The sequence below is a fragment of the Streptomyces arenae genome (assembly GCF_022343545.1).
Taxonomy (GTDB): domain Bacteria; phylum Actinomycetota; class Actinomycetes; order Streptomycetales; family Streptomycetaceae; genus Streptomyces; species Streptomyces humi.
Window position 1 is genome coordinate 1 of record NZ_JAKQYH010000059.1, and the last position, 57,271, is coordinate 57,271.

At 68.6% G+C, this 57,271-nt stretch carries 53 protein-coding genes and 2 pseudogenes (1 of these 55 cut by a window edge); 26 read left to right on the plus strand and 29 right to left on the minus strand.

The genetic code is table 11. The features are described 5' to 3' along the window. Positions 1-22 precede the first annotated feature (22 nt). The 3 genes from MB828_RS26000 to MB828_RS26010 form a co-directional block, all read right to left on the minus strand. Entirely contained in the window at positions 23-454 is a 432-nt protein-coding gene (locus tag MB828_RS26000) for an Hsp20/alpha crystallin family protein (protein WP_133026325.1), read from the minus strand. 126 nt (positions 455-580) lie between these two features. After that, positions 581-1,189 carry a TIGR03086 family metal-binding protein gene (locus tag MB828_RS26005; RefSeq protein WP_301650308.1) on the minus strand — a complete coding sequence of 203 codons (609 nt, stop codon included), beginning with the start codon at positions 1,187-1,189 and terminating at the stop codon, positions 581-583. Positions 1,190-1,297: 108 nt separating this feature from the next. Further along, the gene (locus tag MB828_RS26010) at positions 1,298-2,206 is read right to left on the minus strand and encodes an MBL fold metallo-hydrolase (RefSeq protein ID WP_301650309.1); all 909 of its coding nucleotides are present in this window, start codon (positions 2,204-2,206) and stop codon (positions 1,298-1,300) included. A 178-nt stretch (positions 2,207-2,384) separates the two neighbouring features. Between MB828_RS26010 and MB828_RS26015 the strand changes: the two genes are divergently transcribed. From MB828_RS26015 to MB828_RS26025, 3 genes are all read left to right on the plus strand, one after another. After that, a complete protein-coding gene (locus MB828_RS26015; RefSeq protein WP_301650310.1) occupies positions 2,385-3,266 on the plus strand; it encodes a helix-turn-helix transcriptional regulator in 882 nt (293 codons plus the stop codon). A gap of 180 nt (positions 3,267-3,446) precedes the next feature. Then, positions 3,447-3,851: a nuclear transport factor 2 family protein gene (locus MB828_RS26020; protein WP_301650311.1), complete on the plus strand. Its 405-nt coding sequence runs from the start codon at positions 3,447-3,449 to the stop codon at positions 3,849-3,851. 171 nt (positions 3,852-4,022) lie between these two features. Continuing rightward, positions 4,023-5,009, plus strand: a complete 987-nt coding sequence (locus MB828_RS26025; RefSeq protein ID WP_301650312.1) for an SDR family NAD(P)-dependent oxidoreductase — start codon at positions 4,023-4,025, stop codon at positions 5,007-5,009. Positions 5,010-5,033: 24 nt separating this feature from the next. Here the strand turns inward: MB828_RS26025 and MB828_RS26030 are convergent, their stop codons facing one another. Together MB828_RS26030 and MB828_RS26035 are read right to left on the minus strand one after the other, a co-directional pair. Continuing rightward, a complete protein-coding gene (locus MB828_RS26030) occupies positions 5,034-5,921 on the minus strand; it encodes a helix-turn-helix transcriptional regulator (protein ID WP_301650313.1) in 888 nt (295 codons plus the stop codon). A 130-nt stretch (positions 5,922-6,051) separates the two neighbouring features. Further along, positions 6,052-6,756, minus strand: a complete 705-nt coding sequence (locus MB828_RS26035) for a hypothetical protein (RefSeq protein WP_301650314.1) — start codon at positions 6,754-6,756, stop codon at positions 6,052-6,054. Positions 6,757-6,833: 77 nt separating this feature from the next. Between MB828_RS26035 and MB828_RS26040 the strand changes: the two are divergent. Next, positions 6,834-7,106 (plus strand): annotated as a pseudogene (locus MB828_RS26040) (TetR/AcrR family transcriptional regulator); the annotation flags it as partial. Positions 7,107-7,109: 3 nt separating this feature from the next. Here MB828_RS26040 and MB828_RS26045 read toward each other — a convergent pair. From MB828_RS26045 to MB828_RS26055, 3 genes are all read right to left on the minus strand, one after another. Next, complete coding sequence (locus MB828_RS26045; RefSeq protein ID WP_301650315.1) at positions 7,110-7,751, minus strand: TetR/AcrR family transcriptional regulator; 642 nt, start codon at positions 7,749-7,751, stop codon at positions 7,110-7,112. Positions 7,752-7,865: 114 nt separating this feature from the next. Beyond that, the gene (locus MB828_RS26050) at positions 7,866-8,912 is read right to left on the minus strand and encodes a zinc-binding dehydrogenase (protein WP_301650316.1); all 1,047 of its coding nucleotides are present in this window, start codon (positions 8,910-8,912) and stop codon (positions 7,866-7,868) included. 160 nt (positions 8,913-9,072) lie between these two features. Beyond that, the gene (locus MB828_RS26055) at positions 9,073-12,297 is read right to left on the minus strand and encodes a bifunctional cytochrome P450/NADPH--P450 reductase (RefSeq protein WP_301650317.1); all 3,225 of its coding nucleotides are present in this window, start codon (positions 12,295-12,297) and stop codon (positions 9,073-9,075) included. 255 nt (positions 12,298-12,552) lie between these two features. Here MB828_RS26055 and MB828_RS26060 point away from each other — a divergent pair, with 255 nt between their 5' ends. Beyond that, positions 12,553-13,212 (plus strand): TetR/AcrR family transcriptional regulator, encoded by a 660-nt coding sequence (locus tag MB828_RS26060; RefSeq protein WP_301650318.1) that lies wholly within the window; start codon positions 12,553-12,555, stop codon positions 13,210-13,212. Positions 13,213-13,243: 31 nt separating this feature from the next. Here MB828_RS26060 and MB828_RS26065 read toward each other — a convergent pair whose 3' ends face one another. Further along, entirely contained in the window at positions 13,244-13,663 is a 420-nt protein-coding gene (locus tag MB828_RS26065; RefSeq protein ID WP_301650319.1) for an SsgA family sporulation/cell division regulator, read from the minus strand. 349 nt (positions 13,664-14,012) lie between these two features. After that, complete coding sequence (locus MB828_RS26070) at positions 14,013-14,450, minus strand: hypothetical protein (protein ID WP_301650320.1); 438 nt, start codon at positions 14,448-14,450, stop codon at positions 14,013-14,015. A 450-nt stretch (positions 14,451-14,900) separates the two neighbouring features. Here MB828_RS26070 and MB828_RS26075 point away from each other — a divergent pair, with 450 nt between their 5' ends. From MB828_RS26075 to MB828_RS26090, 4 genes are all read left to right on the plus strand, one after another. Beyond that, a complete protein-coding gene (locus MB828_RS26075; RefSeq protein ID WP_301650321.1) occupies positions 14,901-15,119 on the plus strand; it encodes a ferredoxin in 219 nt (72 codons plus the stop codon). Continuing rightward, positions 15,116-16,519: an NAD(P)/FAD-dependent oxidoreductase gene (locus MB828_RS26080; protein WP_301650322.1), complete on the plus strand. Its 1,404-nt coding sequence runs from the start codon at positions 15,116-15,118 to the stop codon at positions 16,517-16,519. The genes MB828_RS26075 and MB828_RS26080 overlap by 4 nt, the downstream gene beginning before the upstream one ends. A 60-nt stretch (positions 16,520-16,579) precedes the next feature. Next, entirely contained in the window at positions 16,580-17,851 is a 1,272-nt protein-coding gene (locus MB828_RS26085; RefSeq protein WP_301650323.1) for a cytochrome P450, read from the plus strand. A 236-nt stretch (positions 17,852-18,087) separates the two neighbouring features. Continuing rightward, positions 18,088-18,696, plus strand: a complete 609-nt coding sequence (locus MB828_RS26090; protein WP_301650324.1) for an ATP-binding protein — start codon at positions 18,088-18,090, stop codon at positions 18,694-18,696. 18 nt (positions 18,697-18,714) lie between these two features. Here MB828_RS26090 and MB828_RS26095 read toward each other — a convergent pair whose 3' ends face one another. Next, positions 18,715-21,021: a glycoside hydrolase family 3 N-terminal domain-containing protein gene (locus MB828_RS26095; protein WP_301650325.1), complete on the minus strand. Its 2,307-nt coding sequence runs from the start codon at positions 21,019-21,021 to the stop codon at positions 18,715-18,717. Between the two features lie 100 nt (positions 21,022-21,121). Next, positions 21,122-22,147: a LacI family DNA-binding transcriptional regulator gene (locus MB828_RS26100; protein ID WP_301650326.1), complete on the minus strand. Its 1,026-nt coding sequence runs from the start codon at positions 22,145-22,147 to the stop codon at positions 21,122-21,124. 235 nt (positions 22,148-22,382) lie between these two features. On the opposite strand from MB828_RS26100, the gene MB828_RS26105 reads away from it, so the two are divergent. From MB828_RS26105 to MB828_RS26120, 4 genes are all read left to right on the plus strand, one after another. Further along, entirely contained in the window at positions 22,383-23,702 is a 1,320-nt protein-coding gene (locus MB828_RS26105) for an extracellular solute-binding protein (protein WP_301650327.1), read from the plus strand. 50 nt (positions 23,703-23,752) lie between these two features. Continuing rightward, entirely contained in the window at positions 23,753-24,598 is an 846-nt protein-coding gene (locus MB828_RS26110) for a carbohydrate ABC transporter permease (protein WP_301650536.1), read from the plus strand. Further along, complete coding sequence (locus MB828_RS26115; protein WP_301650328.1) at positions 24,598-25,500, plus strand: carbohydrate ABC transporter permease; 903 nt, start codon at positions 24,598-24,600, stop codon at positions 25,498-25,500. Before MB828_RS26110 ends, MB828_RS26115 begins: the two co-directional genes overlap by 1 nt. 68 nt (positions 25,501-25,568) lie before the next feature. Then, positions 25,569-26,501, plus strand: coding sequence for a quinone oxidoreductase family protein (locus tag MB828_RS26120; RefSeq protein WP_301650537.1), 933 nt, complete (start codon positions 25,569-25,571; stop codon positions 26,499-26,501). A 203-nt stretch (positions 26,502-26,704) separates the two neighbouring features. On the opposite strand, the gene MB828_RS26125 is transcribed toward MB828_RS26120, so the two are convergent. After that, positions 26,705-27,307: a universal stress protein gene (locus MB828_RS26125; RefSeq protein ID WP_301650329.1), complete on the minus strand. Its 603-nt coding sequence runs from the start codon at positions 27,305-27,307 to the stop codon at positions 26,705-26,707. 342 nt (positions 27,308-27,649) lie between these two features. On the opposite strand from MB828_RS26125, the gene MB828_RS26130 reads away from it, so the two are divergent. The 8 genes and pseudogenes from MB828_RS26130 to MB828_RS26165 all read left to right on the plus strand — a co-directional run bounded on the left by MB828_RS26130 (position 27,650) and on the right by MB828_RS26165 (position 36,556). Then, on the plus strand, positions 27,650-27,985 hold the full coding sequence (locus MB828_RS26130; protein ID WP_301650330.1) for an SAV_915 family protein: 336 nt from the start codon (positions 27,650-27,652) through the stop codon (positions 27,983-27,985). 11 nt (positions 27,986-27,996) lie between these two features. Beyond that, a complete protein-coding gene (gene lysA / locus MB828_RS26135) occupies positions 27,997-29,331 on the plus strand; it encodes a diaminopimelate decarboxylase (RefSeq protein WP_301650331.1) in 1,335 nt (444 codons plus the stop codon). 197 nt (positions 29,332-29,528) lie between these two features. After that, on the plus strand, positions 29,529-29,648 hold the full coding sequence (locus MB828_RS26140) for a potassium-transporting ATPase subunit KdpA (protein ID WP_301650332.1): 120 nt from the start codon (positions 29,529-29,531) through the stop codon (positions 29,646-29,648). A 199-nt stretch (positions 29,649-29,847) separates the two neighbouring features. Then, positions 29,848-31,803 (plus strand): potassium transporter Kup, encoded by a 1,956-nt coding sequence (locus tag MB828_RS26145; RefSeq protein WP_301650333.1) that lies wholly within the window; start codon positions 29,848-29,850, stop codon positions 31,801-31,803. Positions 31,804-32,397: 594 nt separating this feature from the next. Continuing rightward, a pseudogene (locus MB828_RS26150) lies at positions 32,398-32,499 on the plus strand (alpha/beta fold hydrolase); the annotation flags it as partial. A gap of 484 nt (positions 32,500-32,983) precedes the next feature. Next, the gene (locus MB828_RS26155) at positions 32,984-34,072 is read left to right on the plus strand and encodes a dsDNA nuclease domain-containing protein (protein WP_301650334.1); all 1,089 of its coding nucleotides are present in this window, start codon (positions 32,984-32,986) and stop codon (positions 34,070-34,072) included. A gap of 13 nt (positions 34,073-34,085) precedes the next feature. Continuing rightward, positions 34,086-34,640: a hypothetical protein gene (locus MB828_RS26160; protein ID WP_301650335.1), complete on the plus strand. Its 555-nt coding sequence runs from the start codon at positions 34,086-34,088 to the stop codon at positions 34,638-34,640. Then, a complete protein-coding gene (locus MB828_RS26165) occupies positions 34,637-36,556 on the plus strand; it encodes a hypothetical protein (protein ID WP_301650336.1) in 1,920 nt (639 codons plus the stop codon). The genes MB828_RS26160 and MB828_RS26165 overlap by 4 nt, the downstream gene beginning before the upstream one ends. 562 nt (positions 36,557-37,118) lie before the next feature. Here the strand turns inward: MB828_RS26165 and MB828_RS26170 are convergent. The 16 genes from MB828_RS26170 to MB828_RS26245 form a co-directional block, all read right to left on the minus strand. Continuing rightward, positions 37,119-37,382 (minus strand): helix-turn-helix domain-containing protein, encoded by a 264-nt coding sequence (locus tag MB828_RS26170; RefSeq protein WP_301650337.1) that lies wholly within the window; start codon positions 37,380-37,382, stop codon positions 37,119-37,121. Positions 37,383-37,789: 407 nt separating this feature from the next. Then, positions 37,790-37,969, minus strand: a complete 180-nt coding sequence (locus tag MB828_RS26175; protein ID WP_301650338.1) for a hypothetical protein — start codon at positions 37,967-37,969, stop codon at positions 37,790-37,792. Next, positions 37,966-38,745, minus strand: coding sequence for a hypothetical protein (locus MB828_RS26180; protein ID WP_301650339.1), 780 nt, complete (start codon positions 38,743-38,745; stop codon positions 37,966-37,968). Before MB828_RS26180 ends, MB828_RS26175 begins: the two co-directional genes overlap by 4 nt. Continuing rightward, complete coding sequence (locus tag MB828_RS26185) at positions 38,742-40,139, minus strand: hypothetical protein (protein WP_301650340.1); 1,398 nt, start codon at positions 40,137-40,139, stop codon at positions 38,742-38,744. Before MB828_RS26185 ends, MB828_RS26180 begins: the two co-directional genes overlap by 4 nt. Before the next feature lie 70 nt (positions 40,140-40,209). Beyond that, on the minus strand, positions 40,210-40,968 hold the full coding sequence (locus MB828_RS26190) for a hypothetical protein (protein ID WP_301650341.1): 759 nt from the start codon (positions 40,966-40,968) through the stop codon (positions 40,210-40,212). A gap of 317 nt (positions 40,969-41,285) precedes the next feature. Next, positions 41,286-41,813 (minus strand): hypothetical protein, encoded by a 528-nt coding sequence (locus MB828_RS26195; protein WP_301650342.1) that lies wholly within the window; start codon positions 41,811-41,813, stop codon positions 41,286-41,288. An 836-nt stretch (positions 41,814-42,649) separates the two neighbouring features. Further along, positions 42,650-43,012, minus strand: coding sequence for a glutamate ligase domain-containing protein (locus MB828_RS26200; RefSeq protein ID WP_301650343.1), 363 nt, complete (start codon positions 43,010-43,012; stop codon positions 42,650-42,652). Next, on the minus strand, positions 43,012-43,560 hold the full coding sequence (locus MB828_RS26205) for a C39 family peptidase (RefSeq protein ID WP_301650344.1): 549 nt from the start codon (positions 43,558-43,560) through the stop codon (positions 43,012-43,014). Before MB828_RS26205 ends, MB828_RS26200 begins: the two co-directional genes overlap by 1 nt. 12 nt (positions 43,561-43,572) lie before the next feature. After that, the gene (locus MB828_RS26210; RefSeq protein WP_301650345.1) at positions 43,573-44,667 is read right to left on the minus strand and encodes a D-alanine--D-alanine ligase family protein; all 1,095 of its coding nucleotides are present in this window, start codon (positions 44,665-44,667) and stop codon (positions 43,573-43,575) included. Continuing rightward, a complete protein-coding gene (dapF, locus tag MB828_RS26215) occupies positions 44,664-45,464 on the minus strand; it encodes a diaminopimelate epimerase (RefSeq protein WP_301650346.1) in 801 nt (266 codons plus the stop codon). The genes MB828_RS26210 and dapF overlap by 4 nt, the downstream gene beginning before the upstream one ends. Before the next feature lie 59 nt (positions 45,465-45,523). Further along, positions 45,524-45,769 (minus strand): hypothetical protein, encoded by a 246-nt coding sequence (locus MB828_RS26220; protein ID WP_301650347.1) that lies wholly within the window; start codon positions 45,767-45,769, stop codon positions 45,524-45,526. A gap of 82 nt (positions 45,770-45,851) precedes the next feature. Beyond that, positions 45,852-46,394 carry an NUDIX domain-containing protein gene (locus MB828_RS26225; RefSeq protein ID WP_301650348.1) on the minus strand — a complete coding sequence of 181 codons (543 nt, stop codon included), beginning with the start codon at positions 46,392-46,394 and terminating at the stop codon, positions 45,852-45,854. After that, positions 46,391-46,777, minus strand: coding sequence for a hypothetical protein (locus MB828_RS26230; protein WP_301650349.1), 387 nt, complete (start codon positions 46,775-46,777; stop codon positions 46,391-46,393). The genes MB828_RS26225 and MB828_RS26230 overlap by 4 nt, the downstream gene beginning before the upstream one ends. Positions 46,778-46,872: 95 nt before the next feature. Next, complete coding sequence (locus MB828_RS26235; protein ID WP_301650350.1) at positions 46,873-47,718, minus strand: helix-turn-helix domain-containing protein; 846 nt, start codon at positions 47,716-47,718, stop codon at positions 46,873-46,875. A 27-nt stretch (positions 47,719-47,745) separates the two neighbouring features. After that, positions 47,746-48,258: a DUF6879 family protein gene (locus MB828_RS26240; protein ID WP_301650351.1), complete on the minus strand. Its 513-nt coding sequence runs from the start codon at positions 48,256-48,258 to the stop codon at positions 47,746-47,748. Beyond that, the gene (locus tag MB828_RS26245) at positions 48,236-48,466 is read right to left on the minus strand and encodes a hypothetical protein (protein ID WP_301650352.1); all 231 of its coding nucleotides are present in this window, start codon (positions 48,464-48,466) and stop codon (positions 48,236-48,238) included. The genes MB828_RS26240 and MB828_RS26245 overlap by 23 nt, the downstream gene beginning before the upstream one ends. Before the next feature lie 401 nt (positions 48,467-48,867). Between MB828_RS26245 and MB828_RS26250 the strand changes: the two genes are divergently transcribed. From MB828_RS26250 to MB828_RS26270, 5 genes are all read left to right on the plus strand, one after another. Next, positions 48,868-49,182, plus strand: a complete 315-nt coding sequence (locus tag MB828_RS26250) for a trypco2 family protein (protein ID WP_301650353.1) — start codon at positions 48,868-48,870, stop codon at positions 49,180-49,182. A 1-nt stretch (position 49,183) separates the two neighbouring features. Further along, the gene (locus tag MB828_RS26255; RefSeq protein ID WP_301650354.1) at positions 49,184-51,349 is read left to right on the plus strand and encodes a trypsin-like peptidase domain-containing protein; all 2,166 of its coding nucleotides are present in this window, start codon (positions 49,184-49,186) and stop codon (positions 51,347-51,349) included. Continuing rightward, positions 51,346-52,356 carry an AAA family ATPase gene (locus MB828_RS26260; protein ID WP_301650355.1) on the plus strand — a complete coding sequence of 337 codons (1,011 nt, stop codon included), beginning with the start codon at positions 51,346-51,348 and terminating at the stop codon, positions 52,354-52,356. Before MB828_RS26255 ends, MB828_RS26260 begins: the two co-directional genes overlap by 4 nt. Before the next feature lie 16 nt (positions 52,357-52,372). Next, entirely contained in the window at positions 52,373-56,842 is a 4,470-nt protein-coding gene (locus MB828_RS26265) for a NaeI family type II restriction endonuclease (protein ID WP_301650356.1), read from the plus strand. Between the two features lie 227 nt (positions 56,843-57,069). After that, a protein-coding gene (locus MB828_RS26270) for a DUF5655 domain-containing protein (RefSeq protein WP_301650357.1) crosses the window boundary here: on the plus strand, positions 57,070-57,271 show its 5' portion. The gene runs 695 nt beyond the window's last position; the window shows 202 of its 897 coding nt (coding positions 1-202); the start codon lies at positions 57,070-57,072; the stop codon falls past the right edge of the window.

Sequence of the window (57,271 nt, forward strand, 5' to 3'; positions counted from 1 at the left end):
GTCGAGCCCTCGGCTGTCCGGCTCAGCCGGAGATCTCCTTGCGGCCGGATCCGACGCCGATGGAGACCTTGCGGGGCTTGGCGCGTTCGGCGATCGGGATGCGCAGGGTGAGCACGCCCGCGTCGTAGTCGGCCTCGATGTGCTCGGTGTCCAGCGTGTCGGCCAGCACGATCTGGCGGGAGAAGACGCCCAGCGGCCGTTCCGACAGGTCCATCTGCACGTCGTCGGCCTTCGCCACGGGCCTGCGCTCGGCCTTGACGGTCAGCATGTTCCGTTCGACGTCGATGTCGATCGCGTCCGCGGTGACGCCGGGGATGTCGAAGGCCACCACGTACTGGTCACCCTCGCGGTAGGCGTCCATCGGCATCGGGGACGGCCGCGACCAGGTGCCGGGGACCATCAGCTGCTGCGCCAGCCGGTCCAGCTCACGGAACGGGTCAGTGCGCATCAACATCGGAAACACCTCCAGAAGGTTCAGGCAGTGACTGCCAATGCGCCTCACTGAAACCGTTGTAGCATGTCATCCAATGGATGACAAACGTGCTGTCGTCTGAAGGATGACAATTCATGTCGGCCGTGCCTAGCGCGCCGCTGGTGTCCATCGGGGGTTTCTGCCACTGAGGGCCAGCGCGTGGTCAAGTACGGGTGCGTCTGCGTCTTGGGGTACTTCGGCACCCAGAAGGCCGACGCTGCGCATGCGGGGTGCTTCACGCGAGTACGTCGCGAACGTGGCTTCGGCCAGGGACGCGGGAACGGTGAGCCGTTGTCCGGTGGCTGCCGCCGTGTCCCAGGCGTGGACGGTGAACTCGGCGATCAGGATCCCGCCGAGCGCGGTCGCGGGCATGCGCGTTTCGCCGAGGCCGGCCTCTCCCTCCCACGCCGCCGGCTCGGACCAGGCCGTGGCCGCCGGTTCGGCGCTGCCGGCCACCAGCGACGCCCACTCGGACTCCGGCCGCCCGGCGAGGAGGGGTACCGGGTTCGCGGTCAGCAGGCTCGGATCCGATGCCGTACGGGTGCCCGCGTCTCTCGTCATCAGGAGCATCATGGCGATGTGATTGACGAGGTCTCTCACCGTCCACGCCGAACACGGCGTCGGGCTGTCGTACTGGTCGACCGGTGCGGTACGAACAGCGTCCACGACCAGATCGATACTCTGCGCCAACTGCTGTGCCCTCGTAGCCGGCAGCATGTGACATCCCTCCTTCGCGCGCCCCACACCGAGGGCGAGTGACTGGTGCGTGGCCGCGAACGGCGAACGCGATCACAGCGGTTCGCCCCTCACTTCCAGGGCGTCGTTCTAGTCGATGAAGACGCTCCACGCGGTGGCGTTGAGGTTGTCGGAGAGGAAGATGTCGGTCCCTCCCAGGCGCTTTTCCCAGGACGGCATGAGTTCGGCCGCGCGGGCGGTCACCGCGTCCATCCAGACCTTGATCTCCGCCTGCTTGTTGTTCGCCGGCACCTTGGCGGCGGCCGAGGCTTCCTTCATGTCGACTGTGCGCAGTGCTTCGGAGGCAGCGGCGCGCAGGTCCCGGATGTACTCCCGGTTCGTCGCCACGTCCTCGGGCGTACCGGGCAGAGCCATGTGGCCGGTGACGACGGTCTCGTAGTCGTACTCCAGCAACTGGTCCATGGCGTCGAAGTACGCGGGCACGTGTGCGGAGAAGTACAGGCGGAAGAACGGCGCGTTCTTCGGAGTGAAGCTGTCCATCGCTCCCATGAGCTTCAGCTCCGGCAGGTGGATGAACAGGTTGCCGGCCTGATGCCAGTCTCCCGTGTAGTCGAGGACGAACCGCACCCCGTCGATGTCCATCTCCTTGCGGCGGCCGCTGAAGGTCTCGGTGGGCAGGGGACGCCGGTCGTCGTCCTTGACCTCCTTGATGAACTCGCCGGTGATCTCATGGGAGATGATCCTCAGGCCGTTCCGCTTCAGCAGGTGAGCCGCCCCGATGTGGTCGGCGTGCGCGTGGCTGTAGATCAGGTGGGTGACGGGCTTGGGGGTGACCGACTCGATCGCCTCCAGCAGTTTGTCGCCCAGGAAGGGTGAGGCGTCCACGAGGACGACACCGTTCTTCGTCTCCACGAACATCGTGTTGATCATCCCCTGGGTGACGAAGTGGGCACCGCCGCCCAGGTCCCTGACGGCATACCCGGACTCCGGGATGTCCGGGCCCAGGGCGAAGTCGGGTACAGGCGCGAACTCGGTCATGGTGATCTCCTTTGGTGGGGTGGCCCGTGCCAGGGACGGGGGCGGAGGCCGTCGCTTTTCAGCCAGAATGACCCGCTATACGCGTGTGTGGACGCTCCAAGGGCGCCCTGCTGAACCTAGGTCTGGCTGGTCCACCTTCACCGGCCCGTCACGCCGACATGCGGAGCACACTGGCCGCATGAACCACAACGGCGAACTGGGTGACTTCCTGCGCTCGCGCCGGGCCCGGCTCCGTCCCGAGAACGCGGGGGCGGCTTTCGGCGGCGGCGCGCGCCGGGTGCCCGGACTGCGCCGCGAGGAAGTCGCCCATCTGGCCGGGGTGAGTACGGACTACTACGCCCGTCTCGAACAGGGCCGGCACCCCCACGTCTCCGAGACCGTGCTGGAGGCAGTGGCCCGCGCCCTGCGCCTGGACGACACCGAACGCGGCTACCTCTTCGAACTCGCCCGGCCCAGGACACCCGGCCGAAGCCGTCCTGTCCGCGCACCGCGCGTGCGGCAGCCGGTCCATCAGATGCTGGATGTCCTCGACGATGTCTCGCCGGCCGTCGTCCTCAACCACCGCAGTGACGTCCTGGGCGCCAACCACCTGGCCAAGGCGCTGATCACCGACTTCGACGCACTGCCGTACCGTGACCGCAACCTCGCCCGATTCGTGCTGCTCCACCCCGCCGCCCGCGACCTGTACACAGACTGGGGCCGGGTCGCGGAGACCTTCGTCGCCGGCCTGCGTCTGGCCGCCGGACGCCATCCCGACGACCGCGTGCTGAACGAACTCGTCGGGGAGTTGTCCATCAAGGTGCCCGAGTTCTCCAACTGGTGGGCCGGTCACCGTGTGGACCAGTGCGCCCACGGCACCCAACGCCTCGACCATCCCGTGGTCGGCGAACTCACCCTCTCCTACGAGACGTTGGCCCTGCCCGCCGACCCTGACCAGAGCATCGTGCTCTACACCACCGAACCCGGCTCCGCCTCCGCGGAAACACTCCGCCTGCTCGCCAGCTGGACCACACCGGCGAACACACCCGAGGCCGCCCCCTCCCAGGCACCGTCCAACTGACGAGGAACAGGGAGCCCGACGAGACCTCGCCGGTCACCCGGTGGCGCCATCTCGCCGGCCTCGTCGGGCCCACCGGCCCCACCGGCCCCACCGGCGTCACCGGCGTCACCGCGAAGAGCGCGCAGCCGCACACGTGACCACGTCCGGGGCGCGCATGACAACCATCCTCTGGAGCACGGCATGTCCACACGTGAGCAGAACAGAGAGCTCGTTCTGACGGCCTTCGACACACTCTTCGGCAAGCGCGACTACGAGGCCGCACAGGAGTTCTGGTCAGCGGACTACCTTCAGCACAGCCGGCACATCCCGCCGGGGCGGGAGGGCCTGTTCGACCTGGTCCGCGCGCTGCCGGCCACCCTGCGCTACGACAACCAGCTCGCCGTCGCCGAGGGCGACTACGTGATGCTCTACGGCCGGTACTCGGGCACCGGCGACGCGGCCGCCGTCGTGGCGGATGTCGTACGCGTCGAGAACGGCAAACTGACCGAACACAGGGATGTCTGGGAGGACGAGGCGACCCGCGCTGAGTCCGCAGCCGGCCTGCCGATGTTCGGTGACCACTTCCCGCCCGACCGGGCGGGGTGAGCCGGGACGACCGGTACCCCGGCCCCTTCGACGATCCCGAACTCGAGCTCGTCCGGACACCCGTCGGCGTGCCTGCACCCGTCGGCGTGCCCGCACCAGCTGTGCCGGTCCGCCTCCCTCACCTGTTCAGGCGAGGGAAAGACCACCGACCGAGGACCAGGAATTGAGATCATGACGACCACCCAGCCCATCCGCACGCCCTTCGGAGAAGAGTCGACGGCCGCCGAGGTCATCGAAGGCGTCGACCTCACCGGAAAGCACGCGGTCGTCACCGGCGCCGCTTCGGGGCTCGGCGCCGAGACCGCCCGCGCCCTCGCGAGCGCCGGCGCCTCGGTCACCCTCGCGGTCCGGAACACGGACGCCGGCGAGCAGGCCGCCACCCACATCCGCAAGGCCACCGGAAACGACGCCGTCCATGTCGGCCGGCTCGACCTCGCCGACAGGGCGTCGATCGCCGCCTTCACGGGCGCCTGGTCCGGGCCCCTGCACATCCTCGTCAACAACGCCGGAGTGATGGCGCTGCCCACGCTCGAGCGCACTCCGGACGGCTGGGAACTGCAGTTCGCGTCCAACCATCTCGGCCACTTCGCGCTCGCGCTCGGTCTGCACGACGCGCTCACGGCGGCCGGCAACGCGCGCATCGTGTCGCTGAGCTCCCGCGGCCACCACGCCTCGCCCGTCGAGTTCGACGACATCAACTTCACCGGCCGTCCCTACGACCCGTGGCTCGCCTACGGGCAGTCCAAGACCGCCAACGTTCTCTTCGCGGTCGAGGCGACCAGCCGCTGGGCGGCCGACGGGATCACCGCCAACGCCGTCCACCCCGGCGTGATCCTGGGAACGAACCTGTCGCGCTACATGGATCCGGAACAGTTCGCACAGCTGCGCGCCGCCGAGGCGGCCGGAGAACTCGGCTCCATCCAGGGCGCGCCTTTCCGGTTCAAGACGATTCCCCAGGGCGCCGCGACCAGCGTGCTGGTGGCGACCTCACCCCTGCTGGAGGGCGTCGGCGGCCGTTACTTCGAGGACAACAACGAGGCGGAGCAGCTCACGCTCCAGGCCGTGGGAACCTCCGCCGGCGGGGTGGCCCCGTACGCGCTCGACCCGGACGCCGCCGACCGCCTGTGGGAACTGTCCCTCGCGGCAACGGGCGCATGAGCGGTTCCGGGCGGCCCTTGGGAGTCAACCTGATGGGGTCTCGGAAGAGCTGTGCCCCCGTACGCGCGTCGGGGCACTCCAGCTGGCGAGCATGCGCAGCGTCTCCGCGGACGCGGAACCAGGCTCCGCGGTGTGGAGGCAGATACTCAGGTCAGGGTCGGCGGGCAGGGCCAGAATCTCGTAGGAGAGGGTGAGTTCGCCGACCACGGGATGACGGAGGCGCCGGGTACCGTGGGCGCACTGGTCCACGCCGTGCCCGGCCCACCAGTTGGAGAACTCGGGCACCTTGACGGACAGTTCCCCGACGAGTTCGTTCAGCAGACGGTCGTCGGGATGGCGCCCGGCGGCCAGCCGCAGACTGGCGACGAACGCCTCCGCGACCTGGTCCCAGTCCTGGTAGAGGTCCTGTGCCGCGGGGTGGAGCAGGACGAACCGGGCGAAGTTACGCTCGCGGTACGGCAGCGCGTCGAAGTCGGTGATCAGCGCCTTGGCAAGACGGTTGACCGCCAGGACGTCGTTGCGGTGGTTGAGGACCAGGGCCGGCGAGACATCGTTCAGGACGTCCAGCATCTGGTGGACCGCCGGACGCACGCGCGGTACCGGGGCCGGACGGCGCCTGTCCGGGCCGGAGCGCTTGGGCCGGGCGAGTTCGAAGAGGTAGCCGCGTTCGGTGTCGTCCAGGCGCAGGGCGCGGGCCACTGCCTCCAGCACGGTCTCGGAGACGTGGGGGTGCCGGCCCTGTTCGAGACGGGCGTAGTAGTCCGTACTCACCCCGGCCAGGTGGGCGACTTCCTCGCGGCGCAGTCCGGGCACCCGGCGCGCGCCGCCGCCGAAGGCGACCCCCGCGTTCTCGGGACGGAGCCGGGCCCGGCGCGAGCGCAGGAAGTCACCGAGCTCGCCGGTTTGGTCCATGCGTCCAGTGATACCACCACAACGGCGTCACGGGTGCTGAAGGCGGACCGGTCACCGCTGCCGACGGCACATCGCGCTCGCCCTCGCGGCGGCCGGTCGCGTCGGCCACCTCGGAGGACGGACGGCGATGTCAGTGGCTCGTGTCGGCGTCCCCTTCGTCATCCGGAGGGTCCCCCTGCCTCCTGCTGTCCGGAGGGGAGTCCTCCCCGTGCTCGTCCAGCAGTTCGAGAAGCGCGGCGTCCGCTCTCCTCTGGTCTTCCTTCGTCAGTTCGACCGGTGCGTTGTCGTAGACGGTGTAGCGACCTGGATCGATGATGTTGGCGGCCCTCAGGCTGAACGTCAGCAGGCGGCGCCACCCCTTGCGGTGGCCGACCCGAACCTGTAGCTGGGCCTTGTAGTCACGGGCCTCCGGGAGGAATGCGGAAAACGGTGCCTCGAACTCGATGAAGAGTTGTAGCGCTTCTCTGCCGGGCACGACGAATCCGGCCGGCAGCTTCGCTTCCTCGTCCGGCCCCGGCTGGAGGCGGGACGGTGAGGAGACCCACAGCAGTGGCAGATGGGAGGCGGGCTCATCAGGGAAGGTCAGGATGATGTCCTGCACGACGATCGGTTTGGGACCGGTGTTGTGCAGGATGAGCGGCAGCCGTAGACGTGCCGTGGAACCGTCGACGATCACCGCGAAGGCATGAGGCTCCCACGCCTTCAGGCGTCCCTGTCGGGCATGGAGCCACCAGAACGACGCCACGGTGAAGAGCAGTGCGCAGGCTGACACCACACCGGCGCCGGTAAGCGATGAGGACGCGATCCGATCCGCCGCGACCGTCAGCGGAACCACAGATTCAGTCTGCCAGCCCCATCACGGGCTCGCGAACAGGACGAGTGGACGCCGACCATCCCCGAAACGGTTCGGCCGAGGGCCACTCCGATCGCGGCCTGTCCCCACGAGCGCTCCGCGACCTGGAGCGCGGCATCGCCTCGGGCCGCTTCACCGACACCCACCCGACCACGGCCCTGTCCGCTCTGGGCGGGGCCCTGCTGTCCCTGGTGGCGCTGCGGCTGGCCCGCCCCGACCTCGACGGCGACGAGACCGCCTCCGACATGGCCGCGATGGTCCTGCGCATGCTCGGCCTCTCCGCGGACGACGCACACGAGGTCACCCGTCGGCCGCTGCCCGGCCTCGACTGACCGTCAACCCACCTCCGCGTCGCGCAGAAGATCCCGAACCCGGCGCGCAGCGACCTTCGGGGCTACGCCCGCGGCGACGAGGAACGAGGTCGCCGCAGCCTCACCTCTGGGATCCGCCCACGTGGGCGCGGTGTTCTCCTCGGCCAGGGCGAGTACCAGGGCCTCCAGCGCCTCGGCGAGGACAGGCGCGGGGACATGGTCGGCGAACACGCCTTCGTCCTGGCCGCGCCGTAGGGCCGCGACGGCCTCTTCGCGCGCCGGCGCCAAGATGGTGCGGATCGCCTCCTGTCCCATACCGCGGCGCCCCAGAGAGATGAGCATGCGGTACTGGTCGCCCACCGCCCATGCCGCCAGCACCATCCGCGCCATCGCCGACGGCGGATCGGCACCCGGAGCACGGGTCGCGGCGAACGCCTGTCGCAGCGCCCGCGCCGCTTCCTGTGTCAACTCGGCGATCAGCGCTTGCCGGCTGGAGAAGTGGTGGTAGAGCGTGCGCCGGGCGACGCCGGCTGCCTGGGCGATGCTGTCGAGGCTCGCGTCGGGGTCGTCCCGCAGCTTCTGCCGGGCGGCGGTGAGGATGCGGCCGCGACGGGAGGGAGCGTCCCTGTGCCGCGGGATGCGAGCCAGGGTGTCGGTCGTCTGCACGGCTCCGTCCTTCCACGGGTTCTGCCTGCCGGAAAGCCACGGGCGCCGGTGCCCCCTCACGCACCGGCGCCCGCTCACCCCTGCCCAGGGTGGCTGTCGTCCTGCTGACGGGCGTCAGGGGACGAGGATGAGGCGGATCGGGTCGCCGATCTTGTTCTCCAGACGGTTGACCGCGTCGGGCGCGTCGACGAGCGGGATGTGGTCCGTGACGGAGGGGGCCAGATCGAGGCGTCCGGCTGCGGCGAGCCGCACCAGCTCGTAGACGCCGTCGGGCGTGCCGCCGTAGTGGCCGCGGACCTGCTTCTGCATGTAGTTGAAGGTCAGGCCCTCGGTGATGGTCAGCGGCCTCGGGGAGATGCCGACCAGGATCAGGGAGCCGCCCAGGCCGAGGACCGAGGCGGCCTGCTCGCGGACGGCGGGTACGCCGGCGCAGTCGAAGGCGAAGTCGAGGCCGCGTCCGCCGGTGGCCGCGCGGACCTGGTCGGTGAAGTCCGGGGCGGCCGGGTCCAGGGCGAAGTCCGCGCCGAAGGCGAGAGCACGCTCACGCGCGCTGGGCAGCGGGTCGACGGCGATGACGGGTGCCGCGCCGACCAGGCGGGCGAGGCGCACATTGTGCGCGCCGACTCCGCCCACGCCCCAGATGCCGACGGACTGGGCGGGACGGACGCCCGCGGTGGCGACGACGGCGGCGTAGGGGGTGGAGACCGCGTCGGGGATGATCGCGGCCTGGTCGAAGGGCAGGCTGTCGGGGATGGGGACGACGGTCTCCTCGGGGGTGACCATGTACTCGGCCCAGCCGCCGTCGTAGTCGATGCCGGCGGTGCGGACCTGGGTGCAGGCGCGATGGCGCACACAGCTCTCGCACGTGCCGCACGCCTTGCCCGCCTCCAGGGTGACGCGGGTGCCGACGGCCAGGTCCCGCTTGAGGCCGGGGCCGAGGGTGTGGACGACACCGGAGACCTCGTGGCCGACGGTGACCGTGTCGGAGTCCAGGAAGAGCGGAGGCAGGGAGCCGTCGAGGAGGTGGACGTCGGACAGGCAGACGCCTGCGGCCTTCACCTCGATGAGGACCTCACCAGGTCCGGGCACGGGGATGGGGACCTCCTCCACGGCGAACTTCTTGCTGTCCACGTGGAAGCGTCCGGCGAGCATGGTGTCCATGAGGAACTGCTTTCTGTGAGCGGCACCGGTCACGGGGGTTCAGCGGTGCCATGAGGTGTGCGGTGGCTTGTGAGGGCGGGGAGGCGTGCGGCCGGCTGCGGGGGAGTGCCGCGCGCCTCCCGGCGGCTGGTGGTCAGTGCGCCTTGACGGCGTGTGCCGGTCAGGCGAAGACGTCCTGCTGGTAGCGCTCGTCCGCTTCGAGCTGGGCGAGCCACTGCTGGGCGGTCTCGTCGTCGCTGCCGGTCTTCTGACGGTGGATGGCGGCGAGGGCCTCGCGGACGGCGGGCGCCATACGGCGGCCGTCACCGCAGACGTAGACGTACGCGCCGTCCTCGATGGCCTGCCACACCGTGTCGGCGGCGCCCACGACGGCGTTCTGCACGAACCGGGCCGGGTGGCCGGTCACCGCGGAGTAGGCGGTGTGGATCCGCGCGATGCCGGCCTGTTCCCAGTCCCGCATCTCCTGACGGTAGAAGTAGTCGTGCTCGGGGTGGCGGCAGCCGACGAAGACCTGCGCCAGACCGACCTGGATGCCGTGCTCGTGCTGCCAGGCCCGCTCCTCCAGGAAGCCGCGCAGGGGCGCGATGCCGGTGCCGGGGCCGATGAGGATCAGCGGCGTGGCGGGGTCGGCGGGCGGGGCGAACGTCGGGGACGGCACGCGGACGTAGCCGTAGACGACGTCCCCGGGCTCCAGGCCCACGACGTAGGAGGAGCAGGTGCCGCGGTAGTGGCCGTCGCCGGACAGGGCCGGGCCCTCCAGCAGGCCGACGGTCAGGCGCACCTGCCGCGGGTTGGCCGACGGGGCGGAGGAGATGGAGTAGAAGCGCGGGCGGATCGGGCCCATCATCTCCAGGAAGACGGCCAGCGGCAGCTCGACCGCCGGAAAGCGCTCCAGCAGGCCCAGCACCGAGACCCGCTTGCCGAGGATCTCCTTGCCGTAGCGCTCCTCGGCCTCCTCGGTGTCGGCGGTGTACGCCTGGAGCTGCGGCCGGGTCCACGGGCACTGGGTGTACTCGGCCAGGGTCTGGATCTGGGAGCGGGTGGCCACGTCCTGCAGTTCCAGGAACTCGGTGAGCAGGATGCCCGCGGTGACGGGGACGCCGACCGGCAGATGCGTGCGGCCGCCCGCGGGCATGTCCAGGCGCAGCACCTGCTCGTACTCGACACCGAGCCGCTTCAGCGCGCGGTTCACCGGCGCAGGCTCGTTCTTGGCGAAGACGGCCAGGTGGTTGCCGGTGTCGTAGGTGACGCCCTCGGGCAGCTCGAAGGTGATGGACCTCGCGGACGGGCGCGGCGGCTCGATACTGAAGTCCCACAGGCCGGTCGCGTCAGCCACCAGCTCCTCGCTGGCCACCACCTTGAGCGGATATGCCTGCTCGGAGACGATCGCGGGGCGCACGTCGGACTCGGTGAGCAGCTGGACCTCGTAGCGCGGGCCGCTCGCCTCGGAGGTGTCGGCGGCGTACTCCTCGGCCAGGGTGGCCCACAGCGTGTCCAACCAGCGACTGGCCATGCCGTCGAAGTCACCTGCGGCGTCCGCGATGCCGCGCTCGACGACCGGAGTGGCGCCGGCGGCCAGCAGACCTTCCTCGATCCGCTTGGGGAACGCCTGGTAGGTGGCCACCCACTGGGTGTTGCCCGCGCCCAGCAGCGCGAACCGCACGTTCGACAGAGAGCCCTCCGGCAGTCCGGCGCCCAGCAGGTCGTCGAAGCGCTGCGCGTTGTCAGGGGCCTTGCCGTTGTAACTGGCGGCGACCACCACGAGCAGACCCTCGGTGGGCAGGTTGTCACCGAGCTCGTCCAGGCTCATCAGCGTGGTGCCGAACCCGGAGCGCTCACCGCGGTCGGCGATGGTGCGCGCCAGGTCCTCGCAGGAGCCCAGGCTCGATCCGTGGGCGACGGTCAGGTTCACCCCGACGCCGCTCACCGCGGTCTGCTGCCGCTCGTCGTCGCTCTGCGGGTCGACGGCGCCGAACACGGCCCGCTCGTGCTCCTGACGCCTGCGGATGACGAGTTCGAAGTCGCCGGGCTTGCGCGTCAGGGCTTCCCGCACGTCCATCTTGTAGTCGGTGGTGTCGGAGAACTTGAACTTCTGCAGCACGAGCGCCAGCGCCAGGCGGGCCTCGGTGAGGGCGAACTGGCGGCCGATGCACGCGCGTCGGCCGTTGCCGAACGGCTTGTAGGCGTGCTGGTGGTGCCGGGCGCGGTTCTCCGGCAGCCACCGGTCGATGTCGAACTCGCGCGGCCTCTCCCATGCCTTGGGGTGGGTGTGCAGAGGTCCCATCAGCAGGTTCGTCTTCGTGCCCTGCTTCAGTTCGTACCGGCCTCCGATGACGGTGTCCTCGAGCGGCGCCTTCATGATCTGCGGGATGGGAGCCCACAGGCGCAGGGTCTCCTCCAGGATCCGCGGGATCACGTCCATCTTCATGATCGTGTCGTAGTCCGGGACCGTGTCGCCTGGCATGAGGCGGTCCACCTCGGCGTACGCCTGGGCCAGCACGTGCGGGTTGCGCATCAGCGAGTACGTGGCGAACGACAGCAGACCGCTGGTGGTCTCGTGGCCGGCGATCAGGAACGTCACCACCTGGTCGCGGACGTTGTCGTCGTCCAGCGGCCTGCCCGTCTCCGGGTCGGTGGCCTGGAGCATCAGGCCCAGCAGGTCGTCCTCACCGCTGCTCCTGCCCTGACGGCGTTCCTTGATCACGCTCTCGACGAGGTCCCGCATCACCTGGATGTTCGTGCGGTAGCGCTTCTCGTCGTCCGTGCGCAGCGCGGTCATCTCCGGCAGTTCCTGGGAGCGCCGCATCGACTCCACCAGCGCCTCCAGCAGGGCGTTGAGGAAGGGGTGCAGCTCCTCCTCGGCGAAGGAGTCGAACCGGTAGCCGAAGCCGGACAGGGCGATGGTGTCCAGCGTCAGCCGGGTGTAGTCGTCAGTGATCCTGACCGGCTCGCCTTCCGCGTCCGTCCACTTGCCCACCAGGCTCTGGGCGATCTCCAGCATCTGTCCGTAGTAGTTCTTCATGGCGCGCTGGCTGAAGGCCGGCATGAGGATCCGGTGCGCCATGCCCCAGGCGTCACCGTCCTCGACCTCGTGGGCCGTGAACAGGCCCGCTCCCGTGTAGTCCCGGACATGGCTCAGCGGCGCGAAGATCGGCTTTCCGAAGCGGGTCTCGTCGCTGACCTCGGTGACCAGGTCCGGGTCATAGACGAAGACGTTCTCCTGGCCGGCGATGTTCAGGCTGAAGATGCCCTCCGGGAACTGCTCGGACAGCTCGCCGAAGAACGCGACCGGGTTGGTGTCGGGAAGCGGCGGTGCGGGGTCGAGGACCGGAATCCCGTGCGAGGGCCGGGTGGGGCGAAGGCCGTTCGTGGCGTGCGTGGTCATGACGTGCTCCTCTGCGTGGAGTGGAGTGGAGGGGATGGGCAAGGGCGCGCTGCGCTGGTCGGTACCGCGCCGCACCACGGAAACATACGCCGTATGGATAAGTACCGTACGTCGTATGGAAAACCGGTGCAACCCCGCCCGGGGAGAGGGTTGCCGTGATGTGAGTCATTTTCCGTACGCCGTATGGGTGCTGATACCGTACGGGGTATGGAAAAAAAGGTGAGACGTCCCTCGCGGGGAACGAGGAAGAGAGACGTGCCTCTGACCGAGGCCGGGATCTACGCCGCCGCCCTGCGGCTGATCGACGAGGACGGGGCCGAGGCGCTCACCATGCGCAAACTCGCGACCGTGCTCGACGCGAACCCGATGTCGCTGTACCACCACGTGCCGAACAAGGAAGCCGTGCTGCGCGGCGTGACGAGAATGGTCGGAGCCCAGTTCCGCACCGTGACGCTTCAGGACGCTCCCTGGCAGGAGCGCCTGCGGCTGCTCGCCACGGACTTCCGGACGCTGGCACACCGGCACCCCGAGCTGATGGCGTACTCGTTCAGCCACCAGCCCGACTTCATCCAGCACGACGACCCGTTCTGGATGGCCCTCACCGCGATCGTGGCCGCTGCCGGCGCGCCGTCCTCAGAGGTCCCTGAGGTCGCCGCGCTGATCGTCGCCGTCGTCATCGGTGTCCTCGGTGCCGAACTCAACGGAGCGCTCCACCAGTGGGCGAACCTCAAGCCCCCCGGCTCTGACGCCGTTGGCGGGGACGCGCCCGCGGATACGGCCTCTGGCTCCACGGGTGCGGGGACTGCGGGTCCTGACCGGGACCACATGTTCCGTCTCGTGATGGACACGCTGATCACGGGCCTGGAAGGCCGGCTCACCGCCGGCCGTGACAGTCAGGACTCCGGCCGCCGTTGACTCCGCGGCTCGAGGCGCCACGGGCGTGCGGTCAGCTTTGGGGGAGCAGGTACGCCAGTTCGGTGTCCCAGTCGATGCGTCCGGCCTCGGTACCCCGTGGCACCAGAGCCTCCGTGCTCTCCAGGAAGCTCCTGACGTCCCGCACGGGAACCTCGAGCAGGGCGGAGCCCGCGCGAGACCCGAGAGCGATGTACATCGCCTGGTCGCCACGGCCGGTGGCCGACCAGATCCGGACGTCCCCATGACCGGCGCGGCCCTCCAGGCCATCGGCGAGAAGGTCACGCCCCAGGACCCATTCGACGGGCTCGGCGCCGTGGGGGAAGAAGGTCGCACGGACGGCACAGGGATCAGCGGGCTCGTACCGCAGACGCATCCGCAGGGGCAGCGAGCAGACCCGCGAGGCGACGAGCCGGGCGGTCAGTCCCCGGACCACAGTCCTCGAAGACTCCATCGGCATTCACTCCGAGGCGCCCCTCCCTCGGCCGCAGCCCGCCGCTCGCGGCGGTGAGGGCGCGTCAGAGGAAGAGGTGTCGCAGCAGGGCCCGGGTGCCGGGACGGCATCGGCGGACCGTGCGATTCGTGGCGTCGCGGCAGAGCGTCGCGGCAGACGGGCGACGCGTGCCTGCGACACGAGGTCGGTGTCGGCAGGCAGGTTCGCGAGGAGGGGATCCTCGCTCAATCGCCCGCCTGGGCGGCGGTCAGGGGGCCGTTGATCCTTGACCAGCGGTCGTGTCCCTGCCGCCGACAGGCAATGGGGCGAGGGATGCGGCCTCGGCCCATGGGCGCGGACAGCGCCTGTCTCACCGGTCGCCGTGGTTCCGGTCGAAGCGGTCCCGGTCGCCGTGGTCCCGGTCGCCGTGGTCCCAGCCGTGGCGGTCCCCGTCCCGGCCGTCGTGCTCGTAGCGGTTCCAGCTGTGCCGGTACGACCCCTCGGACTTCCACCCGCGCCCCTCGTCGCTCCCGAGGCAGCGACCGTCGCGGCTGTGCCAGGACGAGTCGGTGACACGCGCGTCGTGGTGCCAGCCACGGTTCTCGTCCCAGCAGTAGCCCTGCTCGAACAGGTAGCCGATGCCGTGGTCCCAGCGGTAGTCGGCGGGGTTGACGCCGACGGCCGGGCGCTGGACGTGGGCGGCGGAGGGAGTCGCGGCCGAAGCGGTGCCCCCGGCACCGACGACGGCGACACCCGCGATCGCCACGGACGAGACAGCGGCAGCGAACCGCTTCGTGAGCTTCTTCATGATCTTTCCTTCCGGTTGGCGCGAGCCGCACCAACGGCTTCTCGTGCAGGCGGTGTGCGGCGCCCGCGCCTTGGTCGTCCAAGCTTTTCCATACGTTGTACGGAAGCACCTTTCAAGAATTACCATACGACGTATGGAAATGTCGCGGGTGGAGACGGTGACACGCACCACAGGCCCCTGACCGGGCCCCGCCGTCGCGGCCGGGCGATGGGCTCCGAACGGCGGTTTGCGATCGTCGGAAGACGGGGCGAGCATTTTTCTAGGGGCGCAGACGGCCGGGCCGAGCCCAGAACGCCGGCGCCATGGACCTGCTCAGCCGGTGTTCCGGGCTGACGGTTAGAGCACCTGCGGTCGGCTCACCTCGCAGACGGCCTGGTCTCCGTCACAGCCGCACGACCGTGTCGGTGGTCGCCGCCGTGGGGCGGTCGGCAGAGCGGAAGGAGTCTGGCCATGCGGATCGTCGTGGACCTGAATCGCTGCCAGGGATACGCACAGTGCGTGTATCTGGCGCACGAGGTCTTCAGGCTGAACGGTCAGGAGGCGCTCACCTATGAGCCGAACCCCGATGACCAGCGGCGCCTGCAGGTCGAGCGAGCCGCTGCGGCGTGCCCGGTGCAGGCGATCGCGATCGACCGCCTGGACGGCGAGGAGCGGGGCGAGACGTCATGACCTTGCGAGCAACGGTCGCGGAGCTGGTGCGCGCGTTCCGGGCCAGCGGCCGGATCGTCATCGTGGGTGCTTCTCTGGCCGGGCTGCGGGCCGCGGAGGCTCTGCGCGAGGAGGGCTTCACCGGTTCTCTGACCATCATCGGGGACGAGCCGTACGAGCCGTACGACCGTCCGCCGCTGTCCAAGCAGGTGCTCAAGGGCTGGGTGCCGGCCGACCACACCAAGCTGCCCCGCATGCGGGACGTGGCTGCCGACTGGCGACTCGGGGTGGCTGCCGTCGGGCTGGATCGGACCACCAAGCAGGTGCGCCTGGCCGACGGTGAGCAGGTCCCGTACGACCGGTTGCTGATCGCCACGGGCACCCGCGCGCGGCAGTGGCCCAACCCGGCCGAGGCCGCCCTGCACGGGGTCCACACGATTCGCTCGCGCGACGATGCGGAGCAGTTGCAGAAGGAGCTGGCCGAGCCGCCGTCGCGGGTGCTGGTCATCGGCGCCGGGTTCATCGGGTCGGAAGTGGCCTCTGTCTGCCGGGAACTGGACATCCCGGTGACCGTCGTCGAGCGGGGCTCGGCGCCGCTGGTCGGCGCGCTCGGCGGGGTGATCGGGGAGATCGCCGCGCAGTTGCAGCGCGATCACGGCGTGGACCTGCGCTGCGGTCTGGGCGTGTCGTCGCTGGAGGGCGACGCCGGCGGGCACGTGCGGCGTGCTCGGCTTTCGGACGGTTCGACCGTCGACGCCGACGTGGTGGTGGCTTCGCTGGGGTCGATCCGCAACGTGGAATGGCTGGAGGGCTCCGGGCTGGCGGCCGGTTTCTGGGGCGTCGGATGCGACGCCGGCGGACGGGCCTTCGACATCAACGGCGTGGTCACCGACAGCATCTTCGTGGCAGGGGATGTGGCACGTGCGCCGCATGTGCTCTACGAGTACCAGTTCCTGGCGATGGAGCACTGGGACAACGCGGTGCTCGGCGCGGAGGCCGCGGCCCACAACATGGTGAACCTCGAGCCCCACTACCGCCCGCATCTGCTGCTGCCCGGCTTCTGGTCCGGTCAGTTCGGCGTGAACATCAAGTCCGTCGGCGTGCCGCCTTTCGGAGACGAGATCGTCTTCACCCAGGGCTCCGTCGAGGAACGCCACTTCGCCGCCGCCTACGGGCACCGGGGCCGCATCGTCGCGGCCGTCACCTTCGATCACGGCAAGTGGCTGGAGTACTACGGGAAGCTGATCGAGCGCTCCGGTCCGTTCCCGCCTCCGCCGCCGGGCTGGGACCAACCGTCCGACGCCAAGCCGGTGCCGGCCGAGTTCCCGGATCCGAGGGTGCCGACGGCGATCCCCGACGTCGTCCTGACCGGCCATGCCCCGAGCGAGCGGACGGCCGAGTTCCGGCCGCGGCCTCGCTGACCCGACCGCCGACCGGGCGGATGAGCGGACAGCACCGACAGGAAGAAGGAGGGGAGCCTCGTGGCCGAGGAAACCCCCTGGCAGCAGGCCCTGCGCTACACCAACCGCGCCAACCCGTACCCCTTCTACGAGGAACTGCGCAAGACCCCGGTGGCGCGCCAGCCGGACGGCACCTATGTCGTCAGCACCTACCGGGAGATCGTCACGCTGCTCCACGACCCCCGGGTCAGCTCGGACCCGCGCAAGCGTCCCGGCCCGGCCGCGGTCCTGGAGGAGGAGGGGTCGGCGGAACCGGCGGCCGAACCGATCAGGGCGGTGCTGACCGAGCCGAACATCATCACCTGTGATCCCCCCGAGCACGACCGGGACCGGCGGCTGATGATGCCGCACTTCGTCGGCCCGCCCCACGCGCCTGATCTGATCTCCGGCTTCGAGCCCGAGATCCGCCGCATCGTCGGCGGACTCCTGGACGACATGAAGGGCAAGAGCCGGATCGACGCCGTCGACGACTTCGCCTACCCCCTGCCGGTAACGGTGATCTGCAAGGTGCTGGGCGTGCCACTGGAGGACGAGCCGCGCTTCCACCACTGGGTCGAGACGGCCCTGGACGCCCTGGACTTCGGCCCCGAGGCCGGCTCCGAGGAGATCCAGAGCCGACAGGCCGGGGGAGCGCGGGCCGTGCAGGAGTTCGGGCAGTTCGCAGCCGAGCTGCTCGACCGGTACGCCCGGGAGCCCGGCCCCGGCATGCTGTCGGCCATGGTGCACGACGACAGCCCGGAAGGACGGATGTCCAAGGGCGTCCTCGCGAGCAACGCCCTGCTCCTGATCTTCGCGGGGCACGAAACCACGGTCAACCTGATCGCCCACAGCGTCCTGACCCTGCTGAGGCACCCCGACGCGCTGGAGCGGCTGCGTAGCCGGCCGGAGTTGATCGTGCCCGCGGTGGAGGAACTGTTGCGCTTCGAGTCGTCGGTGCAGTTCTGGCACACCCGCACGGCCCTGGAAGACATCGACATCGCCGGCACCACCATCCCGAAGGGGGCGCCGATCTTCCTGGCGTACGGCTCGGCGAACCGCGACCCGGAACGGTTCACCGACCCCGACGCACTCGACTTCGAACGCCGCGACAACCAGCACCTCGGCTTCAGCCAGGGCATCCACTTCTGCTTCGGCGCCCCGCTCGCCCGGCTCGAGGTCCAGGTCGCGGTCGGCGAGTTCGTCCGCCGGGTGGAGAACCCCCGGCTCGTCGAGGACCCGCCGCCGTACCGGCACAACCAGATCTTCCGCGGACCGCGGCACGTCCTGGTCGACATCGACGGCATCCGCGACTGAGCCGGTGTGCGCGAGGGATCTGCGGGTGCCGGTGCGTGCCACTCCGATCTGCACATCACGCGGGCGCCCGGGCCACCACCCGGTCTCGCCACGGAACCGCCCTTCACTGCGCGTCCGCATCAACTGATCATTCCATCAGTCGTGAGGCCCTTGACGATGACACCCTTTTATCTGATGATTTCATCATAAGTGGGCAGAATGCCGGGGACGAGGGCATCGACGTCGGCCTGCGCCGCGTGTGCACCGCCCTGGCCCAGCCGGGTGGGTCGCTGGAGGACATGTGCTCACGAGTGATGCGGGGCCTGCCGGGCCACGCACCCGCCGACGACGTCACCTTGCTCCTTGCCCGGACCCGCGCGCTCGACCCCCCTCAGGTCGCCTCCTGGGATCTGCCGAACGAACCGGTCAGTGTCCCGACAGCCCGGCACCTGGCCGCCCGTCAGCTCAGGGAATGGGGTCTGGAGACGCTGGTGGCGCCCGTGGAGACGATCGTCAGCGAACTGGTCACCAACGCCATCCGCCACGGCCCCAGCCGCCTGCGGCTCATCCAGCACCGGGTGCTGACGTGCGAGGTCTCCGACAGCAACACCGGCCGGCCACGCCCCCGCCGTCCCCACACGCTCGACGAGCACGGCCGCGGCCTCCACCTGGTCGGCCCAGCTCTCGCGCCGATGGGGCTCCCGCTCCGCGACGGACGGCAAGGTCGTCTGGGCCGAACAGGACCTGCCCCCCACGAGCGCGCCCGGCGAGCCGCCGCGGAGCGGGGAGACCGACAGCGCCCGTCCACGCATGCTCCCGTAGCCGCAGGCTCTGACAAGAAAGCCGGAGACACGACAACCCAGTGAAGGGAGGCGGGCGTCGGCTCAGTCGACGTGCGCAGCCGTGTGCAGGACCCTGTCGTGTCCGACCCGGCGGGTCGGTCCTGTGAGGTGGATGGTGCCGGTGAGCCGGATGTCGGTGACGGAGGCGCCGAGCATGACCGTGATCTCGCCCGGCTCGACGATGCGGTGCAGGTCGGGGCCGGTATAGGCGAGGCGGTCGGCGTGCAGGCGGAAGGTGACCCTGCGCTGCTCGCCGGGTGCCAGCCGGACCCGGGCGAAGCCGGTCAGCTGGATCACCGGGCGGGGGAGCTGGGCGACCGGGTCGGCCGTGTAGAGCTGGACGACCTCCGCGCCGGGGTGGTCTCCGGTGTTGCGGACCAGGCAGCTGACCTGGACCTCACCGTCGGTGGGGATCCTCTCGGCGCCGATCTCGAAGCCGTCGTAGGCGAACGTCGTGTAGGACCTGCCGTGGCCGAAGGGGTAGGCGGGGGTGGGGTCGAGGTTGCTCACGCCCTGGGTGTTGCCGCCGAGCGGGGCGTGCAGGTAGGTGCCGGGCTGGCCGCCCGCCGTGCGCGGGATCTGCACCGGCAGCCTGCCCGACGGGTTGATCCGCCCGGAGAGCACTCCGGCGAGGGCGGGGCCGCCCTCCTCGCCGGGGAAGAATGCCTGGACGACGGCCGCCGCGCGGCCGGCGTACGCACCGAGCGCGTACGGGCGCCCGGAGACGACGAGCAGGACGACCGGTGTGCCGGTGGCCAGCAGCGCCTCGACGAGTTCGTCCTGCACGCCGGGCAGCGAGAGGTCCTCCGCGTCACAGCCTTCGCCGGAGGTGCCGAGGCCGAAGAGGGCGGCGCGGTCGCCGACCACGGCTATGCAGACGTCTGCCTGTTCGGCGGCCCGCACCGCCGCCTCGAACCCGCTGCGGTCGATGTCCTTGACCGGGCAGCCGCGTTCGTACGCGACGCGGGTGCGGGACAGTTCCGTTGCGAGGGCGTCCAGCAGGGTGCGGGCCTCGATGCCGTTGTCGTGGCCGGGGTGGTGGGGCAGGACGTGGTTGGGGAAGGAGTAGCAGCCGAAGAAGGCGTTGGCGTCGTCGGCGCACGGACCGACGAGGGCGACGGACCTGGTGTCCGGGTCCAGGGGGAGGTGTCCGTCCGGGTTGTCGAGCAGCACGATGCTCTGCTCGGCGAGCTCGCGTGCGATGGCCCGGTGCGCGGGCGGGTCCAGGTCGACGGGACCCTCGAAGTCGGCCTCCGGGTCGAATTCGGCGTCGAGCAGCCCCAGTTCCACCTTCTGCCGCAACACGCGCCGGACGGCCCGGTCGACCAGGTCCTCGGAAACCGTTCCCGCGCGGACGAGTTCGGCGAGGGGTTCGCCGTAGCAGAGGGTGTCGGGGAGTTCCACGTCGATGCCCGCGGTGAGGGCGCGGGCGCCGGCCTCGCCCTCGGTGGCGGCGATGCGGTGCATGGTGCGCAGGAAGGCGACGGACCAGTAGTCGGAGACGACCGTGCCCGTGAATCCCCAGTCCTCACGCAGCAGTTGGGTGAGCAGGGCGGGGTTCGCGCCGGCCGGCATGCCGTCCACGTCGGCGTACGAGTTCATCACCGAGCGGGCGCCGCCCTCCCGTATCGCCGTCTCGAACGGCGGCAGGATGACGTCGGCGAACTCTCGCGGGCCCATGGACACGGGCGCGTGGTTGCGGGCGGCCTTCGAGGCGGAGTAGCCGGCGAAGTGCTTGAGTGTGGCGATGATCCCGGCGCTCTCCAGGCCGCGCACGTAGGCGGTGCCGGTGGTGGCGACAAGGTAGGGGTCCTCGCCGAGCGTCTCCTCGACGCGGCCCCAGCGGTAGTCGCGTACGACGTCCATGACGGGGGAGAGGCCCTGGTGGACGCCGACGCGGCGCATGCTCGCGCCGATGGCGTGGGCCATGCGTTCGACCAGTTCGGGGTGGAAGCAGGCCGCCCAGGCCAGCGGGGTGGGGAAGACGCTCGCGTGGTGGGTGGTGAAACCCGTCAGGCACTCCTCGTGAGCGATGGCAGGGATGCCGAGCCGGGTGTTCTCCATCAACTCCTGTTGCAGGGCTGCCAGTTTCCGCGCTCCGTCCGCCGGATCCACCGGCTTGGTGCCGAACGGACGGGTGAGGTGGCCGAGTCCGTCCTTCCTGGCCTCGGTGAAGTCGGTGTGGCGGGCGAACACGTCCTGCATCGGGGCGACGTTGCCGCTGACGCGCTCGACGCCGGGCCAGGCGCTGCCGAGCTGGGCCAGCTTCTCCTCCAGGGTCATCTCCGCGAGCAGGGCCTCGACCCTGTCGTCACGAGGGCAGGCCGGATCGGCCCAAGGTGTCGTCATGGTGCGTTCCTCGGGGTGGGTAAGGCACGGGGGTTCAGGTGTGGGCGCGCCACGTCTCAGGTGTGGGCGGGCGACGTCTCAGGTATGGGCGCGCGACGTCTCAGGTGTGGGCGGGCGGCGGGGCGGTGGAGCCGCGGACCACCAGCTGCGTGGCCAGCTCCACCCGGTGACTGTCCAGGGGTTCGCCGGCGGCGAGGCGGAGCAGGGTGCGCAGCGCGGCACGGCCGATCTCGGCGAACGGCTGCCGGACGGTGGTCAGGGGAGGGGCCGAGGTGCCGGCGGCGGCGGTGTCGTCGAAGCCGACGACGCTGACGTCCTCGGGCACGCGCAGCCCGTGGACGCGGGCGGCCTCGATGACGCCGAACGCCTCCAGATCGTTGCCCGCGAAGACGGCGGTGGGCGGTTCGTCGAGGGCGAAGAGTTCCAGGGCGGCCTGGTAGGCGGGTTCGAACCGGAAGGCCCCCTGCTTGATGAGCCGGGGATCGGGCGTGATGCCCGCGCCGCTGAGCGCGGCCTGGTAGCCGTGCAGGCGGGCGGTGTTGCAGACGGCGTCGTGCCGGCCCTCGATCATCGCGATGCGCCGGTGGCCGAGCCCCAGCAGGTGCTCCGTCGCCGCCATGCCACCGCTGAAGTTCGTCGCTCCGATGCTCGGCACGCTGTCGTCCGGCACGTTCATCGGGTCGATGAGCACGAGCGGGACGCCGGCCTTCGCGAACTGCGCCCGCTGCTGTGAGGTGAGCTCGGACGTCACCAGGATGACGCCCTCCCGCCCGGCACCCGCGATCTTCCGGGCCCAGGCGGCGCCCAGAGGGTCGTCGGGCGCCGTACCGATGACGACGTCCACCCCGGCCTCGGCCGCGGCCTCCGTCACACCCTGCGTGATCACCAGGTTGTTGGGGTTGACCAGCTGGTCGAAGGTCAGGTCGACGGTCCGCACCGGCGACTGCGCGCCGCCGGGCCCGCGGGCCACGTAGTCGCGCTCCACCAGCAGCCGCTCGACGCGGGCCCGGGTCTCGGGCGAGACGTCACTGCGACCGTTGACCACCTTGGAGACGGTGGCCACCGAGACCCCGGCCGCCTCGGCGATACCGGTCAGGGTCGTCCGCCCGACGGCACTCTTCGCCATGCTGGGTCCTTTCGCTGGTTTACGGGGAACGTAGCGCAAGCTTTCGTCGCGCGCCAGAGCCTGGCTGATCCGAAAAACATGCGACGCGACGTCTTGACCGCGCGAATTGCCGCACCTACTTTGTCGGCCAGAAAACGCAGAGGTTTCGAAAATTTTCGAGCCGCGCTTCCCGCACCGACGAGCCAGCCGAGCCGTCCAGCGCGAACGAGCCTCTGACGAGCCGAAGGAGCTCACCATGACCCCCAGAATGCCCTCCCGAGCCATCCCCACCGCCATGGCCGCGGCGATGGCCCTCACCCTCTCCGCCTGCGGCAGCGGCGGGCGCACCGCCGGCGGCGGCACCGGAGACGGAACACTGGTCTGGGCGCTGACCCAGGGCTCCGAAACGACCTTCCGGGCCTCGGCCACCGAGTGGAACGGCGAACACCCGGACGCCGAGGTCACCTACCAGTACTTCCAGAACGACCCCTACAAGCAGAAGCTGCGCACCGCCGTCGGCGCCGGCAACGGCCCCGTCCTCTTCGAGAACTGGGGCGGTGGCGGCCTGAGGAGCTACGTGGACGCGGGCAAGGTCGCCGACCTGACGCCCGACCTCGACCAGAACCCCCAGTGGAAGAACCGCATCTTTCCCTCGGTCCTGAAGGCGGCCACCTTCGACGGCAAGGTCTACGGCGTGCCCGTCAACGGAGTCCAGCCGGTGGTCCTGTACTACAACAAGGAACTGCTCGCCCGGGTCGGCGGCCGGCCGCCGCAGACCTGGGACGACCTGCTCACCCTGGTGAGGAAGCTCCGGGCCGCGGGCATCGCCCCACTGGCGATGGGCGGCGCGTCCAAGTGGCCGGACCTGATGTGGCTGGAGTACCTCGTCGACCGCGTCGGCGGGCCGGGGACCTTCGAGGACATCGCCGCCGGGAAGAAGGGCGCCTGGTCCGCCCCGGCCGTCCTCCGCGCCACCGGGATGATCAAGCAGCTGGTCGACGCCGGCGGCTTCGCCAAGGGCTTCACCTCCGTCTCCGCCGACACCGGCCAGGCCGAGGCCCAGCTCTACACCGGCAAGGCCGCGATGATCCTCCAGGGCAGCTGGGGCTACGGCACGATCAACACCGGTTCGCCGAAGTTCGTCGCGGACGGCCGGCTGGGCTGGACCGGCTTCCCGGCCGTCGCCGGCGGCAAGGGCGACGCGTCGGACGTCGTGGGCAACCCGGCCAACTTCTTCTCCCTGTCCGCGCAGGCGAGCGCCAAGGAGAAGAAGTCCGCGGTCACCTACCTCAAGGACGGCGTCTACAACGACGCCTACGTCGGCCATCTGCTGAAGAACGGTGACGTCCCGCCGGTACAGAACCTGGACGCCAAGCTCAAGACCACGGACAACGCCGACTGGACGACGTACGTCTACCAGCTCACCCGCAACGCGAAGAGCTTTCAGCTCTCCTGGGACCAGGCGCTCTCCCCGGAACTCGGCAACGAGCTGCTCACCCACCTCGACCAGCTCTTCCTCGGTCAGATCAGCCCGGAACAGTTCTGCGCCCAGATGGACAAGGCGGCGGCGAAGTGAGCGGCGTCAAGGTCTCCGCGTCCACCCGTCAAGGGGGGCCGCCCTTCGTCATGGCCCTCCCCGCCCTGCTGCTGTTCGCCCTCTTCGCCCTCGTACCGATGGCGATCGTGGTCTACCTCAGCTTCACCCGCTGGGACGGACTCGGCAGCCCGGCGTGGGCGGGGACCGACAACTGGCGTGAGGCACTGACCAATGACGTCACCCGGCACGCCCTGTGGCTCACCGTCAAGCTGATGGTGGTCTCCTGGGCCGTGCAGACCCCGCTCAGCCTCCTGCTGGGCGTCTTCCTCGCCGGCCGGCAGCGCTACCGCGCCCTGCTCGCCGTCTTCTACTTCGTCCCCCTCCTGATCTCCACGGCCGCCGTCGCCGTCATCTTCAAGAACCTGCTCGACCCCAACTTCGGCCTGGGCGCCGCCCTCGACCTGCCCCTGCTGAACCAGGACTGGCTGGGCGATCCCCAACTCGCCTTCTACGCCGTCGTCTTCGTCATCGCCTGGCAGTTCGTGCCCTTCCACACGCTGCTCTACCAGGCGGGAGCCCGCCAGATCCCGGCCTCTTTGTACGAGGCCGCGTCCCTCGACGGTGCGGGCCGGCTCACCCGGTTCCGGCACATCACCCTGCCCCAGCTGCGCTACACGATCGTCACGTCCTCGACGCTGATGGTCGTCGGCTCGCTCACCTACTTCGACCTCGTCTTCGTGTTCACCGGCGGCGGCCCCGGCTACGCCACGCGCATCCTGCCCCTCGACATGTACATCACGGGTTTCCAGAGCAACCAGATGGGCCTCGCCAGCGCCATCTCCGTCGTGCTCGTCCTGGCAGGACTGCTCCTCTCCCTCGCCCTCCTCCGGTTCTCCGGCTTCAACCGGATGCGCAGCCAGCAGGCAGGAATGTGATGTCCGCGCTCTCCCACGCCCCGTCCACCGAATCCACGGCCCGTCCGGCACCGGCGACCGCGGGAACGCCCGGCCGCATGGCCCGCCTGCGCCGTACCAACCCTCTCGGCGCCCTGGGTGGCCTCGTCTGGCTGGTGATCGTCCTGGTCCCGGTCTACTGGGTCGTCGTCACCAGCCTGCGCACCCGCGAGGGCTTCTTCGACGCCAACCCGCTCGCCCTGCCCACCAGCCCCACCCTGGCCAACTACCGCCTGGTCCTGGACAACGGCTTCACCCACTACCTCCTCAACAGCGCCCTGGTCACCCTCGGCGCGACGCTGCTGACCCTCGTGGTGTCCTTCCTGGCCGCGTACGCCATCGTCCGCGGCACCAGCCGGGCCCTGCGCTGGGCGTTCAGCGTCTTCCTGCTGGGACTCGCCATCCCGCTCCAGGCCACGATCATCCCGGTGTACTACCTGATCGCCAAGGCGCACATGTACGACACCCTGCCCGCGATCGTGCTGCCCTCGGCGGCGTTCGCCATCCCGCTCACCGTGATCATCCTGGTCAGCTTCCTGCGGGACATCCCCGACGAACTGTACGAGTCGATGCGCGCCGACGGCGCGGGGCACTGGCGGATGCTGTGGAACCTGGCCCTGCCGCTGTCCCGTCCCGCACTGATCACCGTCACCGTCTACGACGCCCTGAACGTCTGGAACGGCTTCCTCTTCCCGCTGATCCTCACCCAGAGCCCCGACAGACGGGTGCTGCCGCTGTTCGTATGGAGCTTCCAGGGCGAGTTCACCATCAACACCCCCGCCATCCTGGCCGCGGTGGTCCTGTCCACGCTGCCCATCCTCGTCCTGTACGTCCTCGGACGTCGCCAGCTCATCGGCGGACTCACCGCGGGCTTCGGCAAATGAGAAACCGGCAGGGCGAGGGAATGATCGCCTCCAGCAACGTGCTGTCCACAGGTATGAGTCAAGCAGTGGTGGCGAGTGCCTACGGCGGTCCCGAGGTCCTGTCGGTGATCGACGTGGACGTCCCGGAGCCCGGGCCCGGTCAGGTGCGCATCGCGGTCCGTGCGGCAGGTGTCAATCCCTTCGACCACAAGATGTACAGCGGCGCCTTCGGGGCCGATCCGGCGAAGCTGCCGATGCGGCTGGGGGCCGAGGCGGCCGGCGTGGTCACCGCGGTGGGCGCCGACGCGACCGGCCCCGCGGGCCCGGTCCGGGTGGGCGACGAGGTGATCGCCTACCGTGCGCCCGGCGCGTACGCCGCGGAAGTCGTCGTGCCCGCCTCGTCCGTGGTGCCGAAGCCGGCCGGGCTGTCCTGGGAGCAGGCCGGCGGGCTGATGGTCGCCGGCGCGACCGCCGTACACGTTCTCGCCGCGATCGGGCTCGGCAAGGGCGACACGGTGCTGGTCCACGGGGCTGCCGGAGGGGTCGGTCTGGTGGCCGTCCAGCTGGCCGTGGCAGGCGGCGCCACCGTCGTCGCGACGGCGAGCCCGGCCAAGCACGAGCTGCTGAGGGAACTGGGCGCGGTCCCGGTCGCCTACGGGCCGGGGCTGGCGGACCGCGTCCGCGCGGCGGCGCCCGCGGGAATCCACGCGGCGGCCGACCTGGTGGGCACCGACGAGGCGGTGGACGTCTCCGTGGAGCTCGTGACCGACCGCTCCCGGATCGCCACCATCGCGGGCTTCCAGCGCGGTGTCCAGGCCGGGATCAAACTCCTCGGCGGCGGACCCGGCGCAGACCCCGGCACCGAGATCAGGGAAGCAGCCCGTCTGCGGCTCACGGAAGCCGTGACAGCAGGACGACTGCGGATCCTGATCGCGTCCCGTCACCCGCTGCGGGAGGCCGCCGCGGCCCACCGTGAGAGCGAGGCCGGTCACACCACCGGAAAGATCGTCCTGGTGCCGTGACCCGTCTCTGTCCGGCGGTCAGTCGGGGGTGATGGGCTCTCGCCCGTGCGCCGCTCGCCGCCTCGTGCCTCCCGACCGGGCATCGGGCCGACCGCGGGTGATGTCCTCACCGCCAGGCTGTTGACCAGCACAAATACAGAAGTCCGGCTAGTTCCGGCAGTCTGCGCAGCTTGGACAGCGTCTGGTTCAGGAGGCGCACGGTCCTATCGGCCTGCTGCCGGCCGATGTCGTGGAGGCCACGCTTTGGGTGGCACGGTCTCGAACTCCTTCTCCACATCACGGGTGTCCAGCCGCAGCCGCCAGGTGTTCCGGCGGTGCGCGGCAGCCAGCGCGGACTCCAACGGCGACGGCGGCACGGCGAGGACGGGACAGGTGGCGTGCGCGAAGCAGTAGCGGCCGACCGACGGCCGCAGCACGCGGCGCAGGAAACCACGGCGCCCGGTGCCGACGACGAGGAGATCGTCGTCGCGGTCGGCGATCTCGACGAGCGCCCGCCCAGGAGCACCCCGGGCGATGAGCGTCTGCCCCGGAAGCCCTGTGTCGGCGCTGCCGAAGATGTCGCGCAGCGCCGCGAGCAACCGCTCCCGCGCCAGCCTCTCCCACTCCCGGACGAGATGGGACGCAGCCGGTGGGCGAGGCGCGGCGGGATCCCCGCCGGGCGGCTCCCAGGCCAGCACCGGCCACAGCTCGGCACCCCGGTGCCGGGCCTCGCCCACGGCCAGACACAGAGCGGTCAGACTTCCCGGCGAACCGCTGACCCCGACCAGGACTCGTCGAGCGGTTGAGGGTGCGTCGGACTCGGACATCACTTCACCGTTCTTCACACGCCGACGGGCGGTCCCGCATCGGCGAACCTGATGGAAACCACGTCCATCTCACCTTCGCGCCGAGGCTTTCGAACAGCCCGCCGGCCAGTTCTTGGCGCCATTCTGACGGCACCCGTAGAACCCCGTCGTCGCTGGTGTCAGCACCGCGTCAGTGTTCGCCGGATGCCCGTCAGCGTTGCGTCATGAGCCGGCGGATCACCACGCCGGTCGGGCATAGCGTCAGCGGCGAGCCCCGTTCCGCCTCCCCGCGTTCGGGGCTGTCAGGCCACTCGATCCGACCCGACCGAGGCCCGCTCGGACCTCGGTCCCCGGAGGTATTCCATGCAAGACATCCTGTGCGGCGAGGACCCGGAGCCCTCTGAACGGTTGCCGGCCGGACCTCTGTTCGTCCCCGTCCGGTCGGGACCCTCGGGGTGTGTGACGCGTGTCTTCCGCACCCCTCTCGGCGACCGTACGGCCGTCGGCTTCACCTCCGAGAACCGGCTGATCGCCACGCTCGGCCCCGGGCAGGCGTGGATCAGGCTCGCCGAGCCCGCGCTGCGCGCGCTGACCGAACCACTCGGCATCGCCACCGTCACGGTGGATCCCCAGTTCACGGCACGGGCCGCCCGGCCGGTGCACCCCGTCGTCCCCGCGCTCGCCCTGCGCGTCGCCTGAGAGGGGGCACGATGACCACTGTTCATGACACCGCCGTCACCACCCTCGCGGGTGACCTCTCGGTCTGGCCCGCGTCGACCGCCGAGCCCCGCCCGGGTGACCTGGCGGTGGGCGGAGTACCGCTTGCCGAGGTCGCCGACCGCTTCGGCACCCCCGTCTACGTCCTCGACGAGGTCGAGGTCCGCGACCGCTGCCGCACCTACCGGGACGCCTTCCCCGACACCGAGATCCTGTACGCGGCCAAGGCGTTCCTGTGCCGCGCGATGATCCACTGGATGGAGGAGGAGGGCCTGGGGCTCGACGTCTGCTCGGCCGGCGAACTGGAGCTGGCCGTCACCACGGGCTTCCCCGCCGAGCGGATCGTGCTGCACGGCAACGCCAAGTCCCCGCGCGACCTGGAGTCGGCGCTGCGCCTGGGCGTGGGCCGCATCGTCATCGACAGCCCGTCCGAGATCGCTCGGCTGGCCGCCGCCGTCGGACCCGACGGGCGTCAGAAGGTCATGGTCCGGGTAGTGCCCGGGATCAGCGCGGGCGGCCACGAGAAGATCCGCACCGGTACCGAGGACCAGAAGTTCGGCCTCAGCATCTCCGACGGGTACGCCCAGCACGCCATCGCCCGGATACTCGATCAGCCGCAGCTTGAACTCACCGGCCTGCACTGCCACCTGGGCTCCCAGATCACCAGCGTCAAGCCGTATCTGGCCGCCGTGCGGCGCATCGTGGGGCTCATGGCACGGCTGCACGAGCAGCACGGCCTCCTCCTGCCCGAGCTCGATCTCGGCGGCGGACACGGCATCGCCTACCGCCCGGGTGAGCAGGCCCTGGACCTGACCACCCTGGCCCGCAAGGTCCGTACCGAGCTGGCCGAGGCGTGCGCGGCGGCCGGGCTGCCGGTGCCCCGCCTGATCATCGAACCGGGGCGGGCCATCGCCGGACCTGCGGGCATCGCGCTGTACCGCGTGCTCGCCGTCAAACGCACCGGCTCGCACACGTACGTCGCCGTCGACGGCGGCATGAGCGACAACCCGCGGCCCGCCCTGTACGGAGTCCGCTACGCGCCCCGTCTCGTCGGCCGCCGCACCACCGCGGACCGGGCTCCCGTCACCGTCGTCGGCCGGCACTGCGAGGCCGGCGACGTGCTCGCCAACGACGTCGAACTCCCCGCGGACGTCCACCCCGGCGACCTGCTCGCCGTCCCCGTCGCCGGTGCCTACCACCTGTCCATGGCCTCCGGCTACAACCTGGTCGGCCGCCCGCCCGTCGCCGCCGTGCGCGACGGTCACGCCAGGCTCCTGGTGCGCCGGGAGTCCCTGGACGACATCCGCAGCCGCGACGTGGGCCTCTGACCCCGAGCTGCATTCCCTGTCGGCCTCCGGGTGAACGACGCCCCGGCCCTCGCCCGGAGGCTCCCCCAACACCAGCGAGAACCGAGGACGTCGTACGACCGCCCGATCCCGGCCCCGCGCGGCGGATCAGCGGTGGTCTGCTCGACCCGAAGCAACTGTGGCTCGCCCTGCCCGCCGCGCTGCGCAAGCTCAACCCGGTGACACTGACCCGCAACCCCGTCATGTTCGTCACCGAGGTCGGTGCGGCCCTCGTCCTGGCGCTCCTCAACTTCCTGCCGGCCCTGTCCCTGGGGCCGCTGGCGGAGGGGCTGCTGTAGCTACCCCGGGCGGGTCGGCAATTCCCTCATGCCGGCCGACCCGCTCGGGCACCCCTCTGCTCGACGGCCGACGCCATGCCGCAACGTTTCGAGAACCGACACCCCCGCTACCAGGAGTCCGATCAACACATCGGTAATGTCCGCACTGACGCACGGAACGGGGCCGTCCGCACGACGGCCCGCGAGGAGGAGGTTCGTCATGGCCGGCAGTCGGCAGGAGACCGCGTCGGCGGAGCCTCCGGAGGCCCATAGACAGCTGGCGCGCGACTCGGTGCGGCTCGCGGTGGTGATCGGCGCCCTCGGCGTGGTCTTCGGTGACATCGGGACCAGCCCGATCTACACCCTCCAGACCGTGTTCAACCCCGATGACCCGCACCCCGTCCCGGTCTCCACGCAGAACGTCTACGGCGTGGTGTCGCTGGTGTTCTGGTCAGTCATGATCATCGTGACGGTCACCTACGTCCTGCTGGCGATGCGCGCCGACAACGACGGTGAGGGCGGCATCATGGCGCTCATCACCCTGCTGCGCCGCTGGTCCTCACAGCGCGGCAAGCGGGCCGCCACCGTCCTGGCCGCGCTGGGCATCTTCGGCGCGTCGCTGTTCTTCGGCGACAGCATGATCACCCCGGCGATCTCGGTGCTCTCCGCCGTCGAGGGCCTCAAGGTCGTCGAACCCTCCCTGGACGAGGCGGTCGTCCCCATCACCGCGGTGATCATCGTGACCCTGTTCCTGGTGCAGCGCCGGGGCACCGCGGCGGTCGGCCGGGTGTTCGGCCCGGTCATGATCGCCTGGTTCCTGGCCATCGGCGCGTGCGGCGTCGTCGGCATCACCGAGCACCCGGACATCCTCCGGGCGCTGTGGCCGAGTTACGCCCTGAGCTTCCTGTTCGGCCATTTCGGGACCGCCTTCTTCTCCCTGGCCGCGGTCGTGCTCGCGGTCACCGGCGCCGAGGCGCTCTACGCCGACATGGGGCACTTCGGCCGCCGGGCCATCACCCGGGCCTGGCTGTTCCTCGTCTTCCCGGCCTGCATCCTGAGCTACCTGGGCCAGGGCGCGCTGATCCTCGACGACCCGAAGAACATCAGCAGCCCCTTCTTCCTGCTGGTGCCCGACTGGGGCCGGTGGCCGATGATCCTGCTCGCGACGGCGGCCACGGTGATCGCCTCGCAGGCGGTGATCACCGGCGCGTACTCGGTGACCTCCCAGGCCGCCCAGCTCGGCTACCTCCCGAGGCTGCGGATCGCGCACACCTCCGAATCCACCATCGGCCAGATCTACGTCCCCTGGATCAACTGGCTGCTGATGGTCTCGGTCCTCACCCTGGTCTTCGCCTTCCGCAGCTCCGCGGCGCTGGCCTTCGCGTTCGGCATGGCGGTCACCGGCACCATCACCATCACCACCCTGCTGTTCTTCTACGTCGCCCGCGCGAAGTGGGGTACGCCCAAGTGGCTCATCGGCATCGGTGCCGGCCTGCTGCTCTTCGTGGACCTGCTGTTCGTGGCGGCCAACCTGACCAAGCTGGTCCACGGCGCGTGGCTGCCGCTGCTGATCGGCCTGACCACGTTCACTGTCATGACGACCTGGCAGCGCGGCCGCAGCATCGTCACGGCGGAACGGGCCCGGCACGAGGGGCCGCTGCCCGAGTTCATCGACAGCCTGCAGTCCGGGGCGGAGCCGACGCGCACGGTCCCCGGCACGGCCGTCTTCCTCAATCGGGGCAAGGAGACCGCGCCGCTCGCCCTTCGGGCCAACGTCGAGCACAACCACGTACGACACCAGCAGGTCGTGATCCTCTCCATCGAGACCGAGCCCGTACCCCGGGTCCCGGCCGACCGGCGCTTCACCGTGGACGGCCTCGGCTTCACCGACGACGGGATAGTGCACGTCACCGCCCGCTTCGGCTACATGGAGACACCGGACGTGCCCGCCACCCTGGCGATGCTCGAACCGGACGACACCGAAGGGCCGTTGGACCTCGACCAGGCGTCCTACTTCCTCTCGAAGATCGAGCTGCGCCGAGGCAAGGCCCCGACGATGGCCCCCTGGCGCAAGCGCCTCTTCATCGCCACGTCCTACATCACGGCCGACGCCGCCGAGTACTTCGGCCTCCCTGGCGACCGCACGGTCATCATGGGCTCCCACATCGAGGTGTGACCGGGCCCGTCGCCAACGCCCCCTGAGGCGCATGTGCGGGGGTCTGTGAAGACGCGCCGCGCTCTGGCGGTGCGTGGGGCGGGCCGGGGTGGAGGGGACCGGTTCCCTATGGGGCGTCCCTGTCCCGCTGTCTGCTGGCCCAGGGCGTGGACGTGTTCGGCGTGGACTGGATGGACCGGGCGGATCGTCGGCGGCGCGGCAAGTCGGACCCGCTCGATGCCCAGAACGCGGCGCGAGCCGTGCTGAGCGGGCGGACCGGCGCTCGGGCCCGAACGGGCGACGGGCCGGTGCAGATCGCGAGAATGTACAAACTCACGAACGCGTCGGCCGTCAAGGCCCGCACTACGGCCGTCAATCAGCTCAAGGCCGGAGATCCGGGAACGCGGCCCTGCACCGGATCGTGCAGACCAGACTGCGCGTCGACCCGCGTACCCAGGACTACTACGAACGCCGCACGCAGGAGGGAAAAACTCGGCGCGAGACAGTCCGAAGCCTCAAGCGCTGTACGGCCCGGGAGGTCTTCCACCTGGTCGGATATGTGCAGTCGCAACCCTCGTTACGGGGGCAGTCGTGGTACGTGAGAGGGTCTGAGGCGTGAGTGAGACACCGTCGAACACCCTGCAATACCGCTTTGACGGGCCAGAAGAGGCTCCCGTCCTGATCTTGGGTCCCTCCCTGGGTACCACATGGCACATGTCGTAGAACCCGTCCAGAGGCGTCCAGTTGGTCCAGGGGGAGCGTGTAAGTCCAGGTCAGAGCCTTATGAAGTGAGAGCGTCCGTGGGGTTGGTGACACGCTTGTGATCGCTCGTGACATGTGAGGACCCTCGTCGGCGCAGCCGACGAGGGTCCTGCGTAGACGGGACCAGATGCGACGATGCCCTGCCGGCCTGCTGAGGCGGGGCGCCATCGTGCACTTGATCTCCGGGCCGTTCCGGTGCCTGCTAGTTCCCCACGCGGGCGTCCGGCGCTCGCCGTTCGTCGGTCCGTGCTCCTTGTCGTGCTGGGTTGTAGCGGCACGGACACGGAGCAAGGCCGAGATTCTGCACGACCGTTGCCCTGCTGGGTGATGCGGTGATCTACTGCATGCTCCGAAGTGGCTTATGGGGGAACTGTGCGAACAGGCCATTTTGCCGTGTATCGAAGGTTCAGTGCCGTGCGTCGGAGTGCACGAGGCGGCCGTGGCTCTCGCGCCTGCTGACGGCGGCCGTAGGAGCAGGCGGGGGTTCGCCTATCAGGATGCCGTCACGTTGCTGGACTGCCTGGACATGCTTGAAGGGCAGTGGACGGCGGTCTCGTGGGAGGACCTGGAGGACATCCTGTGTCATCGGGATGGCGCCCCCGTATACCGGCAGGTCAAGACGATCGAGGAAGCCGGAACGCGGCACAGTATTGCCAACGTTTGCAGGCCGGAGGAGAAGAAGGCCGCAGACAGCAGCTATCTGGGCAAGTTGTTCCTGGGCAAGCCGCTGCCGGATGGCACACGGTTCACTTTCATTGTCAACGAGACGCCTCAGCGAGACCTGTATGCGTTCGTCGCGGAACGGGACCGTCCGCGCGGTCCGGTGAGTGCGGACGCCCGCGCGGACATCGTCCAGAGGCTCGAAGGGGTGCAACTGCCGGACGGGAGGGACATCGGATGGTGTGTCGACCGCCTGGACGTTCTGGTGGAAGCGCGCACCATCGACCAGGTCGAGGCGGAGGCCATGGCGCGACTGGCTCCACTGGTGGAGGCGTGCCTGGGCGAGAAACCGTTGTACGAGGAAGTCGAGGAGGTCATGATCTGGCTGATCTCCCGGTACATAGCCCGCAGTGCCCTTGAGCTGCGACCGAGAACCTTCACCGCGGACGAGTTCGGCGCGGCCCTCGACGACAGCGTGCGCAGAGCAACCGGGCGACGGCGAGATGGTTCCACCGAACTGTTGATGAAACTCAAGCTCAAGCTGCGGGCTGCCGAAATACCGGAGCCCGAGGCGGAAGCCCAGCACGATGCCATGCTCGCCTACCGTCGGACCTACCGCGCCAGTGTCGGCACCCGGCGCCGCGCGTACGACGATCTGGCCGATCAGATCAACGCCATCTGCACGCTCACAATGGCGAAACGACGCGCCGGACGTCTCGACGCCGGCTCGGCGGCGTACTTCGAGACCCTCGTGGCGGTGAGTGAGTTGCCCGAGGTGACCAGCCGGCAGTTCACCCTCGCCGAGGCCCACGCGGTGCTTTCCGACATCACGGCACGCTGCCAGAACAGGTACGCCGATGCCTCATAAAATCGGCAGCAGCGTGGTGCCCCCGCTGTATCGCGCCTGGGACCCGGATGACTCCCCTGACTTCCATGCAACACGGCTCCTGCTGCTCATCTACCTCTGCGGTGAGGACCCCGGTCCCTACATCGAGGGACGGACGAAGTTCGCCAAGCTCGATTTCTTCGTGCGCTATCCAGGATTCCTGGAGCGGGCCCACGCCGCGATGCCGGAAGCCGTCGGTGCCGAAACCGCGTTTCTCGCCCCCGACCCGTCCGAAGTCGAGGCACCGATGATCCGCTACCGCTACGGACCCTGGGATCAGCGATACCGGCAGTTCCTCGCCTTCCTCGTCTCCAGGGACCTCGTGACTATCACGAGCCACCGGGTTGAACGAGTGAAACTCAAAGCCGCCGGCAAGAGGACAGCGCAGCGTCTCACCGAGACCCGCCAGTTTCAGCCCCTGGTCCGGCGCTGTCAGGCCATGCGAGGAAATCTGGCCGCCATGTCGGGCACCGACCTGAAGAACCTGATCTACGACCTGTTCCCAGACGAGGTCGGCAACGCGCCCTTCCGCCAGGAGATCCGGCCATGACAAAGCCCGTGACCGCCCACCTCGACCGCGGGATCAGGATCGACTCCGTCAAGCTCGTCCACAACACCGGAGAGATCGACGAGTATGCCTTTGAAACTGGCATGCTGAACATCCTCAGCGGGCCCCGTAACAGCTCCAAGACCACCACGCTGAAGGTCATCGACTATTGCTTCGGCGATCGCGGCGGGATGATTGACGCCCTCGGTGCCGCCGTATCCGACGAGTACGTCGAGGTCTCCACCGCCATACGGCTCAACGGACACCCCCGCATCCTGACCCGTCTCCTCCAGCACGGGCGCATGAACAAGGTGTACGTCGACGGAGACGAGCTGACCGACGCCGACTTCTCAGACTGGATCCTGCGCGAGCTGGGCTGGCCCAACCTACGCATCCCCAAGGGCCTCCACCCTGCCACAGCCAGTGAACTGACACCCTTGTCCTTCCGGAATCTGCTGCGCCACTTCTACCGGAACGAAGAATCCTGGACGAGCTTCGCCAACAAGGAACAGGAATTCATCCGGCGTGGCGTCGTCAGCATGCTCCTCGGCTTCGCCCGCTCCCGCTACGACACCAAGGACTTCGCCGTCGCCCAGGCCAAGCGGCGCCTTGCCGAAGCCCAGGCAGTAGAGCGCGACGTGCAGGACAGCACCTTGCAGGCTGTCACCGCCATCTCCGAACGGCTCGGCATCCCCGTCGCCCGCACCCTTGACCAGGTAGCGGCCGCACGAGAAGAGGTCACTTCCCAACTCGATGGGGTTCGCCAACGACGTCACGAACTGACGCGGGAGATCAACAGCCTCCTGCAGGGATCATCTACCACCGAGACGGCAGCCGGATACGACCCGTCTCTGACGAGCCTGTATGAAGACATATCCAAGCGGCTGCAACTTGCGGTCGACGAAGTCGTCGCGCTCGAACAACTCGGCAGCGAACACACTTACTCCGCCCAGACGGTCACCTCCGAGGTGACCCGCATGGAACGCCTCATCGCCTCCGTGGAGATCTTCGACGCCCTCCCCGTACGACTCTGCCCAGCATGCGAACAACGCGTCGACCCACACCGAGCGCACGACGAGGACGCTTGCTACCTGTGCTTCCAACCGGTCAACGAAGACCAGCGCCGCCGACGAGCACAAGTGGAGATCCGGTCGCTCAGGTCGGAACTCGCCGACCTCGAAGACGTCACCACCCGCACCGCCGCCGATCTGCAGGCGGCCCGCACCCGCCGAGATGACCTTCAAGACGAGCAGACACGGCTCGCACACCGCATCAACGAACAACGCGCCGCCCAGCTGGCACCCTTCATGGCCACCCTCGAAAACCTGGCCGCCCAAATCGCGCAGCTTGAACAGAAGATGACAGCCTTTCCCGCCGTCGAGGAGATCCTCCAACGCCGCGCGGTAGCCAGCCAGGCTGTAACCGCTGCACAACAAGCCGTCGACGCACTTGACCAAGAGCCTGCCACCGTTGCCACAGCGACGCTCACCTCCGTCGAACGATGCGCCCTGTTCGCCGAGCGCATGAACGAATTTCTCCACCGCTACCGCGAGCGCGGCTGGGTCAAAGGCGCCATCACCATCAACGACAGTGACCTCACTTTCTACGTCGGTACCCGCCCCTGGGATCAAGCCCTTGGGGCGGAGACAAAGGTGCTCTTCTTCCTCGCCTACAGCTACGCCACTCTTTACCTGGCATCCGATCTCGACGAAGAAGCTGCTTGCCCCGGCCTGCTGCTCCTGGACAACCCGTACCAGCAGGGCATTGACACCACTGTGGTCGACGACGTCCTGCAAGATCTGGCAAACGCAGCCCGGGCCACGGGCACCCAAGTCATCAGCACCCAGGCCGTTCCAGTACCACGCGACCCGGCCACCATCCGAGAAATCCGCATGCCCACGGAGTACGAAGCGCCGTAGGCAGACCCTCTCGTCCTTGGCGCAGCAGAGTCCCATCAGCGTGAGCGAACTTGGCTGTGCGCCACCGCGGTGGTGAATCCAGGAGAGGCCGATCAAAGCGGCACCGGACTATGACAACGGGCAGGGTGTGCACCTGGCACGCGGCATCACGGAGTGGAGTGATCAGCGGAGCGTTGTGGGTCAGCTCGCGATGAGCTCCCTGCGGAGCAGTTCGCCTTGAAGAGGTACTTGTCAGAGCTTGGTGACGGTTGCCACCGCGCAGCAATGCGAAATTGTTCGGGGCGTAGGTCGGGATCGTGGCCGGTCCGGGGCGGCCACGAGGGCGTCGGCCCTTTGCCTGGCCGCTCACCGCAGGGTCACGTCCGCTCGTACGACATCTATCTGGACGGGGTCCGTTGTTCGGCCGTCCTGGAAGCGGACGGAACACCGGGGGCCAGTCTCGCTACGTTGCTCGGGAGGTCTTCACCTGATCCAGCTCGTGTCCTCGCAGCTCCCGTCATTGGGGCTGTGACACGTGAGTCCCCCGTCGGCTTGCTCCGAAGGAGCGTCGTAGTGCAGTTGGTCATGACGGATTGGGGCCTGCGTTGTACTCCGGCTCGCCGCTCTCCAGTACGCGGAGGAGCGAGGCGGTGACGACACGGGCGGTGCGGCCTATCGGTAGCACGCGACATGGGAATTCTCCGCGTCGAACGAGGTCGTAGCTCTTGGATCTCGACAGGCCGAACGCCTGGGCAGCGTCCTCGACGCTCGCCGTCCCACTCCAGGTGGCGCGGATGTGCTCGGGGGTGAGCTGGCTGTGAGGCGTTTCGCCGCTCTGACTAGGCATCTCTGTCAGCAGTGCCTTTCCGGTTTGGTTGCTTCCACGCTGGTGAGGAAGTGGGGAGACGCGGTGGAGTGCCAATAGTCCGCGGAATCACCGGTTTCGGTAACCGGCCATTAGCGGATATCCTGTTTCGCTCAGCCTTGGAGGTGAGTCGCAATGGGCTCACCGGCACCAGCACCATTGTGGAGCCCTCGGCAACGTCCGCACTTGTTTCCGATGACTCATCATGTGGAGTGCGTGGCGGTCCTTGAACCGGCCGTGAAGGGCTCCTGACCTGCGGTTTTAGCGCTGCGCGTTATGTGCGATGTGGGCGTTACGGGCGAGATCCTGACGCCAAAAGGACGCTCATTTGACGCTCGTTCTGATGGGGTGTCAGGAGCCCAGAGTCCTGCGAGGCAGGTCAGATTCTGCTACGTGTCGTCGCTGCGGTGTCCGTGGAGTCGGTAGCCCATCTCGTCCGGATGACGCATGACCCGGGCAAGGCGCCAGGCGGCGTCGTAGGACAGTCGGCCCCGTTCTCGCGCACGCAGCCGGAGAGCCAGAATGCTGGTGACGGGGTCGAGAATCCAGCGCAGCGTAGTGCTCTTCATTGCACCTCGCCCGGCAGGAGGGCGAGGTGGTGGGCTGTGTTGTCGTCGCCGAACGCGCGGACAGCATCGACGAGGAGGGTGAGCAGCTCTTTGCGTCCTTCTTCGGTCAGGCCGGTGACAAAGTTGTGGAGCAGCTGCGCGGCTGTAACCCATTGCTGCCCTGGTTGCCATTGATGGACTTCGCGCACCAGGTCGTCGAGGTCGGTGCCCGCGGGCGGGCCTCCTAATCGGGTCCAGTGCTTCGAGGCTCCCTCCAGCAGGCCGTAGAGCCGGGCTGCGGACGGGTTGGCGAGGATCTCCTCCCGGAGGAACGCCTCGCGGGCCCGGACCTGCCGCCGCGCCAGGTCATCCAGTTCGTGGTCGCGTCGGATGCGTTCTGCCTGTCGCCGGTGCTCCTGGTGCAGGCGCTCCGCATGGAGAGCGGCCTCCCGGATGTCGTCCTCCACGGTGATGCGCAGCTGGACCTCGGTGACCACTACACCGTCCGCCGCGAGTGGCAGCTGTCCTTGGACCGCAGTCGTGATGTCCTGCTCGGCCGCAGCCGGACGAAGGACGCTACAGCGCCCAGCCGCCTCTTCGATCTCCTTTCTCGCAAGGCGCGGTGCTGTGTGTCGATGGGCCGGCGCGCTGGCGTCGGTGCGGCTCCATGCCACCCGGATCTCGGTGATGAAGTAGAGCAGTGGATCCACACTCTGGACGCGGTCCGTGAAGACCGAGGTCCAGCTGGCGTGTTCTTCCTGCTTGAGCGCGTTCGTCTTGGCGGCACGGCGCTTCATGCGGCGCCGGCCTTCACATCCGCCTCGGGCTCAACGCCTGACGCACCAGGCGGCGAGGGCTGAGGCGCGATCGGCTGATTGCGCCGGGCTATGAGGTCCTGGTCGAGCAGGGCGGACAGCTCACGCTTGACGTCTTCCCGTTCCTTGGAATACGGGCGGTCCTGCCCCTGAACCCACCATTGGGCGGAGGTGCGCAGAGTCTCGCGAAGGATGGGCCCGTCGGTGCCCGGGACGTTCACGGCCTGGCGCAGGGTGTCGAAGACGACGGATTTGAGCGCGGGGCGCTCCCGCGCCGCGTCCAGCCACGTGAAGACGGCTTTGTCGAGGTCTCGCTCGCCTGTCGGTCCCGCCGCCTGACGCAACAGGGTGCGCCAGCCCGTTACGAGTCCTTGTACGGCGGGGCGGAAGGCGTCTTCCTCGTCGGAAGTCTCCTCGGAAAGGGCTTTGAGGAGTGGCGGAAGGCCAGTTGTCTCAGGTGGAGAGTTCAGGGCCAGCGCGGTGAACGTGCGATGTCCGACGGTCTGGCTGGTCTTCTCGGACTTGCACCAATCGACGACGTACCCGAACAGCATCTGGCGTACGGTGGCGTCCTCCCACAGCACGCGTACCGCCTCGCGCAGTGTGTCGATCACGTCCGGATGGCCCTGCGCGGCCACATTCCTGAGCCGACGCAACGCCTTGGCGGTGTGCCGGCGGCCGAAGGCGCCCGTGCACACCTCTACGACGGCTCTCTGCAGATGAGGCTGGCTCCGGCTCGACCAAGCCAGCAGCATGGAATGGATATAGGGCGCGCTGGCGGCGTGTACGGCCGCGGAGCCCAGGAGTTCAACGGCCAGGGGCCACAACTCCTTGGCCGTTCCGTGCTCGTACCACTCCTCGACGATGCTCTGCAGCGGGGTTTGGCGGCGATGACGCACGGCCCATCGCAGAGCGAACTGCCCCACGCGCTCGGCCAGAGCAAGACGGTCCTCCTTGCTGATGATCTCCAGCGCGTCCCTGCTCGTGTTGGTGTCGACGAAGGGCGCCTGCGCGAGCCAGCCCAGGAAGGGGGTGCGAGCCAGCGGACGGTCGTTCCAGAAGTACTCGACGGCGGCGTCGTCCCAGTGCGGGCGACTGAAGGAAAGAGCGCCGTCGTCCCCACGCCGTGCCCCGATGGCTCTCGTCATGGCGATGACCCCAGGTTCCCGTTGGCCGTTCACCTCGACTTTCCCGCCGTCAAGCAGCTCGGTCAGCTTCGCGGCCCTGACGTACACATGGCCGACCGGATCGCCGCGCAGAACAGCTGCCGCCAGCAGGAAGTTACGCTCGAAACTGGTACGGGACCCCTCCTTGGGTTCGTGCCAGTTGTAAAGATCTTCTTCCCAGTTGCTGTGGGCGGCGACGACGTTGGCCACCTGCTCATCGAACGTTGAGCCAAGAGGAGCGTCCTGTGTATGCCTGAGTGCCTGGTCCGGGGCAGAGGGGTCAGGGCCCTGCAGTGCGGGCTGCCCGATGCTGTTCCAGCATGAGGTAAACGAGGTTGAGCACATCGGTCGGGGTTTGGCCGACGAGGAGTGGCTCGACGTCCCGGTGATCGAGCCATTGGTCTGCTGGAAAGTCGGGCTCCTGCCCAAGGAGCCACCGCTCGGCTATGTCGCGCGGCTGTACCGCTCCCAACTCCGCTGCGACGCCGTCCGGTGCCCCGTGACTGATACGCCGCCATTGCTCGGGGCGAGTGAGGACGATGAGCCGGCAGTTGCGTCGTTGGAGGCGCTCGACGAGCTTGTGCAGGTTGCCGCCGAAGGAGGCGTCGACCGTGAAATCGTCTTCATCAGGGGGAAGTTCGAGCAGGTAGCCGCAGTGTTGGTCGTGGGGCAGACGTCTGGTCGGGAAGTGCTGGGATCCCCCGAAGGGAAGCGGCCGTACTTCGGTGATGACGCCGTCGTCCAGCAGTTGCGCGAGTAGAGCGTAGGCGGTGAAGGCGCGACTGCTGTTCGGCGGGCGACTGATGACGAGCACCGAGCCTGCCTGGCGTAGGACGTCGACGGCCCGCCTGAAGGAGCTTGTGGTTGATCGGCCAGCGTGGCGAGGCTCGGCGTACACCTGGCGGACCACGGCCAGGTACTCGGACGAGATCGGGGCGTGCGAGTCGAGGGTTTGCTCGTAAACGTACTTCGTGCCGACCTGTTCACCGTAGTTGATGAAGGCCCTTTGCAGCACAGCGGCCTGCCCGACCGCCTCCACCGCGTAGCGTGTGGGTGGCCCGGCCCTAAACCACTGCCGAAGGGCGTCGTCCGAGACATGCTCTACGACCGCGGCTTCTGCCGACGTTCTGAGCGTTGGCGTGGGCGACGCAGCAATGGCAGGCGGTTCAGGGGGCGGTGGCGGTAGCGTGGCCGGACTGCTCGGCCCGGCATCTTGGTTCTGAGGCGTCGGCGCGGACGGCGTCCGCTGTGTCGGCTGCTCGTCCTCATGCCCCTCATCTTCTCTGAGCCGGGGCAAGGCTTGCTGCGGACATTCTCCTGAACGGCTGTCATGGAAGCTCATGCTGTCGCCCCGCCTCAGCCGAGCGTGCCCTGAACCTCAATGCCGACCTGTTCACCAGTTTCTTGGATGGTTCCGGCCTCCTGATCGACGTGCGCCCGTCCGCGATCCGTGATGTCGCCGCCGACGCGCATGCCGACCTGCTTGCCGCGAACGTCATCAGCTCGCTGCGAGACCTCCACTCCGGGCCGGTCTGCCTCCGTCTCGTCACCGAAGGGCAGCCGGCGCCCGTATACCTCCTCCAGGTCCCGGCGCAGCTGCCCCAGCAGCTCCCTCAATTCGACGTCGTCGCCTTGGAGCAGCTCGGGCCGCGACAGGTAGACGCGGAGCGCACCTTGACCTCCCGTGAGGCGTGCGACGCGTTCGTCGCTGAGCGTCGAGGCCCTGACCAGCAGGGGCTCGGCCTGCCCTGGAACCTGCTCCGGCTCCTCTACCGGCACGCGACCTGTTCGCCGGTCCAAGACCGCACTCGCTCGGTCGAAGAGAAACCTGACCGCCTCGGTCAACAGCGTTCCGGCCAGTACGGGAAATGCCAACGGGTCCATGTGAGCTTCCTCCCCCTGCCCCCTGAGCCCGCACGGCGGCCGCATTTTCCGGTGGTAGATGCGGTGAGCACACGCACAGGCAAAACGGGATTCACCGTACGAGGGTGACCAATAGCTAGGACAGGGGGAGAATCGGTCGATTGGCGAGGTGACCGAAGGCGGTGCATTGACAGCGAGTAAGTGGCTGATCGTGGCTGGGTGGTGGCCATGGGTGGCTCAGCTAGTCTCCGCGGCAGCACTCGCTGACGGCTGGAACCGGGCGATGTTCTATTTGTGTTCATGGCGACACGATGTCCGGTATTGAGTGTCGGTGCCTCCTGTCACCGCTTGAGCGCCCGCAAGGCGCTGGGCTGTTGTCTTCCAGGCAGTGAGGTACTCGTTGATCTTCTTCGGCATGAAGGTGGAGGAGCTACGCCTTCCGCTCCCAGGCGAGCGCGCAGGCGGTCACCGTGTCGTCGAAGCCGTTCGCCTGCAGTTCCTGGAAGAGCTCGTTGAAGTCGACTTCGCCCTCGCCCTTGTTCAGGTGCCAGTGGACGCGGGCCCAGGTGCCGACTGGGTTGAGGATGTAGCAGTTGCCCGAGGAAGCAGTGTGGTCGGAGGCAATCCGCCAGGTGGACGTGGGTGAGGAGGTCGACGGCGAGGGATCCGACTGCGTCCGCGCTCACCACCTTGCTCAGGGCCTGACGCCTGGAATTTGGCCGTGCTGATCAGGAACCGTGCTCTCCGGGTCCCGAGCCAGCGAGCGTGACATCGCTACCGCGGGCGGCGTTTTGGGCTGCGCTGGAGGACCGGGATCCTGCTGCAGTTGGCGAGTCCATGCTCTTCCAGGCTCCTGCTTACAAACCGGTGACGGGCTGGCCGGCGAGTGCTTGGGCGATCTGCCAGAGCTGGCCACCGCGGGATGCCTTTACGAGTACGACGTCGTTGGGGCGGAGGATGGAGTCGAGGTAGGCGGCGGCGGTGGCGTTGTCGCCGACCAGCGCGATATCCGGAACCCCTGCCGCCCCTGCAGCGAGGGCGAGTTGCTTGGCCATGTCCCCGCCGACCGCGACGACGAGATCGACGCCGTTCTCGGCTGCCATGCGCCCGACTTCGCGGTGGGCTTCGACGGCTTCGTCGCCCAGTTCCAGCATTTCTCCGAGTACGGCGATGCGCCGGCCGCCTGTGGCTTCGGTTGCGTTGCCGGCTGCCTCGGTCATCAAGACTCTCCGTTGGGTTTGAGGGGGGTGAAGGTGATTGCGCGGCCGGTGTAGGAAGCGGATACGCGGCTGAGGGGGACTCGGTCGTGGGTCTGGCCCCAGGCCGACGGGTCCCGGAAGTGGATCGTCGGGTCCGGGCCGTCCTCGTAACCGCGGAGGATGACGAGGTGGCCGCCGGCGCGGCCGTCGTCGGGGAACTGCTCGGTCACGGACACGATGAGCGGTGCGTGGTCGAGGCGTGCGGTCAGGTCTTCGACGGGGACGGGCTCGGCGGTCGAGGGGACTCCGAGGTCGGTCGCCAGGCTCGCGATGCCGGCGTGGAGTGCTCCACGCGGGGTCAGGACCTCGTGCTTGACGGCGAGTTTCAGCAGTTCCGTGACCGTGGGTGCTTCGCGGCCGTAGGCGAGCAGGATCATTCTCAGCGAGGCCAGGCCGCACGCCCGGTTGGACCATTCGATCCTGTCCCCGAGTGCCCATCCGCCGTGCAGGTCCCATTCGGCGGGGTCGATGAGCTGTCGGCACAGGGGGACATCGTGGACACGCGGCACAGTGGCGGGCTCCTACGGCGAGACGGCAGCCTCCCGAGCCCGTGTGGTGCCGGCGAACGCGGGAGTGGGCAGGGGGACATCGTAGGGCGGGCGGGCCAGGGCCTCGTGGAGCATCGCCAACACGATGTCCGTGTGTGTGAGGCCGACCATCGCGGCCCCGACGGCGAAGTTGCTGTCGCGGGACATGCCCGGCGTGCTGTTGACCTCCAGTACGTATGGGTCGCCGTCGTTGGTGAGGATGAAGTCGATGCGTGCTGAACCGCGCAGGCCGAGGCCGTCCCACAGCGTCCGGGCGTGCTCGGTGAGCGCATCCAGTACCTCGGGCTCCAGCTCGGCGGCGCGCACGATGACGGAGCCCTTGGAGTTCACGTCGAGCTTGGTGTCGGCGTCGTAGAAGTCGGCTTCGGCGGCCTCGGTGGCCAGTGGCGGGAAGATGACGACCGAGCCGCCCGGCAGTTCCAGGAGGCCCACCGTCATCGGCGTGCCTGTCACGTACTCCTCGACGAGCACCTCCATGCCTTCGTCACCGGCCGCATCCGCGAGAGCGGCGGGCAGGTCTGCCGGATCGCGTACGAGGCTCATGCCGACGCTGGATCCGCCGAAGGGCGGTTTGACCATCAAGGGGCGTCTGTTCCAGGTCACCGGGCTGCTGCCGGACCAGACCTGCCAGCCGGGGGTGGGGACGCCGAGGGTTAGCATCACGCGCTTGCAGAGGATCTTGTCGGCGGCCACCGCGGATGCCGCGACTCCGCTGCCGCAGTAGGGCACGCGCAGGTAGTCGAGCAGGCCCTGCAGCCGGCCGTCCTCGCCGTAGGGGCCGTGCAGATTGGAGAGGGCTACGTCGTACCCGGCCAGGTCGATGATGAAGTCGGGCTCGCACGGGTCCAGCACCTTCCATTGGGACCCGATCTCTTCCAGCGCCGTACCCAGGGCAGTGACGGATCGCTGCTCGACGGGGCACTTGGAGTGGTAGAGCCTGTCCTCGGCGGACACGGGCCCGTAGATGAGGGCGACCCGCAGGCCCTGGCGGCTCCGTCCCCACTCGCGAAGCTCCTCGGCGGCCTTCTGCAGTGCGGCGTCCGAGCTGGGGTTGAGGAAGCGAGTCATGTGAGTACCCCTTCGAAGGTGTGGGTGACCGGTCCGCCGACCCAGTGGGTTCGGGTCGGCCGGGTGTTGTGCGGCCGGACAGTGAGTGGTTCGCCGGCGCGGTTATGGACGGTGACGGCACGTCCGGCGACGAGCCCGCGCAGGGTGGCGATGACCACGGCTGCCACGGCTCCGCTTCCGCACGAGAGGGTTTCGGCCTCGACCCCGCGCTCGTACGTGCGGATCTTCAGTGCCTGATGGCCTGCGGACTGGACGAAGTTGACGTTCGTCCCGAGCGGGGCAATGTCGGCATGGTGGCGCACGAGGCGCCCGACCACCACCGCGTCGATGGCGTCCACGTCCTCCACGATGGCGACGACGTGTTCCGTGCCGGTGTGGGCGCTGTCGAACCAGGTCGGTCTGCCCTTGATGACGACCTGTAAGCGCCGTGGGTGGACCGCGCCGACCTCGGCCGTGACCCACACGGAGTCGTCGGACACGACGGCGTCGTGCTCCACGCCGGCCATGTGGAGACTCATCTGCTGGAAGCCGTGATCGCGGTGAGCGGCCCAGGCGGAGCACCGCAGCGCGTTGCCGCACATGGTCGCGGTTGAGCCGTCCGCGTTGAAGCAGATGACGTCGAGGACGGCGGGATGGTGGCTAATCAGTCGGCTGATGACCAGGCCGTCCGCGCCTACGCCGGTGCGCCGGGCGCACAGGCGTTCCGCTTCTTTGGGCCATTCCTTGTCGTCGTCCGGTCCGACATCGGAGAGCAGGACGAAGTCGTTTCCCGCGCCGTGGATCTTGCGGAAGCGCATGGCGAAGCTCCTCGCGTGATGAGGTGAGAAGGGGGAGTGCGGCGCCCGAACAGGCGGAGTCACAGGCGGCCGATGGGCCGGTAGGTGGTCCGGGCCTCTCGCATGACCCAGGGCTCCCGTCCGGCGAAGATCAGTACGCGGTGGGCTGCGGTGCCGGCGGACCTCATGTCCCGGACGCGCTGGTACTCGCCGTCGAGGTAGACGAAGTCACCGATGCGGACATCGCCCGGCGGTCGGGTGTGCCCGATCGTTCCGATCGGCGGAGGGGGCAGGGCCGGCGCTTCCTTGGTCCGGCGCTCGTACATCAGCCCCTCCAGATGCCGAGCAGGAGGGAGCCGGCGAGTGCGATGAGGCTTGCCACGTAGGCGAGTTGTTGGTTGTGGGGGCTCATAGGGTTCCGATCAGGTGGTGCTCCACGCGGGCGCGGACCGACGGGATGCCTATGTCGGTCAGGGGCACCCAGGCCGCCGCACCGGTCTCGATCATCGACGGGAACACGGCGCCCGAGTGGGCCCGGAAGAGGTAGCGGATGCCGACCCGGAGGCGGGGCCCGTACCGGTGCTGGCCCGGCCTGGTCACGTCGACCAGGAAGGGTCCCTCGGCGCCGGGCTGCGTCCACACGTCGCGGATGCCGACTTCCTCGGCCAGCAGGCGCAGGGCCGCCTCGCTGAGGGAGTCGTCCCTCTCCTCCGGCTCCGCCTCGGCGAGGGCATAGCCTCCGTCGTGCCGCAGGCACAGGACACGATCGTGCTCGTTGACGACGACCGCTCCGGTGGTCACGAGGGGGCAGCGCTGGTCGTGGGTGCAGGCGCGGCGCTGTGAGTGGTCGCGGGCCGCGTCGTAGACCGGCATCAGCGCCATCCGGTCGGCGGGGTGCTCGTAGATGTAGTGGGAGAGTTCCCGCACGATCTGGTCGTCTCTGACGCTCACGGGGCCTTCAGCCCGTTGCGCTGGGAGTAGATCCACAGCAGGCGCCGTGTCAGCAGGGCGAGATTGCGGAGGTAGAGGTAGGTCCCGAAGGTGGGCGTCTCGGGTGTCGGGCGGCTGGTGAGGTCGACCAACTTGGTGCCCTCGCGCAGGAGTTTGCGCACCTCGCGGTCGTCGTCGGCGCCCAGGTCCTCGTGGAGCAGGCGGTTCAGGTGTCCGGCGATCGCCGGTACCTGCTGGTCCATCGTTGCGCGGGTTGTGGTGTCCATCCGCAGGCCGAGGACGGTGTTCGTCTGCGAGGAGATCGCCTCTACGTCGATGGGGGCGCCGTCGCCCGCGATGTCCTCGGCCGTCTCGAAGGTCTTGCCCGTACTTGCCACTGTCATCACTGGCCCCTCCGGAGCGCGTTGTCAGCCGTGGCTATAACGCTAAGAAGGGGAGCGGAGGGGGTTCCACGAGTGTGCCGGAACTTGCCGGGCATTCACCCTAGAGATTCGATGGCGGCGGTGATGATTTCTCGCGCTGCGGCGCCGTAGACGGCAAGTTCTGCCAGTTCGCCGAACGTTTTGGCATACATGGCAAGTTCGTGTTTCTGGACGACGGTGAGATGAGCCGAGACGAGTTCGACGTTTACCAACTCGTCGTCGTACAAGAAGAATCCCTCGACCGGCCACAGAGCCGAGCGGTCGGCGTCCTGGGGGATGATGCCGATGCTCACCGACGGCAGTGCCATGACGCTGAGCAGGTAGCCGAGTTGGCCGGCCATCACGTCGGTGCCGCCGATGCGGTACCGCAGCACGCTCTCCTCCAGCAGGATCGCGAACGTGTGGTTCCCGTAGACGACCTGCTGCTTCTCCACGCGCACCTTGACGGCCGCCGGAACATCGTCGATGAGCCCTCGGCGGTCACGAATGGAGGTCAGAAGCGCGGTGATGTACGAGGCCGTCTGCACGGGGCCGGGGATGAGCCAGGGCGAGTAAATGCGGAAGCGCTCGGTGCGCTCCCAGAGAGGAACCACGGATTCCTGCGCCCACTTGAGGCCGTGGCGTTCCATCTTGCGCCACTCGACATACATGCCCTCAATTCCGCGGGCCGTCGAGATGAGGTCTTCCGCCTGGCCTTCCGCGCCGCACGCGGAACACCACGCGCGAAGGTCGCGCTCCGAGGGCGCGCGTGTGCCGCTCTCGAAGCGCGAAGCCTTCGACTCGTGCCAGCCCAGGCTCTGGGCCAATGCTCGCTTGGTGAGTCCGGCCGTTTTCCGGATTTCGGCGAGGCGTTGTCCGAGCGCCTTGCGGGCTTCCTGGACGCTCGAAGAGGGCGATGTCATGTCGATGCGGCCGTGCTGTTCAGGCTGTCAGGCCGGCTGGAACGCGGCGTGGGGCGTCGCGCGCTGCCACACGGCCTCGAAGGCCGACTCGCACAGCTTCGCCACCTCGGGGTCTTCCGTGAGCTCGACCTCCATGTTCTCGCCCTCGCCGTCGAAGTGGTTGACGAGGACGAGGTGGGAGTCGAACAGCCAGAAGTCGTTGCCCGGAAGCGCGATGTCGGTCGCGGAGCGCCGCGAGAGCCACCGCACACTTTCGCCGGCCGCGATGTTCAGCCCGTCCGTCACGTCGTACTCGAAGCGGATGTACTCGCTGACCGGCATCGAGACGACGCGGGCACGGCGCACCTCGACGCCGCGCGAGGTCGCCTCCGTGACGATGGCGTGCCAAGCCGCCCAGCGCTCAGCGGGGTCCAGGACCACGCCGGCCTTCCAGTCGATGAAGGCCGGGTCCGACTTCATGTAGGCGTCACGCATCTCCAGATGGACAGCCGTCCTCTGGCAGTCACGGAACAGCTCCTCAAACGTCGGGGGCCTCGTCATCCTTCTTCACCTCCAGGAAGAACTGCACCATGCGCCGCGGGATCTCCACCACCGACTCGTGGCCGGGGATGTCCATCTGCCCGAGACGCTCGGCGTCCTGCACCTTCCACCCCTGCACGAGGTAGCTGTCCTTCTCCTCGTCGACGTAGATGGTGGGCGAGCCGCCACTCGGACTCTCCGGGTCCTTGCCGAGCTTGCGCAGGGCCATGATGTCCTCCTCGGATGCCGGTAAGGATCTCTGTGCCAGAGCTTGCCCGCGACGGGGCTACCGAGCGAGGAACTTGCCGAAACTTGCCAGGACTTCGAACGATGCTCCAGAACCAGTGCCACTTGGGCGATGGCTATTTGCACAGTGGGTTTGAGCTGAACCTGTAGAGGATCCGCCACGACTTCAGTCGTGTGACCCAGTGCTCGAATGGCCCCGCGGCGTGGCCAGTGCTCGGTTGACGGTTCGCTGGGCTCCTTTTGCGCGATGCACGTCTTCCCTTGCGGGACATACCGCTCCCTTGCGCAAGTCCTGTCCCGTGAACGAGGTTTGAAGTGTCCCGCCCGCGTTGTACCGTACGGACGATCTAGTATTTTCTGTCTTGAACCGGGGGCGAGGCGAAGGTGTCGACTATCGGTCTGGCTGCGGCCATCGAAGAGCTGCGGCAGGAGCTGTACGAGGCCCAGCGGCTCGGCGCCCACCAACAATTCGCCTTCGGCGTTGAAGAGGCGGAGCTCGAGCTGCAGCTCGAGCTACGCAAGTCCGCCAAGGGTGAGGGTAAGGTCTCCTTCGGAGTGGTCGGCGTCGGAGCTGGGGGCGAGCAAGCCACGGTCCGTACTCATAGGCTGGTGCTGAAGCTGGCGGTCAAGGACCGGGCTCTCGGAGGCACGCGCCCCGAGATTGGCGATGACGAGCTCGGGTCGCTGGACGAGGAGTGACGTGGATCGCCGCAGACTGGCGCTCATCCGCAGCGGGGGCACAGGCGACGGGCGCCTGACTGTCGGCTCCGGCTATCTGATCGCGCCGAGGCTTGTGCTGACCGCGCGTCATGTGTTGGAGGACCGAGACACGGGAACGCTGTGGCCGGTCATCACCGTCCGCGTAGGGCACCACCTCGACGGCGAGACGACGCGCGTGGATGCGGAGTTGCTCTGGACCCACCCGGATGGACTGGACGTCGCGCTGCTGCACACAGACCGTGAGATCGATTCGCCCGGCGTGGTCCGCTGGGGCTGCCCTACAGGCACCGCGCCTGTGTCATACGAAGGACTCGGCTATCCCCGGGCCGCCAAAGGGGAGACCCGAGCACCGGAGCACCTGCGTGGCGTCCTGCCGGTTCTCTCTGGAGGCAAGCACCGTTACGTCCTCGACCAGGGACCGGCCCCCACTCCTCGAACGGACGGCGGGAACGCCTGGGGCGGAGCCTCGGGGGCGGCGATCTTCTGCGGCGGCCACCTCGTCGGCGTAGTGACCGAGGAGGACCACGCTTACGGAGCCCGTCGGCTGATTGCCCTGCCGGTGTCGTCCTTCGCTGGGGAAGGCGACTTCGCCTCCCACGTCGAGGAGCAGACCGGTCGGACTTTCGAGCTGAGCGCGATCGGTGCGTCTCTTCCCAGGGCCGGGTCCGCCGCCGAGCGCACGCCCGTCGAGCGCGAACTGGAGACGCTGCTCGCGCCGTTGTTCTCGCACCCCGACGTCCGCGTCGATCACGCGCGGGCCTTGGCGCTCGAACTCGGCTACGAAGCTGTGGGCTATGAGCCCACAGCTGCTGACCTCGTGGTGTTCCTCATGGCGCATCCGCGAGCGCTCGCGTCGCTCGGCGAAGCCCTGGCGAGTGGCGCGACGGGGGAGACCCGTGCCGCTCTGACTCGCCTGTTCTCGTGGGCCAGGGCAGGCGACTGCGGATCGCTGCTCTCCGTGAACGAGTACGGCGCGCTGGTCGGTCTGCTGAGCAGGGTCTGCGAGAAGGAGCCAACGGTGCTGTCCCGAACAGCCGGTGAGGCTCTGCCATACGCTGTGCTTCCTGAGGCGCTCACCCGCCCGCAGCTCCTCGAAGAGGACGTTTACGGCGTGGTTGAGGGCTTGGAGGATCTGTCCGACGGTGCGAGCGGCCCCGAGGGAGCCCCGCCGGTGCCAGCACTGCTGCGGCTCGTCGAGTACGTTGCTGCGGCCGTAGGCGACGGGTTGGGCGACGACTTGCGCGCGTGGTCGGAAAAGACTGCCCGGCGGCTCGGTATCCAGGCCGGGGCCCTGGGCGAGCGGCGTGCGGACGCTGCCCGGTGGGCGCAGCGCGCAGCGTCGCCGGTGTCACGGATCGTGATGGAGCTGGCACACGACCCCACTGCGGGGGAGGAACGGTACCGGGTTCGCATTCTGCTCGTCCGCGAGGACGGTTCGCACCGTGTGCTCAAGGAGGTGGAATCGGAGCCCAAGACCCCGCGGGAAGCGGCGAACAGCCTCAGCGAGGCGGTCTTCGCCGCAACCCAGGAGCATGGGCAAGGTGACCATGTGCCGTGGGTGACTGTAGTGGTCGACCGGGCAGGCCTCGACTTGGCCGTTGACGAATGGGAGCGGCCTGGAGCGCTCGACGACATCCTTCCGCCGTGGCCGATCGGAGCGGACTACCGCGTGTCTCTGAGCTGTCCGGAACTTAGTGAGCACAGGCCAGAACGCGAAGGCGACCAGGAACGCCGGTGGAAGAACGGACGCGCTTCGGTGCTGGTCACCAGCCGGACATCTGGGGACTCCAGGCAGCTCGTGAATCTGCTGAAGACCAAGCATCGTGACACCGCGCGGGTCGTCCTCCATGGCCCCGCCGACGAGCGCCGGTCCTGGGTGCTGACATGTCTTGTCCTGGGCGTGCCGGTCGTGCTTTGGGACCGTGTGGCTTGCGGCTTCGAGGACGCGGGGAGACTGGAGAACCTAGCCCCGGCCGGCGACCTGGAGGGACTTCCCGAGCGGGTCCGAGCCTTCCGGAGCGACTCGGCGGCTGACCCGGCTGAGCGGCAAGCACGGCCATCCCTCGTGTGGGAACCGGAAGGCCGTCTCCCGCGGTCTGAGCCGCTTCGACTGAGTGACCCTTGGAGAGGATCGCACGCGTCATGACCACCTCAGAGCCCTTGGCTGGTTCAAGCCCTCAGCGTTCATCGTCCGACGGTGCGGGCGACGACTGGTGGCTGTTTCGCGGGGACGGCGAGCGCCGGGAGGTGCCGTTCCCCGCCGCACCGCCGTGGCGCCGGTTCGACCGGCCGGAGACCCCTACCGGTGACAGGGTTCCGTACCCGCGGCCCTACCTCATCGGCTTTGACGAGGTGCAGGTGGTGAACGCGGCGCTTCACCTGCGTCGGCCCCTGCTGGTGACCGGGCAGCCTGGTACGGGCAAGTCATCGCTGGCCCACGCCATCGCCCATGAACTCGCGCTCGGTCGCGTCCTGCAGTGGCCAGTGAACAGTCGCTCCACTCTTCAGGACGCTCTTTACCACTATGACGCCGTTGGCCGGCTGCGTGAGACATCTTTGCGGCGCGACGCGGACGGCACGGAACCGGACATCGGCCAGTACATCCGGCTCGGCCCGCTGGGTAATGCGCTTGTGCCCCGAGAGCGTCCTCGCGTGCTGCTCATTGACGAGCTGGACAAGGGGGATGTTGACCTTCCAAACGACCTGCTGACTGTTTTCGAGGAGGGTGAGTTCGCCATCTCCGAACTCACCCGGCTGCCCGCGAGCCACGCGCCCGTACAGGTTCTGACGGACGACCCGGATGAGACTGCTCCGGTTACGCGAGGCCGCGTCCGTTGTGGTGAGTTCCCGGTCGTCATCATCACCAGCAACGGCGAACGCGAATTCCCGCCCGCCTTTCTGCGTCGTTGCGTTCGTCTCGATCTCCCCGAGCCCAACGAGTCGAGGCTCCGGGAGATCGTCGCCGTGCATCTCGGACCCGACGCCTTGGATGACACGGACGACCTACTGCGGGAGTTCCTTGAGCGGCGTGCCGAGGGCGAACTGGCCACCGATCAGCTGCTCAACGCCGTCTTCCTTCGCAAGGGTGGCGTGAATCTCGACGCGGCCTCCCTCCTCCAAGCCGTCCTGCACCGTCTCGGCGGAGCCGTGTGACCCCGTGATCTCGCGCGTGACGAAGGTTCTGGCCGAGAGCGGGATCGAGCTCTCCCACGAGGAACTCCTCGACGCCATATGGCTCGCCGGGAAACTGCCTCAAGACTCCGGCGTCTTGGCGCGCGCTCTCGGCGTGGCCGCCGCGGCCTCGGAGCACCACGGCGAGCCCCGCCGTGATGGGGCGACAGCGTCGAAGACCTCTGAGACCGCACAAGAGCCGACGACTGCGGCATCCACGAAGAAGCTTGCCCCGCACCCCCTCCTGGCCTCGTCGCAGCCCAGCCTCTCCCAACGCCTGACGACGTCCGTGGTTCTGTCGCCGGCGGTCGCAGTCCGCGCCCCGGACAGCAGTAGCCTCGGGGCCGGGCAACTCCGGCTCGGCAAATCCCTCCGGCCACTGCGGCAGCGCTTCCCCGACCGGGGGCAGCAGGAACTCGACGTCGCACGCACCGTCGCCGCCATCGCCGACACAGGAGTGCCCGAGACCGTCACCAGAGCGGTGCGCACCCGCTGGCTGTCTCTTGCCCTCGTGGTTGACGACGGCGTCTCCATGGTGCTCTGGCAGCGCCTCGCCGCGGATGTCCGGGCGCTGATGGAACGTGCCGGAGCCTTCCGAGATGTGAAGGTGTACGGACTCGACACGCGCAGCGGCACTCCCTCCCTGCGGACCAGCCCCTACCGGCATCGCGGTCGGCGCTTGACCCCGAAGGCTCTCTGCGAACCGACCGGCAACACCCTCGTTCTGGTCATCAGCGACGGCGTCGGCGAAGCATGGCTAGACGGCGGTATGCGCCAGGTGATGGACGATTGGGGACGTTGCGGTCCCACCGCGATCATCCAGGCACTGTCCTCCCGGCTCTGGGCGAGCACCGGCATCAGTGCGAGGGGCTGGCAGGTCACCACCCATCGCCGGGGCGGCCCCACCCGCTCCTGGCACGTCAATGACCCGGACCTGCCGCCGGACCTCGTCCGCTTCGACTCCATACCCATCCCCGTCCTCGCGCCGACCCCTGCGGCCGTCGCCGACTGGGCGGGGCTCGTCGCGTCACCCGGCGGCACATCGCTCCTTCCGCTCTGGGAATCCGGCCGGGCCCGCTCCAGCTCTGCCGTCGCCGACGCCCTGGGCGGCGACCCTGCGAAAGCAGTACTACGTTTCAGGGAGGCCGCGTCCCCCGACGCGTATCGGCTCGCGGCACACGTAGCGGCAGTCGCCCCCGTCACGCCGCCCGTGATGCGTCTGGTGCAGGCTGCCCTCGGACCACCGACAGACCTCGGCCATGTCATGGAGGTGTTTCTCGGGGGCTTGATGCATGAGCTCGACGCCGGCGCGGCGGACCGTCTGCCGCACCACCGTCGGTTCGACTTCACCGACGAGGCTCGGCGTGTGCTTCTCAGCGCAGTCTCCCCGAGGGAACTGCTGCGGACCGCCGAGGCTGTGACACGGAGAGTTGAAGCCGCTGTCGGCCGGGCCCCGGTCTTCCCAGCGTGGGTCGGCCACCCAGAAGGCACGGCCGTCATCGAAGACTCCGGGCGGGCCTTCGGCTGGCTCCGCGAACAGACGCTGACGCGGCTCGGTATCCCGTCCGCCAATGCCGAGCCGGTCGCAGTCACGCCGGAACCACCCGGCGGAAGCCCCGAGGGCGAGCCTGCGGACTCCGCCCGCCTCCCAGTGCCCACGGCTGCCGCGAGCGATGAGGCGTACGACGAGCCGCCTGGTGAGCCTCTGCCGCTCGGCTGGGTGGAGCTACTGCCGGAGGACCCGGTACAGCTCGGCCGGTTCCGGCTCCGTGCACGCAGTGCCTACGGTTGGCCCCACCTGACGATGTACCTGGCTGAAGACGAGGACGGCACGGTCGTCACGGTCCGGGCACCGGTCACGCTGCATGCCAGCGACCCGGAAGCCGCGCTGGACCTGGTCCGGACGGAAGCGGAATGCTTGACGCGCATGCAGGGCATGCACGTACCTGCACTCCTCGGCGTTGCGGCGAGCACCACAGGTGAGCTGCCGTGGGTTGCGGCGAGCTGTATCCACCGCCGAGCAGATTCCCCGTCCTCACCGCCCGCACCAAACTTGCGCGCCGTCCTCGACGAATACGGGGGAGCGGTCCCGGAGGAGCTCTTCTTCCGGATTGGGTTGGGCCTGACAAAAGCGGTTGCCCTTGCCCACTCACGTGGACTCGTGCACGGCTCGATCGCCCCTCGGGCCGTTCTTGTGACGGACCGCGACGTCTGGCTGGTCGGTTGGGCAACGGCGACGATCGATGGAGTTGACAGCACCCATCGCCACGTGCTGCCGCTCAGCGACACCCACCTGGCGGCGCCCGACGACGCGTGCCTCACGCCGCAGAGCGACATGTACGCCGTGGGGGCGCTACTGCTGGCCTACCTCTCGGGACACTGGAGCGACCCAAAGGCCAACAGCTCGGAACATGACCCTGGGCTCAACCCCGGGATAGCACCAGTGCTCATGAGCACTCTTCGGCGTTGTTTGGAGAACGACCCCAGCCGCAGACCGACGGCCGCTGCGCTGGCGGAGGCGTTCGCCGTTGGGTACGGAGGCCACACAGCCGACCGAGCATCGACAGGAGCACCCCCCGTCAGGGCCTCGGGCGAGGACACCGCGGAGGGAGATCGCCCGGTCGGCAAACCCTTGGCACCGGATACCGGGGAGACCGTAACGACGCTGCCTCGTGGCCCGAGAATGCCCGCCGACGAATCGGGAACCTTGGTCGAGGGGCGCTACCTCCTGATCCAGCAACGGCACGTTGGAATGACGTCGACCACCTGGCAGGCGAGGGATGAGCAACAGGACCGGGACGTCACTCTCAAGCTGTTCAATGCACCGACGACGGGCACAGCGTCAGGAGAGGAAATCTTCATCGCCGACGCGGAGCGACTGGCCGCACTCGACATTCAAGGACTCGTGCGGGTCACCGGCTACGGGGTGCACGACAGGCGTCCGTACCTTGTGACGGATGCCATCAACGGCGAGGATCTGGAGCAACTGCTGAAGCGTGCGCCCGGCACACTTTCCTTCGACACGATCAGAGACGTCGGCCGGCAGATTGCGCAAATGCTCGCCGAGTTCCATCGCAGCGGCTTGCTTCACCTGGACCTCAGTTCCTCAGCCCTGGTGTTGAGTCAAGACGGTCGGGTACTTGTGACGGATCCCGGCCTGTGCGTCCGCCGCGTGCCACGCATCGACCTGCATGCGCTACGACCAACCCGCAGTCCCTCCCCATTCCTGCCCCTCTACCGGTCGTACGAGGAGATCTTCGAGAACGTCCCTGCGGACAGCCGAAGTGACCTGTACTCACTGGGCTGTCTGCTCTACGCCATGGCCACCGGCGCAGCTCCCCTACCGCCCACGCCCGCCCCACAAGAAGCAGATACTGACCGCGGCCGGCAGCGTCGACCAGAGCTGCCCTCCGGCTTCCCTCCCGATCTCGAAGCACTGGTCACGGACCTTCTGGCGATCAACCCTGAGCATCGGCCAGCCAGCACGACTGAGGTGCTGGACAGGCTGGTGCGCAGGGGTGTGGACGACGAGGACCTCCTCGCGGCCTACCGAGCACTGCGGGATGCAGACCCGGATGGTGCACGCATGGGTCGTGTCCTGCGGGATGCTCTCGACGAGGTATTGGACGGGGAGGTGACGGGCCGTTACGACTTGAAGCACATCACCAAGACGGAGCGGACTCACATCGGGGGTCTGGTGCACACCGCGATCCAGCGAGAGTTTCGCTTCGAGGACGGTCAGGCTATGGACTTTCGCATCGCCGATGTCGATGTCGACTGCCGGTTCAGCCTGCAATTCGGCGGTTGGATGCTCCCTCCCGGCACGCTGGGGCACCTCTGCCTTCTGGTCTGGGCGGACGATTACCTGAGCCGGTGGAGCGTCGGGTTGCTGCGCGTCAACCGGGAGTGGCTCAACCGAGGGGGCAACCGAGACCTAAGGACGACGCTCAAGGCCGAGCATCGCAACAAGATCGTTTGGCTCTGGCGCGATGCCGAGCTCGGGGAGAACGTCCTTCTGCACATGTCCCATGCCGACCGGGAAGCGGTCTTCGCGAGTGGTTCGGGTCAGGCCCGGCTCAATGAGTTGTTCCGGCGCGTCCAAGGACGCCGGATCGCACGCAACACCGTCCGCACCGTGGTGCAGCAGCGGGACTACATGAAACGCGTCCGTGGAAGCGGCGGATCCCGCTCAGCACTTCGGGACGAAGGAATCATCATCTTGGGCGACTACGACTCACATTGGCGCGTTGCCTATCAGCTCGGTCTCCCCGTCCCCAGGGAGGGGGAGTTCATCAGCGCAAGGGTCGCACCGGCTGTGCCTGGAACCGGCAAGCCGGTCGTGGAGCTGGAGGGCCGACTTTGGGCTCTGGCCTCGCCGGACGATCCTGTGCACCGTGCGCCAGTGCTTCCTTCGCGTCTACCTCCGACGGCAAGCAGCGATCGTGAGGACGGACGCCGCCGGACCTGATGTGGGCTTCCTCCTCCCACCGTTGGCCAGCTAGGGACATCGCCCTGGGGGCGGGGCCCAGCCATCCGTGATTTTCACGCTGCTTTGACCGAGACGGTGACGGCAACGCCTGCAACTCCAACGGTATGGGTGCTGGGGCGGTCTCGGCTGGTGCCTCTGTGGCTTGGACTTCGGAAACAATTCCGCACCTGGTCGGCGTTGATGATCTCCGAGTCGAGGAGGGGAAGGTGTCGGGCCTGAAACTGTTCCGAGTGGGCACGCCGAATCGCGGCATGATCGAGGTCGCGCCGCGTCTTGCTGAGGTCGAGTCAGATGTGCAGGGCCTCGTCGAGGCGCATATGGAGACGCTGTTGGGCGTCCGGTTCCTGGCGAGCGAATACGGCACTGGGCCGGTTCACGGGGGTCGGATCGATTCGCTCGGGCTGGACG

Bases quoted from the DNA above. Each gene is read 5' to 3' on its own strand.
- MB828_RS26000 (WP_133026325.1), bottom strand. From the start codon at position 454: ATGTTGATGCGCACTGACCCGTTCCGTGAGCTGGACCGGCTGGCGCAG.
- MB828_RS26005 (WP_301650308.1), bottom strand. From the start codon at position 1,189: ATGCTGCCGGCTACGAGGGCACAGCAGTTGGCGCAGAGTATCGATCTG.
- MB828_RS26010 (WP_301650309.1), bottom strand. From the start codon at position 2,206: ATGACCGAGTTCGCGCCTGTACCCGACTTCGCCCTGGGCCCGGACATC.
- MB828_RS26015 (WP_301650310.1), top strand. From the start codon at position 2,385: ATGAACCACAACGGCGAACTGGGTGACTTCCTGCGCTCGCGCCGGGCC.
- MB828_RS26020 (WP_301650311.1), top strand. From the start codon at position 3,447: ATGTCCACACGTGAGCAGAACAGAGAGCTCGTTCTGACGGCCTTCGAC.
- MB828_RS26025 (WP_301650312.1), top strand. From the start codon at position 4,023: ATGACGACCACCCAGCCCATCCGCACGCCCTTCGGAGAAGAGTCGACG.
- MB828_RS26030 (WP_301650313.1), bottom strand. From the start codon at position 5,921: ATGGACCAAACCGGCGAGCTCGGTGACTTCCTGCGCTCGCGCCGGGCC.
- MB828_RS26050 (WP_301650316.1), bottom strand. From the start codon at position 8,912: ATGGACACCATGCTCGCCGGACGCTTCCACGTGGACAGCAAGAAGTTC.
- MB828_RS26055 (WP_301650317.1), bottom strand. From the start codon at position 12,297: ATGACCACGCACGCCACGAACGGCCTTCGCCCCACCCGGCCCTCGCAC.
- MB828_RS26065 (WP_301650319.1), bottom strand. From the start codon at position 13,663: ATGGAGTCTTCGAGGACTGTGGTCCGGGGACTGACCGCCCGGCTCGTC.
- MB828_RS26070 (WP_301650320.1), bottom strand. From the start codon at position 14,450: ATGAAGAAGCTCACGAAGCGGTTCGCTGCCGCTGTCTCGTCCGTGGCG.
- MB828_RS26075 (WP_301650321.1), top strand. From the start codon at position 14,901: ATGCGGATCGTCGTGGACCTGAATCGCTGCCAGGGATACGCACAGTGC.
- MB828_RS26080 (WP_301650322.1), top strand. From the start codon at position 15,116: ATGACCTTGCGAGCAACGGTCGCGGAGCTGGTGCGCGCGTTCCGGGCC.
- MB828_RS26095 (WP_301650325.1), bottom strand. From the start codon at position 21,021: ATGACGACACCTTGGGCCGATCCGGCCTGCCCTCGTGACGACAGGGTC.
- MB828_RS26100 (WP_301650326.1), bottom strand. From the start codon at position 22,147: ATGGCGAAGAGTGCCGTCGGGCGGACGACCCTGACCGGTATCGCCGAG.
- MB828_RS26105 (WP_301650327.1), top strand. From the start codon at position 22,383: ATGACCCCCAGAATGCCCTCCCGAGCCATCCCCACCGCCATGGCCGCG.
- MB828_RS26110 (WP_301650536.1), top strand. From the start codon at position 23,753: ATGGCCCTCCCCGCCCTGCTGCTGTTCGCCCTCTTCGCCCTCGTACCG.
- MB828_RS26115 (WP_301650328.1), top strand. From the start codon at position 24,598: ATGTCCGCGCTCTCCCACGCCCCGTCCACCGAATCCACGGCCCGTCCG.
- MB828_RS26125 (WP_301650329.1), bottom strand. From the start codon at position 27,307: ATGTCCGAGTCCGACGCACCCTCAACCGCTCGACGAGTCCTGGTCGGG.
- MB828_RS26130 (WP_301650330.1), top strand. From the start codon at position 27,650: ATGCAAGACATCCTGTGCGGCGAGGACCCGGAGCCCTCTGAACGGTTG.
- lysA (WP_301650331.1), top strand. From the start codon at position 27,997: ATGACCACTGTTCATGACACCGCCGTCACCACCCTCGCGGGTGACCTC.
- MB828_RS26145 (WP_301650333.1), top strand. From the start codon at position 29,848: ATGGCCGGCAGTCGGCAGGAGACCGCGTCGGCGGAGCCTCCGGAGGCC.
- MB828_RS26165 (WP_301650336.1), top strand. From the start codon at position 34,637: ATGACAAAGCCCGTGACCGCCCACCTCGACCGCGGGATCAGGATCGAC.
- MB828_RS26170 (WP_301650337.1), bottom strand. From the start codon at position 37,382: ATGCCTAGTCAGAGCGGCGAAACGCCTCACAGCCAGCTCACCCCCGAG.
- MB828_RS26175 (WP_301650338.1), bottom strand. From the start codon at position 37,969: ATGAAGAGCACTACGCTGCGCTGGATTCTCGACCCCGTCACCAGCATT.
- MB828_RS26180 (WP_301650339.1), bottom strand. From the start codon at position 38,745: ATGAAGCGCCGTGCCGCCAAGACGAACGCGCTCAAGCAGGAAGAACAC.
- MB828_RS26195 (WP_301650342.1), bottom strand. From the start codon at position 41,813: ATGGACCCGTTGGCATTTCCCGTACTGGCCGGAACGCTGTTGACCGAG.
- MB828_RS26200 (WP_301650343.1), bottom strand. From the start codon at position 43,012: ATGACCGAGGCAGCCGGCAACGCAACCGAAGCCACAGGCGGCCGGCGC.
- MB828_RS26210 (WP_301650345.1), bottom strand. From the start codon at position 44,667: ATGACTCGCTTCCTCAACCCCAGCTCGGACGCCGCACTGCAGAAGGCC.
- dapF (WP_301650346.1), bottom strand. From the start codon at position 45,464: ATGCGCTTCCGCAAGATCCACGGCGCGGGAAACGACTTCGTCCTGCTC.
- MB828_RS26220 (WP_301650347.1), bottom strand. From the start codon at position 45,769: ATGTACGAGCGCCGGACCAAGGAAGCGCCGGCCCTGCCCCCTCCGCCG.
- MB828_RS26230 (WP_301650349.1), bottom strand. From the start codon at position 46,777: ATGACAGTGGCAAGTACGGGCAAGACCTTCGAGACGGCCGAGGACATC.
- MB828_RS26235 (WP_301650350.1), bottom strand. From the start codon at position 47,718: ATGACATCGCCCTCTTCGAGCGTCCAGGAAGCCCGCAAGGCGCTCGGA.
- MB828_RS26240 (WP_301650351.1), bottom strand. From the start codon at position 48,258: ATGACGAGGCCCCCGACGTTTGAGGAGCTGTTCCGTGACTGCCAGAGG.
- MB828_RS26245 (WP_301650352.1), bottom strand. From the start codon at position 48,466: ATGGCCCTGCGCAAGCTCGGCAAGGACCCGGAGAGTCCGAGTGGCGGC.
- MB828_RS26260 (WP_301650355.1), top strand. From the start codon at position 51,346: ATGACCACCTCAGAGCCCTTGGCTGGTTCAAGCCCTCAGCGTTCATCG.